Here is a 54,332-nt window from a genome sequence, read left to right on the forward strand (position 1 = left end):
AATGGGCCAAGCAGGGCTTTGAACGCGGCTCGCTCGGCTACCCCACAACGGAAGAGTTCACGTGGGGCAAGTACAAGCGCGTCAACTTCGAAGGCGGCTACCTCACCTGGACAAAGGAAGAGGGTGTGAAGCACCACAAGAAGAAGTGATCCTCTTCAGAGTTCTTCTCACCTGAGCGGGGCGGCAGTTCTGATCGAACTGCCGCCCCGCTTCTTTGTTCGGCTGCCGTGTTCGCTTCCGAGTGCTGACGAGGCGCCGCTAGAGTGAGCGGTATGACTGACCTTGCGAAGCTGGACACCGAAGGCGTTGAACGGGTGCTCGCGGTTGTGGCCCACCCGGACGACATGGAGTACGGAGCATCGGCAGCAGTTGCCAAGTGGGCGGCAGAGGGAATCGAAATTCACTATCTGCTGCTGACCGCCGGAGAAGCCGGCATCGCCTCCATCGAACCAGACCGGACCGCAGCCCTTCGCGCGGAAGAACAGCAGGCGGCCTGTGACATCGTCGGAGCTGCGTCACTGGAAATCCTTGGCTTCCCGGACGGACTGCTGGAACCCGACCACAGCGTGCGCAAGGCCATTGTCCGCAAGATCCGCGAAGTACGGCCGCAGATGGCGATCTCACTGACGTGGGAACTCGAAGTCGGCTTCGGCATCAACCACGTCGACCACCGTGCCTGCGGTATGGCACTCATGGACGCCATTCGTGACGCCGACAACCCGTGGATCTTCCAGGACCTGGGTCTTAAGCGCTGGAAGGTCGAACGGGCCCTATTCTGTGCAGCAACAAAGCCCACGCACTATGTCGATGTGTCCGGCGAACCTCTGCAGAAGGGCATCGCCTCACTGGCAGCCCACGAACAGTATCTTGCAGCGCTGCCCGACCACCCCACCCCAGAAGAGATCAACCGGGGTGTGACAGAGGAAGCCGGCAGGCGCCTCGGGATTGAGGCCGCTCTGCCAGTCCGTGAGGTGCGGCTGTGACAGCTGTTCCGTGGCAGCCGGAGTCCGAGCCGAGCGTCACCGACACCGCACTCGTGTTTGAGGGCGGAGGCATGCGGGCTGCCTTTTCTGCCGGCATTGCCATCACACTCATTCGGGCCGGCATTGACTTCCCGCACACCTTCGGGGTCAGTGCGGGCACTTCGACGACGGCAAACCTGGTGTCGCGCGACATCGATCGCGCCAGGCGCAGCTTCGTGGAGTTCTCCACCGACCCGCAGTTCGGGTCGCTGAAGACTTTTGCGCGCGGGCAAGGGCTGTTCAACGCCGAATACATCTACCAGAACACCGCCCTGCCCGATCAGGCCCTGCCGCTTGACTGGGACACCTTCTGCGCGCACCCGTCAGAAGTGTCCGTTGTGGCGTTCAATGCCGAAGACGGCACGACCGTCGAATGGCGGCGTGCTGACTTCCCCGCGATGGACGACTACCTGCTGCGAGTGCGAGCATCATCAACCATGCCGATCGTCATGCCCGTCACAGACGTAGACGGCACCCTCTACGTTGACGGTGCTCTTGGTGACGGCGGCGGAATCGCTCTGCCGGCCATGCTTGATGCGGGTTTTGACCGGGGCGTATTCGTGCTGACCCAAGAACGGCGGTATCGGAAATCCCCCGCGCGGTTCAAACACAGCACCCGGCAGATCTTCCGTCGGCTGCCCGCGGTCCCCGCGGCAATGGAAACCCGCGCGGCACGCTACAACAGCATCCGCGAACAGCTGTTCGACCTCGAAGCAGAAGGCAGAGCCTTCATCATCGAACCGGACATCATGCAGATCGGCAATTCGACCCGGAACCTGTCGCAGCTGGCGGCGGCACACCGGCACGGACTGTCCGTCGGTCGCCGCAAACTGCCCGGGCTGCGAGACTTCCTGGGGCTGCCCTACGAATGAGCGTCGCTTCAGCTGCGCGCTGTCAGTTTGAGACGGCTGCCCACTGACGACAGCAGAAGGGCCGGCGGGGTTTCCTCCCGCCGGCCCTTCCAATCAGCTGAGTGCTGACCAGTGAGCTTTACTTGAGCGCGCCCAGTGCCGCCTCGTAATCCGGTTCCTGACCGATTTCGGGAACCTGCTCGGTGTAGACGACCGAACCGTCGGCGTCCACAACGACAACCGCGCGCGACAGAAGACCCTCCAGCGGGCCTGCCGTCATCGTGACGCCGTAGTCCTCACCGAAGGAGGAGCGGAACGCCGAGGCGCTCACAACATTGTCAATGCCCTCAGCCGCGCAGAAGCGCTCCTGCGCAAACGGAAGGTCCTTCGACACATTGAGGACAACCGTGTTGTCACGGCCGCCGGCCTTTTCATTGAAAGCGCGGACACTCGCCTGGCACACGCCGGTGTCAATGCTGGGGAAGATGTTGATGACCAGCTGCTTGCCGGCGAAGTTCTTCAGTTCAACGTCGGACAGATCCGTGCCCACCAGAGTGAAAGCGGGAGCCTGCGCGCCCTTTTCAGGGAGGTTTCCGACGGTGGTGATGGGGTCGCCCTGGAAAGTGATGTCTGCCATGAGAATTCCTTTCGTAGATTGGCCTGCCCTGCGGTGTTAGACCACCGGACGGGAGGTCACTGCTGCGCTTTTTCGCGTACCTGACGCTGGATGCGGGCCAGCATGCCGGACATTCCGTTCAGCCGCAGCGGACTGACCTGCTTTTCAATGTTGAGCTTAAGCGGGAAATCTGCGGGAACGTCGAGGACTGTCTGCACGGTTGCTCCATCCAGGCCCTCATTCAGGATCCCCGCGAAGCCGCGCGTGGTCGGAGCTTCCGCAGGTGCCGAAAAGAACAGGTGCACCGTGCTGTCCGGCTGGGTGCCGTCGACCTCCACGCGGATGAAGATCGGCGACTGGCATTCCGGAACGGGCTCAAGCAGCTTTGGATCGTCCTTCAGCCGCTGTGGAAGGTCCGGCAGTTCGTCGCTGAATTCCAGCAGCAGTTCCAGCCGCTGGCTTTCCTCCATCGCGCCGAAGTCGTCGGCGATTTCCTGCAGTGCCTGCGGAATAGTCACTTCTGCGGAGCCTCTCCCGGCTGGTCTCCCTGGACGATCGGCACGCGCATGGCGTTGCCCCATTCGGTCCAGGAACCGTCGTAGTTCTTCACGTTCTCAAAGCCCAGAAGGTAGGACAGCACGAACCACGTGTGGCTGGAGCGTTCACCGATCCGGCAGTAGGCGTAGGCAACGTCGGTCTTGCCCAGGCCGAGGTCGTCAATGTAGATCTTGCGCAGCTGATCAGCCGATTTGAACGTGCCGTCATCATTGGCCGCGGTTGCCCACGGCACCGAGTGAGCGGTGGGAATGTGTCCGCCGCGCAGAGCTCCCTCTTCCGGGTAGTCCGGCATGTGGGTGCGCTCACCGGTGTATTCCTGCGGGCTGCGCACGTCGATCAGCGGGATCTGGCCGATGGCTTCCAGCACTTCGGGCAGGAGCGCGCGGATAGGTGCGTCGTTGCGTTCGACCACCGGGTAGTCGGTGCGTTCACGCTGCGGCTTTTCGCGCGTCATTTCGCGGCCTTCGGCTTCCCACTTGGCGCGGCCGCCGTCCATGAGCCGAACGTCTTCGTGGCCGAACAGTTTGAACACCCACATGGCGAATGCAGCCCACCAGTTGGACTTGTCGCCGTAGACGACGATCGTGTCGTCGCGGCTGATGCCCTTGGCGCTCATCATTTCGGCGAATTCGGGGCCCTGCACGTAGTCGCGGACCACCTGGTCGTTCAGTTCGGTGTGCCAGTCGATCTTGACCGCGCCGGGAATGTGGCCGGTTTCGTAGAGCAGAACGTCTTCGTCAGATTCGACGATGACAACACCGGGGGTGTTGAGGTTCTCAGCCACCCACGCGGTGGAGACGAGAGCTTCCGGGTGCGCGTAGTCGGCGAACTTCGGATCGGTTGTGTCAGGTGAAACGGTCACTGGGCCTCCGTACTGCGTAGGCAATAGGTAATGTTTTTCTAGCCTAATGGACGTGTGTGCCTCCGAAGCAATTGAGGACTACCTCACTTGTCGGCGGTCTGCTTAAGGAAACCGCGAAGCACCGCCAAGAATTCCTCAGGTTTTTCTGAGTGCACCCAGTGGCCTGCATCTTTGACCATGACTTTGTGTGCGCGTGGAAAGAGAGCACGCATGGGTTCGTCGTGTTCGTCCTTGATGTAGTTTGACTTCGCTCCGCCCATCCACAGGACTGGACCGTCATAGGTGGTTTCGAACTCGGGGAACGCGTTGATGTCGCCCACCGCGCTGTTGAGCATGGCCACGTTGGCTTGGAACTCAAAGCCGCTGTCGGACCGGCGCAGGTTCTGCAGGAGGAAGCCGCGCACGGTGGGGTCGGATACGCCGGCTTCTTCGAGTTCGGCGTCAGCCTGGCTGCGGCTTGAGAGCGCTTCGAGGTCAAGGCCGGCGAGCGCGCTCAGAAGCGGCACGAAGTTGGAGTCTTTCGAACTGACCGGCGACATGTCTTCGACGATGAGTGCCGTGAACAGCTGGGGTTTGCGCAAAGCGGCGACCATAGCGGTCTTCGCACCCATCGAATGGCCCAGCAGCACGACGGAGTCTTCGCCGGTTTCTGGCAGGACCACGTTTTCTATGAACTCGATGACGGCCTGGCCCATGTCTTCGTAGTCGAAGTCTTCGGTCCACGGGGAGCTTCCGTGGTTGGGCAAGTCCACGAGGAAGCACCGGTACTCGTCTTCCAGCGCTTTTGCTGCGGAGAGAAAATTGCGTCCCCGGCCCATCAGGCCGTGGAGGAAGACGACTGCCGGTCCGGTCGTGCCGTAGGCGGTATAGGACAACTGCATGGGGCCTCCCTAAACTGGTTCGGTGCTTGATCTTAGTCTGCTGCGCTGCCCGGTCTGTCAGGGGAAGCTGCATGCCGTCGGTGAGCCCGACCGAGTGCGGGCTGTTGAATGCGGAGAGCGGCACAACTTTGCGCGGGCCAGGAAGGGCTATCTTTCACTGCTGTCAGGCCCGAAGGCTCGCAGCGGTGACACTGCCGATATGGTCGCTGCTCGCCGCAGCTTCCTGGACTCAGGCCTGTATTCGCAGCTGGCCGCTGACGTCGCCCGCTGCGCAGTCGAAGAGGCACAGTCCGGGCCCGCTCTCGCGGCACCCGCTGACGAGGTGCCCGCCGCCGAGGAGCCCGCCGGCTCCCCCGCTCCCCTCACCGTGCTCGATGCCGGCTGCGGAACCGGCTACTACTGTGCCGCAGTGCTGAACGCCTGTGCTGAAGCGGGTGTGGCTGCGCGGGCCTACGCTTTTGATTCAGCTCCCGCGGCAGCAGCTGCGGCTGCAAAAACCCACCGTGACATCACTGCTTTTACATGGGATGTCTACCGACCCTTGCCTCTTGAGGACAGCAGCGTTGATGTGATTCTCAGCGTGTTCTCCCCCAGGGTGCCCGATGAATTCCACCGGGTGCTCAAACCCGGTGGTGCGCTCATCACCGCCCGTCCCACACAGAGGCATTTGGCAGCGCTGCTGCAGTCTCACGACGGGACCGTGAGCATCGATGAGCACAAAGAAAGCCGACTCCAGCGGTCACTCGAGCCGTTCTTTGCAGAAGGTGAGCGGCGCCTCGTGAACCATCCCCTGCATTTGAGCGCCCGTCAGGCGCGCGAACTGATCGGCATGACACCCTCGGCCCGGCACATTGACCCGCATGTTTTCACGGACGATGTGACGGCTGAGTTCTCCGTCGTCGTATCCCCGTGGCACCGTCGATCAGGCGGCCAGGCCGACCGTTAGACTACGCGGCGTGACTGATGATCTTTCCCGCCTGAGCTCTTTTATTCGCGTCATTCCGGACTACCCGTCCGAGGGCATCCAGTTCCAGGACATTACGCCGCTGCTGGCCGATGCCTGGGCTCTGCGACGCGCAGCCGAGCTCATGGTCGAACCGTTTGCCGGTCAGTTCGATGTTGTCGCCGGGATCGAAGCGCGCGGATTCATCTTCGCCGGTGTTGCTGCGGCTCTGGCCGGGACGGGCTTCGTCCCGCTGCGCAAGGCCGGTAAGCTGCCAGTCCCCGCTGCACGAGTTGACTACGACCTCGAATACGGTTCAGCGGCAATCGAAGCGAGCGACCAGCTGGCACCTGGCGTGCGGGTGCTTCTCATTGACGACATCCTCGCCACCGGAGGCACACTTGCCGCGGGCCTGGAGCTCATCAACACACTCGGCGCGAAGACCGTCGGAACGTCCGTCCTGCTGGAGCTTGAGGGCCTTAACGGCCGCGAGCGCGTCCCGAACGTGCATACGCTTTTCGCGGTGTGAGCTGCGGGGCAGCTGACTCCGCCAGCCTTTGCAAAGCCAGATTTGCGCTTTAATGCAGATTCACGCGTAGATGCGGCGCATTAACGCGCAAACCTGCATTAAAGCGTGAATCTGCGTTGGGACGACACGCTGTCCGAAGCGCAGAACTGCGTCAGCGCGTGAATGCCGCGGTCAGCTCGCCGCGTCAAACAGTCGTCGGCGAATCCAGCTGAGCGCGGAAGGCGCGCTCGGCCTGCTCGCCGAAGGGCACAAACACCACGCGAGTGACAACGTCGCCCACTTCGTCGGCCGTTTCCCTGACGGTTTCGACTGCAATGCGGGCCGCGTCGTCCATTGGCCAGCCGTACACGCCTGCCGAAATCGCTGGGAACGCGACACTGTGTGCGCCGATCCGCTTGGCCTCACGCAGGGATTCCCGGTAGGCCGAAGCCAGCGTTGCCGACCGGTCTTCTGTCTTGGCAAACACCGGCCCGACGGTGTGGATCACCCAGCAGGCGGGCAGCTCTCCCCCGGAGGTCGCGGCAGCTTGGCCTGCCGGCAGCCCGTCGGGGTATGCGCTTTCACGCAGCTGCTTGCACTCGGCCAGAATCGTCGGCCCGCCAGCGCGGTGAATGGCCCCGTCGACGCCTCCCCCACCCATGAGCGTGGAGTTTGCCGCATTCACGATCGCGTCGACATTCTGCTGCGTGATGTCACCGGGTTCAATGCACAGTTCCATGGTTGCTGCTCCTCTGTTCCGGCCAGGAGATCCGGCTATTGGGCGTTGTCCTGCAGCCAGTGGGCAAGCACTGGCACGTGGGAGTGTTCGATGTCTTTCGCGGCTGTCAGCAAAGTGACGTGCGCACTGTGGGAGAGCCTTTCGGCTAGGTCTGCCGCATCGGCATTGTCATCAAGTTCGGCTCGGTAGCGGCGCTGAAACTCTGACCAGCGGCCTTCGCGGTCATCGTGGAACCACGATCGAAGCTCGGGCGTGGGAGCGGCGTCTTTGGCCCATTCGTCAATGTCGAGGACTTCCTTTTTGATTCCCCGCGGCCACATGCGGTCGACGAGCACGCGAGTGCCCTTAGTCTCCGGCGCCTCCCCGTATGTGCGTCGGAAAGTCCACTTCGAGCTCAGCTCTGCCATTGAAGCTCCTTTCTCGGTGGATTGGCACTCCCAGTGTCTCGCTTCAACTGCCCCGACGGGAAGCACCCCCACCATTGCTACAGGCCAGAATCACGCTTAAATGCAGATTCACGCGTTAATGCAGCGCATTACAGCGCAAAGCTGCACTTACACGTGAGTCTGCGTTCAGGCGGCGCAGCGAGCGAAGCGCATATCGACGACTGACCGGCACACCCCACAACACAAACCCGCAAGAGGAAAACAGAACAAAAGAACGAGGCGGAAGTCGCCTTCCGCCTCGTGCCTTTGGTTTGTGGGCTGAGCCGACTCAGACAGCTGCCGCTGTCTGGCGGGCCCGGTTGTAGTTGAGGAGACCGCGCACCCAGGGTGCGTAGTCTTCGCGCGGGGTCTTTTCGGCAAAGACGTCCAGCTGCGCGTCATAGGAAAAGCTGTCGTTGAGAACAGCCAGGCGAATGAACTCTTCGCAGGCGCTCTCCGGGATGCCGAATTCTTCGGCGAACTGCTCAGAAGTGAGCGTTACGGGCGTGGTTTCGGTGAACGGGCGGATGTTTACATCTGTCTTCATCACCCCTCTATTGAAGCAAACAGCTTCAGCGAGCGTCCCAGCACCCCCGCTTTTGGGGCTGACATCCGCCCCGGCGCGGTCCTAGGCTGGGGGCATGAGTGAGAACACGCAGATGCAGTACAACCGTCTGGGCCGCGCGGGCCTCAAAGTGAGCGAACTGTCGTTCGGTTCGTGGGTCACGTTCGGCGATTCCATTGACACCGGTCTTGCCAAGGAGTGCATGCAGACCGCTGCCGAAGCCGGTGTCAACTTCTTCGACAACGCCGAGGTCTACGCCGGCGGGAAGTCCGAAGAGATCATGGGCCAGGCCATTGAAGAGCTCGGCTGGAAGCGCAATTCCTATGTCATTTCGACCAAGCTGTTCTGGGGTATCGAGGACAACGTCAACCTCAGGAACACCCTCAACCGCAAGTACCTGATGCAGGGAATCGACGGTTCGCTTGAGCGTTTGGGCCTCGACTTCGTCGACCTTGTGTTCTGCCACCGTCCGGACCCGGACACCACGCTGGAGGAAACCGTGTGGGCGATGAGCGACATCGTCTCCAGCGGCAAGGCCCTGTACTGGGGAACCTCCGAGTGGTCAGCCGAGGAGATCCGCGGCGCCTATGAAATCGCAGAGCGGCACCACCTGCACAAGCCGTATATGGAACAGCCGCAGTACAACCTGCTCAACCGCACGCGCGTCGAAGACGAATACGCGCGACTTTACGAGGACATCGGCCTGGGTCTGACCACGTGGAGTCCGTTGGCCGGCGGGATCCTCACCGGCAAGTACCTCGACGGTGTCCCCGAGGGTTCACGTGCGACGGCAAAGGGCCACGGCCACTTGGCGGAGGAATCCACCAAACCGGAAACTGCTGACCGTGTGCGCCGCGTGGTCGACATGGCCCGCGACCTCGACGTGACTCCAGCACAGCTGTCGCTTGCGTGGCTGCTGAAGAACCTACACGTGTCGACGGTCATCACGGGCGCAAGCTCAGTTGCTCAGGTCAAGGACAACATGGGTGCGCTGACTGCCAAGGAGCGTTTGGACGACGGCCTCAAGGCCCAGCTGGACGAGATCTTCAGCTGACGACCCGCGTATCGAATCTCTGACTGAAATAACAAGCGGGGCGGGCGGCACATACAGCCGCTCGCTCCGCTGTTTTCTACGCGCTTCGAGACTGGGGCGCTTGAGGGGCGCCTTGCGCACTCAAACGCTAGAAGCGTTTATGCCCCCGGTGCAGGGTCCATTTGCCAGCGAGTCAGCGGCTCCGCTTGGGCCTTCAGCGCTGGCTGGTAGGCGGCTTCACCGGCGGCGTGGACTTTGATGAACGCCGTAATGCGCGAAAGGATGAGCGGGTCGTCGATGATTCCGCTGTTATGTCGACCGGCAATCCGTGTGAGCATTGCCCGCTGCCGCGACTTCTTCATGCTGGTGTAGATGGGTCGGGCGTGTTCGCTCATGGGCGCGACCGTGTCGTTGCTGCCGCCCACAATGAGCACCGGTGATGCGACTTTGCTGAAGCCGCGCTGTGCCCAGGGGTTGAGGGCAACAACTGCGGAAACCTTTTCACTCTCCGCGGCGGTCAGTGCCCCTCCGCCGCCCATGGAGTAGCCGACCAGCGCGGTTTTCGCCGGGTCGATGACGCTTGCCCATTCACCGCGACCGCGGGCGTCATCGAGTGCGGCGAGCATCTGCTTGGCCCGGTACTCCGGAAATGCCTTCGGTTCGATTGATCCTGCGGCCAGAACAGCACAGCCGTGGGTGGCGAGTCGCTTGGCGATCGTGTGCATCTCCTCGGCTTTGCCCGTGTAGCCGGGGAATGTGACGGCAACGGGACAGCGAGCCTGCGGTTCGCGCGGCCAGAACAGGGTTGCGGCACCGTAGCCGGGGGTTCTGACCAGGCGCGACTGGAGGAGTTTGTGGGGTCCGGGAAGGCGGACGTCAGCGGCTGAAGCACTGACCGCACCGTACTGGGTGCGGGCCGCGGGCATGACGGTCAGAGCGGCGGCTGCGAGGCTGCCGAGCGCAAATGATCGTCGACTGACGAACCTGCCTGACATGGCACTCCTGGAATGTGGGGAAGACTCATTCAATGTACCGCCGCACAGCCCGTTTTCGGCTCAGGTGCCGACCGCGTGTTGTCTCCCCAGCTGTGCTGGGAGGCTCAGGACTGACGAGGTGCCGCCGACTTCCGCACGGACCGCACCTTTTCGATGAAGGTCCGGATGAGGGCGTGGTCTTTCACTCCCCGACTGGATTCCACACCGGATGACACGTCGACGCCGATCGCCCCCGAAGATTCGGCGGCCTGGGCGACGTTGTCGGGGTTGAGGCCGCCGGCGAGGACAAACGGTCCTCGGTCGCGTTCGTGCAGCTGGGTTTGGTCCCACCGCTGACCTGCGCCCGGCGCGGGAGCATCAAGCAGCAGGAGGTCGTCGCCGAATGCGCCGGCGTGGGCTTCAGGGTCGTGGGCCAGAGACACAGCACGCCACAGCTTCAAGCCCGGTGCCGCAGCACGTGCAGCGGTGAAATCGGAGTGTTCGTAGTGACCGTGCAGCTGCAGAGCATCAGCACCGATCCGCTGAGCCATGGAAGCAGCATCAGCCGCGTCCATGTCGAAGACCACAAGAACCGCGAGCGCTGACCCCGCCTCGTGAATCCACGTGACAAGCTGTTCCGCGGTGTCTTCGTCGACGTGCCGCGGCGATGGCTCGTAGTGCATGATGCCCAGCGCGTCCGCACCTGCTTCGACGGCAGCCCGCACGTCGTTGCGCGTTCGGACACCGCAGATTTTGACGAAAAGAGAGTCAGTCACTGTACTCAGCCTGCGCTTTCATGTTCACCGTCAACGTAGAACCAGCGGCCGGCCCGGACAGCAAAAGACGAACGCTCCCGCATGGTGCCGGTCTCGCCACCAACACGATAGTGAGCCGCGAACTCGACGATCCCCGTCGTATCGCCCGCTCCCCCATCGACCGTGTCGAGGATGTCAAGAGAAGTCCACTCCACCTCGGCATCCGGCTGTGTATCAGCCGGTCGCGTACGGGGATGCCACGTGCGGAACAGGTAGTCGGCGTTGCCTAGGGCAAAAGCCGTAAACCGCGAGCGCATGAGCGCCTCAGCTGTGTCGGCTGTGCGTGTGCCTTCCAGCAGCGGCAGGCAGCAGTCACCCAAGACGGCACCGGATGGAAGGCCGCCGCAGGGGCACGTGTCAGAGGTTCTGCGGGGAATCATCAGGTCGCTTCGATGATGCGGTCGTTTTCATCCTGCCCGGAGCCCTCCGCGGGACGGCCGCCGATCTTGTCGACGATCATGGCAATCGCGCCATCACCGGTGACGTTGGCGGCCGTGCCGAAGCTGTCGAGCGCAATGTAGGCGGCGAACATGAGGCCCACTTCCACCTCGCCAAAGCCGAGCATCTGCGTGAGCAGACCGGCCGCGGCGGCAATCGCGCCGCCGGGAACACCCGGTGCGGCAATCATCATGACGCCGAGCATGAGGATGAACGGCAGGTACGTCAGGAACGATGTGTCACCGCCGGTGATCATGAGGACGGCCATCGAGAAGCACGTGATCTTGATCATCGAACCCGACAGGTGAACGGTCGCACACAGGGGAACAACGAAGCCGGCCACGGTGTCAGACACGCCGTTCTTCTTGGCTGAGCGCAGTGTCACCGGGATCGTCGCGGCAGACGATGCCGTGCCAAGTGCGGTGAAGTAGGCATCGCGCATGTTCCACAGCGACTTCACGGGGTTGCGTCCCGCAATTGCTCCGGCCCCCGTGTACTGGATGAGCAACATGAAGAGGGTCAGCGCGAACGACACTATGACCACCAGCAGGAACTTCTGCACGACGATGACAGCTGCACCGCTGTGGGCAAGCTCTGCAAAGATCCCGAAGATGAACAGCGGCAGAGCTGGCACGATGACGTTGCGGATGAGGCTTTCGACAATCGAGCGGAACTCGATGGCGCCTCGGAAAAGAACACGGCTGCGGAACGCCGTCAGGCCCGCACCGATGATGATGGCCAAAACGAGGGCGCTCATGACGCCGATGACGGGCTCCAGCACGATTTCGGTAGCCACATCGGCCGCGGCCAAAGGGTCGTCGGGGTCGATCTCAGTGGCCTCGCTGACCACGGTGAAGAACGGGGCGAAGCCCTCGCCCTCCGCATCGGCGATGCCCTTGATGTCGGTGCCCTCAAGCGAGGACCGGAACAGCCAGCTGGAGGTGAAGAAGGCCAGCAGACCCGCAAGCAGGGTCGAGGTGTAGGAGATGCCCGCGGTCACGCCCAGCTGCTTACCTCCCCCTTTGCCTAGTTCTGCAATTGCCGGTGCGACAAGACCGAAGATGATGAGCGGCACAACGAACGACAGCAGACCGGAGAACACGGAATTGTAGGTGGCGAAAACTCCGCCGAGCCAGGCCGGCAGGATCGGGCCGACAAGGATTCCGAGGACGATCGCGATGACGATCCACACCAGAAGCGGGAGTGAACGGATCAGCTTCATGACTTGTTGTGCTTTCTGCGGTGAACAAAGAATGGCATTAAGGGAATACACAGGATTCTAGGGAAGCCCGGGGATGCCCGTGCACGCGGCGCACGAATAGGAGCCTTCGGTTCACTCCGGAGAGTGGACCGAAGGCCCCTGTGCAGACGAGGTGCCGTGCGGCTTTACGGCCTGTGAGCTCAAGCGTCGCTGGATTCGTCTTCTTCTGCGACGCGTTCAGCCTTTTCGACCATTTCGTCGTGCGTCATGCCGCGCTGGCCGGGCTGACGACGCCCAGCCAGTGCTTTGTCCGCGGGCGACTGCGGCATAACGCGGGTGCCGACGGTGCCGGGCTGCTGGCGACCGTGAATCGATGCACCAGCGGTTTCTGGCATGAACCACGTGGCCACCAGACCGATGACGCAGGCGAGGATCATGTAGTACGCCGGGAACAGGAGGTCGCCTGTTGCCTTGACGCCGGCTTCGTTGATCAGGCCTGCCGTGCCGCCGAGAGCCGACACTGACAGGTTGTAGGTGACCGAGAAGCCCAGCAGACGCACGTGTGCGGGGAACATCGCCGGGAAGGTCGCCGAAATCGTGGCGAGCATCGGCACGTAGGCAATCCCGAGCACGGCGAAGCCCACGAGCGCGAAGCCGAAGCCCAGCGACATCATCTTGAACATGGGGATGGCAAGAACACCCACCGCGATCGTGGTGAAGAACCACAGCGGACGGCGGCCGAACTTGTCCGATGCCGCGCCGAAGATCGGCATGAACAGCACGATGAACAGCTCGCCGACGAGGATCACGATGAGCGACGTCTGCGAATCCATGCCGATCTGCGCTTCGAAGTAGGACGGCATGTAGGTCAGCAGCGTGTAATTGACCATGTTGACGGTTGCGACCAGCGCAAACAGGATGATGACGTCGCGGCGGTACTCCTTGAACACCGCGCGGAAGCGGTCCATTGTCGAGGTGTCGTCCTCTTCCGGGTCTTCCTGGATTTCATTGAACACCGGGGTGTCTTCAAGCTTCGAGCGCAGGTACCAGCCGATGAAGCCCATGGGAAGTGCGATGAGGAACGGGATTCTCCAGCCGAAGGAGTCCATCTGCTCAGGGGTCACGGTGAACTGGATGATGAGCATGAGTGCCGCACCGATGACGTAGCCGGTCAGCGAGCTCGCCTCGAGGAACGAACCGAAGAAGCCGCGGCGACGGTTGGGCGCGTACTCAGCCATGTAGGTGGCGGCACCGCCGTACTCACCGCCGGTGGAAAAGCCCTGCACCAGGCGCAGGACAATGAGCAAAATGGGTGCCCAGATGCCGATCGTCTGATAGGTCGGCAGCAGTCCGATGAGGGTTGTTGCCCCGGCCATGAGCAGGATTGTGGCGGCCAGCACGCCCTTGCGGCCGATCTTGTCGCCCATGGGACCCCAGAAGAACCCACCCAGGGGTCTCGCCAAGAAGGAAATGGCGTACGTCGCCATGGTGGCCATGATCTGGTACTCGCCGAGTGCATCGAAGAAGTGATGGGCGATATACGTTGCGGCGATCGCGTAGACGCCGTAGTCGTACCACTCGGTCATATTGCCGATGGCCGATGCAGCTGTTGCCCGGCGGACAACTTTCGGATCAGCCGCGTGGTCTTCGGCTTCGCGTGCGTAGTCTGATGCGAGCAATTCTTCTGAGCTGCTGTCAGAACTCATACAAACCTTCCTGTTTCGAGACATCAATCACTGTAACGAAGAGCAGTGAGGATGGCTAAAACAGGAAAATCTACATGGCCGGCAGGCGCAGTGTGACGGTTGAGCCCTGGCCGTACCAGGACTGCAGCGAAGCGGTGCCGCCGTGGCGTTCGATGATGGCGCGGACCATCGGCAAGCCGAGCCCGCTGCCCTCAGTGCCGCGGACTTCGCGTGAACGGCCGAGCTCTTCCCACACGGTTTCGATCTCATCCGGCGCTATTCCGCGGCCGGTATCGGCGCACTCGATGACAACCCAACCACTCTCTTCGCGGCCGCGAACCTCAATGTGCGCTCCCGGCGGCGAGTACTTCACCGCGTTGCTCAGCACATTCGACACGGCCAAGAACAGCAGGTCTGAGTCACCCCGAACGTGCGGCAGGGGGCGCGGTGCCTGGGGCAGCGACACTTGGAACCTGCGTTCCCGGGCCCCCGGAATTTCAAGAACCGTCTGCACCGCCTCGTGAACGAGAGCGCCGATGTTGACCGCGGAGGGTTCGAGTTCAGCGTGTTCGACTTCGCTGATCTTGCGCAGGTTGCTGAGCAGACTGCTCAGACGCACGGCCTGAGCATCGATGCTGTCGCGCTGCCGCTGGGACGGTTCGTCGGCCAGGGCTGCACGAATGCCCTGAATGGGGTTCTTCAGTTCGTGGTCCAGACGGGCCAGCAGGCGCTGGCGGCGGCGAGTCTGCTCATCGCGCACCTGCGCTGAGGCCTTGACGGCACCGCGCCTGGCAAGGACGACAGCGGCGAAACCAGCCGCGAACAGGCCAGACAGCAGCAGGCCGAAAACGAGGGGCGCCCACGCCACCCGGGCCGTGATGACCGCTTGGGTTCGTGAGTCGACGAACAGCCACCCCACCGTCACGATCAGCCCGATGAGCAGGGGCGCAAGCAGCGCAGAGGCGATGACCAGCGGCGTGCGCTGCTGTTTCTGTTCGCTCATCCGCGATCCACTGCTCCAAGAAATCGATATCCTGCACCCGACACCGTCTCAATGTAAGCGGGATCGCTCGAATCGTCACCCAATTCCCTGCGGATTTCGGCAATTCTGTGATCAACCGCGCGTGTGGTCACAATCGCCTCGAAACCCCACACGGTTTCCAGCAGGCGCTGGCGAGAGAACACCTCGTCGGGGTGGCTCATGAGGAATTCCAGCAGGGCAAAAGCGCGCGGAGTCAGCTGTCGTTCGCTTCCGTCGACGAATAGCCTGCGGGCCGGCCGGTCCAGGCGCAGCTCACCCGATGTCAGAGTCTGGGCTGCACTCAGCGGCGTCTGGCCCCGCTGGGTGCGGCGCAGAACGGCGCGGACGCGCGCCATGAGCTCAACCGGGTCGAACGGCTTGGTCATGTAGTCATCCGCACCGTCATCGAGGGCGGCTGCCCGTTCGAAGGTCTCCCCCACCTCGGTCAGCAGGATGACGGGCAGCCATTCGTCGTCAGCCCTGATGCGACGCAAGACCTCGCGACCGTCGAGGTTCGGCATGAGCACGTCGAGGATGACCAGGTCCGGGCGGCGGGCTTCGATGGCCCGCAGCGCCTCGACACCGTCAGCTGCGGTTTCAGTGTCGAGGCCGCTGCGGCGCAGCACAGGGGCCAAGTGCTCGCGGATGGTGGAGTCATCATCGACGAGCAGCACATGCGGTCGTGTCTGGGCGGACATTGTGTTCCTTCGCAGGGCTCAGCCGTCGTAGCGGATTTCAACCCGTCGGTTCTTCTCGCGACCTTCCGGGTTGTCTTTGCCGCCCTTTTCATTCGGTTCGATCGGCTTGCTGTCACCGAAGCCTTTGACTTCGGTCTTGATGTCAGACCGGGCTTCCTTAATGGCTTTCGACACAGCTTCAGCGCGGCGCTCCGACAGAACGTCGTTGCCTTCCTTGTACGGCAAATTGTCCGTGTGGCCTTCAACCCGGACGGTGGCATTCTGCGGCACTTTCTTGACCAGTTCGGCGATCTTCTTCTTCGCGCCGTCAGTCAGGTCCCATTTGCCCAGGTCGAACAGCACATCCGAAGACAGCGTGACAACTTTTTCGCCGGCGTCTTCGCGCGTGTCATCCATCGGCTCGATGTTGTCTTCCAGCGGGATGATCTCGGCTTTGATCGGGTTGATTTCCGCTTTCACGGCAGCTGCTGCAGGAGCAGCGCCGAACGCCATGACTCCGACCAAGCCGACGGCTGCGAGCTTGGTTCGGGTGCTCACTGGATCTTCACGCCCTTGACCAGCGGCTCACCTTCCCACAGGAAGATGTCCATCGTGTCAACGTCTTCCGGCGGTGCGCCGAAGGCAGCTTTGGCCTGTGATTCCCGACCTGGGCTCAGCTTTGTGTCCGTGACATCGGTGAGTTCATCGATGGCTTTGTGTTTGTTGAAGTTCTTTGTGTCCACTGCGTACGGACGGAAACCGGAACCGCGAACGGTGAACAGCGATTTTTGGTCATCCATCGTGGTTTCCAGAGTGAAGCCGTAAACAGCCTCCACCGTCTGCTGGTTGCGCTTGACGCTGATTAGGCGAACCTTGAGCTTGGCGTTCTTGTCGCCGTCAACTTCCACGGGAACTTCGGCCGAGCCTAAAGCATCCCCCTGTTCGACGGCTTCCGAACCGCTGCCGGAATCCTCGGCATCACCGGAATCAGCATCGCCATTCTGGGACGCTGCTTCGCCGGAACCGCTGTCCGAGCTGCCCGAGCTGTCCGTCTGCTCTGACTGTTCAGAGGTTTCCTTTTTGTCGTCAGACCCGGTGTTGAAGTCAACCGAACACCCTGTCAGACCCAGGGATGCAGCCACGGCCGCCGCGGCGATGACTGTTCGTACTTTTGTCGTGCGCATGTGAAACCTTTCGGTAGCGGACCGGGTGGGCCCTGTCGTGCTTGCTGACTCAAGACTACGAACGCGCAAAGCCCTGTTCGTCGCACAGAAGTCGCAAGAGTCCGGAAACTTGTACCAGCTTCGCGACATTCTGAGACACACAGGTGAACTCAGCGTGTACGCCTCAGCGGCGGCTTGCCTCAATCACCTCACGCGCAAAGCCGTCGAACAGCGCCTGGGCATTGCGCGCGCTGTCCTCTTCAACGCGGTCGGCGTGTTCAACGAGGGTGCCCTTGTCAAAGCCCAGTTTGGCCAGGCCGTCGGCTTCCCAGCCGCGCACGGAATCAGCAGACGCTTCGGGGTGAAACTGCATGCCCCACGACCGTCCGATGCGGAACGCCTGGATTTCGCACAGTTCGCTGCTGCCCAGCAGCTGGGCCGATTCCGGCAGTTGAGTGATGCGATCCACGTGGCTCTCGATGAAGTGGGTTTTCGGACCCACCTTGCCGAACACGGGGTCGTCAGCGGCATCCGCGGTGAACGTAATCTCGGTTGCGCCTTTTTCGGGTGCGCCCGTTTTGGCTTTCACGGTGCCGCCGGCCACGTGGGCCAGCAGCTGTCCGCCCAGGCAGATTCCCAGCTGCGGTTTGTCGGCATCCCATGCGGCCCGCACGAGTTCCGCCTCGCGTTCCAGCCAGGGCGCCCGGTCGGTTTCATCCGGCATATAGCCGCCGCCCAGGTACACGAAGCCGTCGTAGTCGTCGACAACGTCCGGACCTGGGATGTCATTGAACGTGCCATCCGGTCCCGGCCCGATTCGCAGATCGAACTCGATGTGGTGGTCAATCAGGCGCGGCAGCAGTCGCCTGGGCTGTGAATCAACGTCATTGACGATGATGAGGATGCGGGCCATGGTTCTTACTCTCCTGAGCGCAGGAAACTGCGGTAGCGGTCGTCGTGGGCTTCCAGCACGCGCAGCGCGTTGTCGAAGCCGAGTTTCTCAAGGTCGCCTTCCGACCACGAACGCGAGCGCAGTTCGTCAATGAGAGCCGGATAGGTGCTGGCGTTGTCCAGTCCCGTGGGGAAGGAGTCCGTTCCGCAGAAGTCCGATCCGATGCCCACATGGTCAATGCCGATGCGTTCGCGCACGTAGTCGATGTGGTCGGCAACATCGCTGATGGTGACTTCCGGAGCCGTGCCTTCTTCTCCGTTCTTAATCCAGTCGTAGCGTTCCTGCGACACGAATGAGGGCACGAAGGTCAGCATGTGCACTCCCCCGTTTGCCGGCAGACGGTCGATGATGTCATCGGGCACATTGCGCGGGTGCGAGCACAGGCTCAGCGCGTTCGAGTGGGTGAAGAGCACCGGCAGGTCGGTCATGCCGAGCACCTGGTCCATGACGCTCGGCGCCACGTGAGACAGGTCCGGGATCATGCCGATCCGGTTCATCTCCTTGACCACTTCCCGACCGAAGTCGCTCAGACCGCCGTGCACCGCATCGTCAGTTGCCGAGTCAGCCCAGCTGTGGGTGGTCGACCACGTCAACGTCATGTAGCGAGCGCCGAGCTTGGCGAACATCCGCAGCGCGCCGAGTGATTCGTTGATCTGGTTGCCGCCCTCAACACCGAGCAGACCGCCGATGCGCCCGGCAGCTCGCTCGGCACGGATCGCTTCTGCGGTTGTAGCCCAGGCGAGGTCATTCGGGTAGGTGCTGATCAGTCGGTCGACGAGGTCGATCTGTTCGAGCGTCCAGCGGACAGCTTCGTCGCCCTTGATCGCCGAGTCGACGAAGACCGACCAGAACTGTGCGGCCACTCCGCCGTCGCGCAGCTGCGGAATGTTGGTTTCGACAACCCCGTCGGGGCGGTCGAGGTCAGCGACGGAAGAGCTGCAGGTTTCGCGCAGCAGGTAAGGGAGGTCATTGTGGCCATCGAAAATGGGGATGAGTGGAGACGGCATCGCCGGTCCTTTCTTCAGTCCGGTTGAGGTGTGTCAGGCGTGCAGGTGGGCGCTGATCAGGCCGCCGGCTTCGCGCATGATCGGCATGACTTCGAGGACGCGGTCTTCGTCTGCGGCCCAGTTGGCGAAGACCGCGTAGGCCACGCGGCGTTCGCGTGTGAAGGCGATTCCTGTGTCGGCGCGGACGCTGGAGTCGGTGCCGGTTTTGTTCACAATCCATTCGCCGCGCGTGTAGTAGTAGTGCGCCAGAGGGTCTGGTTCGAAGTAGGAGGCCACCATCGAGGTGTCGGCTCCCGCACCGAGCCAGCGGCGCATCATTTCCGAGGTCATCGGGTCGAACAGTTCGTCGCGGGACAGCCGCGCCATGTAGTCGCTCAGTTCGTAGGCGGTGCCCGATGACAGGCGGCGGGGTGCTCCTGCTGGGCGCGGCCAGCGCAGGAAGTCGTGCAGCGCGGAGTCCTTGTAGCCCAGCGCTTCGACTTCTTTGGCTACGCGGTCCAGGCCGACACGGGAGATGAGCACGTTCGTGGCGAAGTTGTCGCTGAAGGCGCCGATCAGCATGCCGACGTCGTGGATTGTCAGATCCGGCTGGTCAAGCAGGTACCAGATGCCGGATTCGTCGACGCGCTCTGCCGCGTTGCGGGTCAGCCGCTCATCCAGGCGCAGTTCACCGTTGTTCTTCATCTTCAGCGCTGCGTGCAGCAGGAAGATCTTGGCGATCGATGCGGTGGAGAGCACGCGGTCGGGTTCGTGGCTGAACACCTCTTCGCCCGTGTCGATGTCGATTGCGCGTGCCGAGAATTCAACTCCGTCGAGACGGGTGAACAGGTCAGCTGTCATTGTTCTGCCTTTCTCCGGCGTTGTTCGCGGCCGGCTTCTGTTGCGAGATCAAATCTATGCGAAGAGGCTCATAACCTGGCCGGCGGCCAGACCGAAGAACGTGCCGGCGAATGCGCCGATGAGCGCGAAGAGAACTCCCACGGGTACGAGCTCTCGGTTGAACGCACCGGCGACAACGGGCGCGGAGGCCACACCGCCGATGTTCGCGGTCGAAGCGACAGCCAGGCTGAACAGCTCCGTTTTTGTCAGCTTGGCGTAGATGATCATGAGGACGAAGTGGATGGTCACGACCATGAGCCCGGCAAGCAGGTAGATCGGCGCTTCGACAAGCGATGTGAAGTCGGACCCTGCCGCAATGACTCCGATGATGATGTACAGCATGATGTAGGCGACATCCGATGCGCCGGCCATCTTTCCGTACTTGGTCGAGCCGATGATCAGGCCCACGATGCTGACGATGAGGATGGTCCAGGTTGTCGAGTTCACGACGACCCCGATTTCCGGCAGTTTTCCGCCGATCACAGTGGCCAGCGCTGAACCGAACAGACCGATGGCCAGAACCCGGAACAGCGCCACGAGGTCCATTTTCTCTTCATCAGCGGAGCGCTTTTCGCCGCCTTCACCAGTCGAGGCTGCACGCGAAGACAGGGCCGAAGTGTCGGCTTTTGTCCACGCGTTGAATTTGTCAGAGATGCCGACGGACGAGAACATCACCAGCAGCCACACGGAGTACACGATGGTGTCGACGATGAGAACGTGACCGAAGATGTTCTCCGGCGGGTTGAGGATTCCCTGCACGGCCGCCATGTTCGCCGAACCGCCGGTCCACGAAGCTGCGAGCGCTGCCAGACCCTTCCACGCTTCAGCTTCGAGAACCCCCTTGAGCACGGCGAATGTGATGATGAATCCCAGCATGATCGAAACGGCGGTGGCCGCGTAGGTCAGCAGCAGCTTTGGGCCCAGTTTGATGATCTTGCGGACATCGCACTGGAACAGCAGAAGCATGATCATTGCCGGCAGCAGAGCATCTTTCACTCCCCCGCCGACAGCATCGATTGAATCGGATTCGCCGAATACTCCGACGGTGTTGAGCAGCGCCGCTATCAGGTAGAGGAAGACGAAGCCGGGAACGTACCTGAAGACTGGCAGCCCACGGGCTTTGTCCAGGTAGACGAGTATCGCGGCTATTGCGATGAGCAGGCTGATGAACAGAAAACCGTCGGTGATCATAACTGTTTAGGGGTTCACTCCTCGTTCGGTTCGATTGTCACTGTCGGTGCGGCACCGTCTGCCGGTGCGCTCAGTGTGGCGCGCACGCCGAAGGGCACTGAACCGGCGTGCGGGTGGTGGCCCAGTTCGACTTCCCACACGACCGGCACCTGGGCGTCGCCGAAGTATTCGCGCAGAAGCGCCCTGCGGTCGTCGTCTTCACCGCAGCTCTCCCACGAGCCCAGGACGACGGCGCCGGCCCGTTCGAGCCAGCCGATCCGTTTGAGCTGCAGCAGCAGATTGTCCAGCCGGTACACATCCTCGTCGACGTCTTCCAAGAAGAGGATGCCCGGCTCCTCGGGTGCTCCCGGCTGGAATTCCGGCGCCCCAACACCGGCGGCGAGCAGACTGAGGTTGCCTCCATAGGTGATTCCCGTGAACTCACCGGCAGTGAGAGTCTGCGCCGGTTCACCCAGACGCACCTGTTCGTCTGACCACGGTGAGAACAGCCAGCGCTTGATGTCAGTGCGCACGCGCTCACTGTCGCCGAAAACGGCGTTGCCGACCATGGGGCAGAACAGCGTGGGCACTCCTACGTGGTGCGCCCACGCCTGGTGCAGGGCGGTGATGTCACTCGAACCCGTCATCAGCTTGGGACGGCCGTCAGGACGCAGCGCGTTCTTCGCCATGCAACCGAAGTCGATGCCGTCCAGCAGGCGCATGGCCCCGTAGCCGCCGCGCAGAGCGATGACAGCGGAGGCCTCGGGGTCGCACCAGGCGTTGACCAGGTCGCTGCGGCGTTCGTCATCGCTGCCGGCCAGGTACGAGGCGCGGGCATCGACTTTGCGAAGGTTCTCTCCGACCTGCACGTCGAGTCCCCACTCTTCCAGCGCGGCGATTGCCGGTTCAACAGTTCCCTTGGGTGCTGGTCCCGAGGGGGCTACAAGCCACACTCGGTCGCCCGGGGCCAGTGGGGCCTGCTGTACATAGGGGTTGCGGTCAGTCATTGACGGCACCTCCGGTTTCTTCTGTTGTGGTTGCCACAGGGTCGTCCGTCTTCGCGGTGACAGCCTGCGCGGTCTGTCCCTGTGCGGCCCGTTCGGAGCGGAAGCCGGGCACTGCGGCCAGCAGCTTGCGTGTGTAGTCGTGTTGAGGGTTCAAAAGAACATCCTCAACCGGACCGTGTTCAACGATTTCACCGCGGTACATGACGGCCACCGTGTCGGCGATGTTCCATGCCAGACCGAGGTCGTGGGTGATGACGAGCGCTGTGAGCCCAATGTTCTTCTTCAAGGCCAGGAACAGCGACAGGATCTCACCGCGCACCGAAGCGTCGAGGGAAGCCACAGGTTCGTCGGCAATGAGAACATCAGGTTCGAGCGCGAGCGCGCTGGCAATGACAACGCGCTGACGCTGCCCACCGGAAAGCTCCTGCGGGATCGGCTCAAAGAAGTCCTCGGCGGGAATCAGCTCCGCAGCTTCCAGGCTTTCACTCACACGCGCCCGTTCGTCACCGGTGAACTTCTGCACGCGCAGGCCTTCTGCCACGGACTCATAGACCGAGCGCGAAGGGTTGAGCGAACCTGACGGGTCCTGCAGGATCATCTGCACATCGCGCCGGAATTTGCGCAGGCCCCGCTTGCTGGTCGGCAGAGGCTCACCCTGGAACAGCAGCTCGGATCCGGCGTCTGGCTGCTGCAGGCCAAGCAGCGTTCGCGCAAGCGTCGTCTTGCCCGAACCGGACTGGCCGACAACAGCAAGAACCTCCGAGCGGTGCAGTTTGAGATCAACGTTGTTGACGGCCTTTGTCAGTCGTCCCCGCGCCTTAAACGTGACGTTGAGGTTCCGTGCCTCCAGCACCACCTCGTCAGTCATGGTGTGCGGAGTTTCGACATCAACGCGAGCCGGGTTGCGGGTGATCGGGTTGAGACGCGATTCAGGGTCGCCGATGGTGGGGAACGCATCCGCCAGCTGCTGAGTGTAGGGCTCCTCCGGCTGGGTGCAGATCTTTTCGGCCGGTCCGATTTCGACGATCTTGCCCTGCTTCATGATTGCAATCCGCTCACACGCTGTGGCCAGCACCGAAAGGTCGTGCGAAATCATCAGCAGCGAAATGCCGCGCGCCTCAACGAGCTCCCGCAGGCGGGTGAGGATCTGCTCCTGCACGATGACGTCAAGAGCCGTGGTCGGTTCGTCGGCGATGATGATGTCGGGATCACAGGCCAGGGCCATGGCGATCATGACGCGCTGCTTCTGCCCACCGGACAGTTCGTGCGGATACGCCTGCGCGATCTGCGCGTCGAGGTCCACCTGCTCCAGCAGGCTGAGAACCCGCGCTTTGCGATCAGCTTCGGAACGCCATTCGTCTTTCACGTGCAGGTTGAGTGCTTCGAGGATCTGCTTGCCCACCGGGCGCACCGGGTTGAGCGAGTGCAGGGCACCCTGGAACACGATCGCGGCTTCCGACCAGCGGACCGCGCGCATCTGGCCGAAGTTCAGTTCGGCAATGTCGGTGCCGCCCAACAGCACGCGCCCGGTCAGCGTCGCGTTGTCCGGCAGCAGGCGCAGCACCGAGAGGATGAGCGTGGACTTGCCCGAACCGGATTCACCGGCGATGCCCAGTGTGCCGCCGGCCGGCAGTTCGAGGTTGACGTTCGACACCGCGGGGATGTCGCCTCGGGAGGTTCGCGACGAGTACGTGATCGAAACGTCGTCAAAGACAAGATCCTTGCCCGCGGCAGCGGCAGCTGTTTCTGCTGTACTCATCAGCGGCTCCTGAGGGTCGGATTGGCAATGGCTTCAATGGCCCGGCCCACCAGCGTAAACGCAAGCACCACCGCGACGATCGCTAGGCCCGGGGTGAGGATGAACCACCAGTAGCCGGAGGTTGCAGCCGAAACATCCATCGAGTTCTTCAGGATGGTTCCCCAGGACTGCTGAGTTGTGTCGCCCAGGCCCAGGAACGCGAGTGTTGATTCAGCGATGATCGCACCACCGACCGTCAGCGTGGTGTTGGCAAGCACCAGCGGCATAACGGCCGGCAGCAGGTGCGAGGTGATGATGTGCCAGTGACCGGCACCGAGGACTTTCGCGCGTTCAATGTAGAGGCGCGATTCCGCCGACAGCGTCTGCGCGCGAACAATGCGGGCCGTACCCGCCCACGAGGTCACACCGATCGCAATGACGATTGTGAAGACTCCGCGCTCAAGAACAGAGGACAGCACAATTGCCAGCAGCAGCGACGGCAGGACCAGGAAGAAGTCGATGACGCGCATGATCAGTCCGCCGACCCAGCCGGTGAAGTGGCCTGCGGCGATGCCCATGATCGTTCCGATGATCATCGACATGGCCGTGGCGGCCACACCGACGATGAGCGAAACTCGGGCACCCCACACCAGGCGCGCCCACAGTTCGCGGCCGTAGTTGTCTGTGCCCAGCGGGTGCTCCGCACTCGGCGGTGCGTAGCGCGGATTGTCGAGGTTCTGGGTGACGTCGAGCATGGAGCGGTCTGCAATGAGCGGAGCGAACACGGCTACGAGGATCACCAGGATGAGAACGATCGCACCGGCAACGCCCGCGCGGTCTTCCAGGAAGATCTTCCAGTTCTTCTTCCAGGCTTCTGCACGCCGGCTCCATGTGAGAGCGCGGACGCTCGAGGGAACAGCCGTGCCCTGCTTTTCGCGAGCGGCAGCCGTCTGCTTTTCGGAGGAGGTGTTGCGGGAAGTCATTCAGGCCCTCCTGACGCGCGGGTCGAGCTGGCGGTACACGAGGTCAGCCAGCAGGTTCATGATGATGATGGCCGCTGAGAAGACCACGAACGTGCCCTGCAGCAGCGGAAGGTCCGGACCGGAGATCGCCTCGAAGGTCAGCTTGCCCAGACCAGGCCACGAGAACACGGTTTCGACCGTGAGCGCACCGGCAATGAGACCGCCGATGTGCATGAAGACGAGCGTCACGGTCGGCAGCAGTGCGTTGGGCACAGCGTGCTTAAGCCGGACGTCGTCTTCGCGCAGGCCCTTGGCGCGTGCGGTGGTCAGGTAGTCGGCGCTCATCTCCCCCAGCAGAGATGCGCGCATCACCATGAGGTACTGCGCGTAGATGACCGCGGTCATGGTGATGACGGGAAGAATGAGGTGCTTGGCTACATCGACCACGTATGTGAAGCTGCCCGGTTCAATCCCGGGTGAGACCATGCCGCCGGTAGGCAGCCACTGCAGCTTTCCGGCAAATACCATGAGCAGCAGAAGAGCAAGCCAGAAGGTCGGCACAGACCAGAAGACGAGGCTTGTGGAGGTTGTCAGCTTGTCGAAGAGGGAACCGCGTTTCCACGCCGCCAGCTGTCCCATCCACAGACCCAGAGTGATGGCCAGAATCGCCGACGTGCCCGTCAGCAGCAGGGTCGGCCACGCGTACTCGGCGATGAGGCTGGCGACCGACTGCTTGTAGACGTAGCTGGTGCCGAAGTTGCCGCTGAAGATGCCCACCAGGTAGTCCCAGAACTGGACGAGCACGGGCTTGTCGAGACCGTATTCGGCGCGCAGCTGAGCCATCTGCTCGGTGCTCATCTGCCTTTCGCGCGCAATTTTCTGCACCGGGTCGCCCGGCAGGACCCGGAAGGCGAAGAAGCCCAGCACAACAACCATGAACAGGCTGATGACCGCTCCACCCACTTTCCTCAGCAGGTAGCTGAGGTAGGACTGGCCCGCCGGGGGCGCATCGATTTCTTCTGAACCGCCGGAAGCCTGATGCTTGAGCTTCTTGTTGGCGGCCCGTGTCTCTGCGTTCACAGACATTTTTCTGCTTTCCACGTACTGCTGAGGCTCTTGGGCAGTGCGTTAAAGGTGCTCGAGGCGCCGGTCACCACTCGTGTGTCCGGCGCCTCGAATCTGTGGGCTAGGTGTCCCGTAGTCTCACGCTCGGTCGTCGGCGTTGCGGCGGCGCAGAACGAGCGGGATGGCAACTGCTGCGATCACGACGACCGCACCGATGCCGATCCACAGGCCAGCCGAGGAGCCGCCCTTGCCGCCGTCCACCTCGTCAGCGGGAGCTGCCGTGAGGAAGCCCCAGTAGCCTGACTGGTTGCCGATCACACCGCCGTCTTCGGGCTGCGTGGTGAAGCCGCCGAAGCGGTCAGAGCGGTAGGCCTCGAGCTGCTTGGCGTACCACAGGGTGATCTGCGGAGCGTCATCGTAGTGCTGCTGCAGAGCCTGGTGTACGAGCTCCTGGCGTTTGCCTTCGTCGAGTTCGGTGTGCTGCTTCTTGTACAGTTCGTCGAACGTCTTGCTGCAGTAGCCGTCCTGCGAGGTCGGGCCGTTGCCCTCAGAGTCTGGACGCGAAGCGCAGGTGTTGATCGACAGCTGATATTCCGGGTCAGGCGTGACCGACCAGCCGGTCACGTAAATGTCGAAGTCGCCCTTCATCGTGCGGTCGGAAATCGTGTCGGAGTCGCTGGACTCAGCCTTGATTTCAACGCCGATGTCCTTCAGCCACGGAGTGATGAACTCCGCGATGGACTGCTCCGTCGGAGTTTCGGCATCCGTCAGCAGACGCAGGGAGAGCTTCTTGCCGTCCTTTTCGCGAATCCCGTCGGAGCCTTCCTTCCATCCGGCCTCATCGAGCAGCTTCTTGGCGGCTTCGGGGTCGTGGGAGACGATCTTGTCGGACTTCGGCAGGTGCCACTTCTCAAAGGACTCCGGCACGAAGCTGGTTGCCTCTGTCGCGTAGCCCTGCATGACCTGTTCGCGCAGGGTCTTCATGTCGATGCCCAGGCGCAGAGCCTGGCGGACCTTGACGTCCTTCAGCGCTTCATTGCCGGTTCCGTAGGCTTCGCCCTCCGGGGTTTCAAAGCCGGGGTTGACGCCAAGGGCCGTGAAGCGGCGCGATTCGCCGACATTGGTTTCGATGTTGTCGGCGTTTTCCAGCGCCTTCATCTGTTCGGGGCTCAGCCCGGTCACGAAGTCAACATCACCAGCACGCAGCGCCTGCACCATGGCGTCGCTGTTCGTGTAGTAGGTGTACTGGATGGTGTCGACCTTCGGCTTGCCCTTCCAGAAGTTCGGGTTGGCCTTCAGTGTGATCGACTGGTTGGCCTTGTAGCTGTCCAGAACGTAGGGGCCGGAGCCGACAACCTCAGAGTCGTTGTCGTCCTTGGCGGGATCCTTTTTCTTGGACCACACGTGTTCGGGAACAACCGGGATTTCAACACCGGGGTTCGGCGCCTGCGGCGATTTGAGCTTGATGACGACGGTGGTGTCGTCGGGAGCTTCAACAGATTCGAAGTTCTCCACGAGCGATCCGTTTGCGGCGCCCATCGCGGGGTCTTCCATCATCTGCGTGTAGGTGTAGACGACGTCCTTAGCCGAGATCGGTTCGCCATCAGACCACTTCATGCCGTCGCGAATGGTGAATGTCCATTCGTCACCGGTGTCGTTGACGTCCCACTTTTCCGCCAGGCCTTCGGTCGGGCCAAAGTCCTTGGAGTCGTACTGCACGAGGTTTTCGTACACGTAGCGGTTGATGGCCGTTGGTGTGAGGTAGATCGAGGTGAACGGGTTGAAGTTGTCGACAAGGCCCGAGGTGGCAATCCGCATGGTCGTGTCTGACGCCGCCTGTTCGGTCGACTGGGCTGCCGCGGGCAGCGCTGCACCGGTCGCCCCGAGAATCGTCATAGCGGTGGCAGCGGCCGCTGCTGTGCACCTCTTGAGAGCTGATCTGAACATATCTTCCTTCCGCCTGGCTTCTTGCCGCACCAGCCCCGTCGCGTGGTGCGTGGGACACGTCGAACGTGTGCTGATTCGACGGCCCCGCAGAAGCTGTTTCTGTAAGTTACATCACAAGCTCTTGTGTGTTCAAAACCACACGCTGAACTGTCTCAAAAGCAGCGGAAGACGAGTTCCCCATCATGCGCTCAAAATCCCCTCACCCACCCCTTATGGCCAGCAAACACGGGGAGTAACCTGGTAGTGAGAACGGCAGAGATTAAGGAGTCACAAGCCCCGATTCTCGAAAGTTCTCGCACACATACACCAAAGTGCTTGAGGAGCAGTGGTATGAAAGCCGCACGCTTTTACGACCGTAAAGACATCCGCATCGAAGACATCCCCGAACCGGAACTGAAGCCGGGCACCGTTGCCATTGACGTCGCATGGTGCGGCATCTGCGGTACGGACCTCCACGAATACCTCGAGGGCCCCATCTTCGTCCCGCCGAAGGGCCACCCGCACCCCATTTCCGGCGAAGAGGCGCCGGTCACCATGGGCCACGAATTCTCCGGCACCATCACCGCCCTCGGTGAAGGCGTCACCGGCCTCGAAGTCGGCCAGAACGTCATCGTTGAGCCCTACATCATCGGCGAAGACGTCGACACGAGCGAAGGCCAGAACTACCACCTCTCCGAGAACATGAACTTCATCGGCCTGGGCGGCCGCGGCGGTGGTCTGTCCGAAAAGATCGTCGTCGAACAGCGCTGGGTCCACCCCATCGGCGATATCCCACTGGACGAAGCCGCTCTCATTGAGCCGCTGTCCGTTGGCCACCACGCTTTCGTCCGCTCCGGCGCCAAGGCCGGCGACGTCGCAATCGTCGGCGGTGCGGGCCCCATCGGCCTGCTGACCGCTGCCGTACTCAAGGCTGAGGGTCTGACCGTCTACATTTCGGAACTGTCGGAAGCCCGCAAGGAAATGGCCCGCAGCACCGGTGTCGCAGACGAGGTCTTCGACCCCCGCGAAGTCGATGTCGCAGCCAAGGTCAAGGAACTCACCGACGGCAAGGGTGCAGACGTCGGCTTTGAGTGCTCGTCCGTCCCGGTCGTTCTCGACATGCTCATGGACGCTGTTCGCCCCGCCGGCGTCATCGTCAACGTGTCGATCTGGGGCTATAAGCCCGAGGTCGATCTGCCGAAGCTGGTTCTCAAGGAAATCGACCTGCGCGGAACCATCGGCTACGCCAGCGACCACCCGGCCACCATCAAGCTGGTGCAGGAAGGCGGACTCGACCTGTCGAAGTTCATCACCGCCCGCATCAAGCTTGACGAACTGGTCGACAAGGGCTTCGAGCAGCTCATCAACAACAACGAGCAGCACGTGAAGATCCTCGTGAACCCCAACGCCTGATCAATTCGGGCCTGAGCCGAGCTCAGACAGAAGATCCGGCCCGGTGGGAACCTCTGCGGTTTCCACCGGGCCGGACCTTTGTGTCAGGACGCCTCTCAGGCCTCCGTGCGCTGTTCAAACAGCACCGGGGCCGGCCACACCAGCTAGGGGCGGTCAGCAAACTCCCGCATAGCGTCGAGCAGCCAGTTGGCGGTGTGATCGGCAAAGGATGCTCGCGGCATAATCCAGTACGAATCCTCATCCGTTCGCCACAGAGCGGCCGAAGAACCGGCGACCAGCGTGAGGATCGCACTGCCGACCGGGAAGAAGTCCGGGTGCACGTCCACCTCGACCATTCTGTAGAGAACGTCGACGGCGTTCGGTCCCGACAGCTCCAACACGGTCCGGTTGCCTGAAAGGTCAACAGCCTGCCCGCGGTGTTCCCCCACCGCCTCGGCGAGGATCCCGGCTAGAGCGGAACACGACAGCTCCCTTTCCGCCTCGTCACCTGCAACCAGCAGGAAGTCATCCGGACCGAACCACAGCACGTGCCCGGTGACCGGCGCCTCGACCTCGGAAACCTGGCCCACCTTCCGCGGAAGTGGTGCACCGAGCACTTTCTCCAGCCCGTCGGCGGCAGGCCCGCCCGGTTCGGCGCGCAGGCTGATCTGCGTGCGGAACGGAACTTCGCGCAGCCGCACCCGCGACCCGCCAGCAGCGTCGAGTTCGGCGGCGCGTTCGGCAAGCGGGCTGCGGCGCAGACTAAGGACGTCCTGTCGCGAGACTTCGGCCTGAGAAACAGCGGTGTTGTCAGCCATCTCGGCGTTCTCCTTCCGGATCGAACAGTACGGTCGGCCCGACTTCGACTTCGGCAAAGCCTCCCTCGCACGTGGCCATGAGCTTCTGACCGATGAGCGACGGCCCGTTTTTGATCAGCGCAAGCCCGAACGTACGGCCCAGGGCCTGCGAATCGTAGCTGGAGGTCACGTGCCCCTGCATGGGAATCGGAGCCTTCGGCAGACCCTCGCCCGTGTAGTCGCCCAAGTCGTCGGGGAACACCAGCTGGCTGCCCTCCGGCAGGCGCAGCTTGCGGTCGGTCGGCAGGACGCTCACCAGCTGTTTGCGGTTCTCATCGGTGTTGGCAAGCCGTGAGTACGACCGCTTGCCGATGAAGTCCTTCTTCAGCTTCGATACGACCCAGTCCATGCCGAGGTCCTGCGGTGTGACGGTCCCGTCTGTGTCTTGGCCAACCACGATGTAGGCCTTTTCGGCTCGCAGCACGTGCATGGTTTCTGTGCCGTAGGGCGTGATGTTGAACTCCGCGCCGGCTTCGGCAACGTCTTCCCACACTTTGAGTCCGTAGTAGGTGGGCACGTTGATTTCATAGGCGAGTTCACCGGAGAAGGTAATGCGCACGACCCGGGCGTCGATGCCGGAGGCGAGTGTCGTGTTGCGGTACTCCATGAACCCGAATCCCTCTTTCGACACATCGAGGTCCGGGGCCATTTTGCGCATGACGTCGCGGGATTTCGGGCCGACGACGGCGATTGTGCTGTACTGCTCGGTCGCCGAGGTGAACACCACGTCCAGTTCCGGCCATTCCGTCTGCGACCACTCTTCGAGCCATTCGAGGACATCGGCGGCTCCGCCGGTTGTGGTTGTCATGAAGAAGTGGTCGTCTGCCAAACGCAGGGTCACACCGTCGTCGAACACCATGCCGTCGGGAGTGCACATAACCCCGTAGCGGGCTTTGCCGACCTTGAGCTTGAGATAGCCGTTGGTGTAGATCCGGTTGATGAACTCCGCGGCGTCTTTGCCCTTGATTTCGATTTTGCCGAGTGTTGTGGCATCCAGGAAGCCCACGGATTCGCGTACTGCCCGGCATTCGCGGGCAACTGCTGCGTCCATGTCCTCCCCGTCCTGCGGGTAGTACCACGGGCGCTTCCACTGGCCGACGTCTTCGAACACCGCGCCGCGGGCCACGTGCCACGGGTGGATGTTCGTCTGCCGGGCGGCGTCGTAGAGTTTGCCGACGCCGCGCCCGGCAAGTGCCGCAAACGCCACCGGGGTGTAGGGGGCTCGGAAGGTTGTTGTGCCGATCTGCCCGGGGGTGATCCGCCTGTTTTCTCCCGAGGTGCCGCTCACCACAGTGTTGATCGGCTTCTGACCGGGCTGGCCGGTTGCCAGAGCGCTGATTTCAGCACCCGTGAGAGCTTCCGCGATGAGGCCAATGGTGTTGACTCCGCCGATCTTCCCCTGGTCCACACCCGTGGAGATCGAGGTGTAGCGCTTGATGTGCTCAACGGACAGCATGCCTGCGCCGGAGGCTCGGATGATGTCGCGGACGGTGTTGTCGCGCTGGAAGTCGACGAAGTATTCAGCCAGTGCGGACAGCTGTTCGGGTTCAGTGCCCAGTTGCTGTTCGGCGTCTGGGCCGGGAATGAACCACAGCTGGTCAGCCTGGCCGGTCTCAGTCACGCGCGCGGCTGCCGTTTCGGGGTCGTAGAAGGAGCTGGCCTCCCCCGCTGCGGCTGCTGCTCCGGCGGCGGTTCCTTCGGCGAGCGCACGGGCCAAGCTGTAGCTTCCGTTGAGGGCGCCGACGGTGTGCTGACGTTCAACGGCGGCGGCCGGGATGAATCCGGCCAGCTGGTCGTCCCAGTACATGCGGCCCTGCCGCTGGGAGTGCAGGTGAACGTTGGGCGACAGTCCACCGGAGACTGCGAGCAGGTCAGCTTCTACGCGTTCCGCCTGGTGTTCCTGACCGCGCGGGGCGATCCACACGGCTTCGAGGCGGTCTTCACCTTCCGCTTGGACCACAGCACTGCCGGGGCGCACCTCGACACCGGCGGCTCGTGCCGTATCAGCCTGCGCGGAGTCGGCTCGAGAATCGACGATGGTCACCTCAGCTCCAGCGCGTGCCGCATCGACTGCAGTGCGATAGGGGGTGTCGTGGGTGGTGAACAAAATGATCTTCTGTCCCGCCAGCACCCCGTAGCGACCCAGGTACCGCTGGACCGCTGAAGCGAGCATGATTCCGGGAAGGTCGTTGTCTGCAAAGACCAGCGGGCGGTCAAACGCTCCGGTGGCGAGCACGACTTCCCCGGCGACCACGTGCCACAGCCTTTGGCGCGACACTCCGTCATGGCGGGTTTCGCCCGCAGCCTTGTATGCCGAGTCGCGGTCCTCGAGTGCCACGAGGTAGTTGTTGTCATAGGAGCCGACAACAGTTGTGCGCGACAGCAGGCGGACATTGCCTGAGTCTCGCAGCTCTTGCACTGTCTGTTCAACCCACTGGGCTGCCGGCAGGCCGTCGATGACGCTGGTTTCGTCATCCGGTGCGCAGTCGAGCAGGGTTCCGCCGAAGGCGTGGTCCTGTTCGAACAGCACGACGCGCTTGCCGGAGACCGCGGCGGCCTGTGCTGCGGCAAGGCCGGCCGGTCCGGATCCGATGACTGCGACTTCGGCGAAGATTGTGCTCTTGTCGTATTCGTCTTCATCCGGCCTCGGATCCAGCTGGCCGATGCCTTCGAGCAGCTCCACGGACATGCCCTCTGAGATTTCCACCCGCGTTGCCGGGAGCATGGATTCATTGTGTTCGCCTTTGACCATCACGAAGGCGTTCGGCTCTTCCGCACCGGCTGAGAGAATGCCGCGGGGGCGCCGCCGGTAAATGGAGTCACCCACGCGGATCCGCCCGTTTGCCAGCAGGGCCGAGGCAATCGTGTCGCCTGCCTGCCCGGTGTAGGTCTGGCCGTCAACGGTGAAGGTGATGGTTCGTTCGGATGTGATTGAACCGGTGCGCACCCGGTGCGACGTGTGTGTCTGCTCAGCGTAGTTCTGCTCAGTCATTGTTCTTCCCTCCAGCAGTGTGCGGGCCGGATTCCTGCGGGGCAGCCATGGGAGTTACGGCCGGCGGCTGCGGAAGTTCGGGTTTGGGGTCCGTCAGACGGTAGGTAGTGGAAATCGTGTAGCTCTGGGTGTCGCGCAGGACGTTGAACCATTTGCGGCAGCCGGCGGTGTGCGCCCAGCGTTCGTAGAACGAGCCTTTGGGGTTGTCCCGATAGAACACGTATTCGGCCCACTGTTCGTCAGTGAGCGCCTGGGGGTCTTCCGGGTAGTTCACGTGGGCTTGACCGCCGTAGGTGTATTCGGTTTCAGCGCGGGGCCCGCAGTACGGGCAGTCGATCATGAGCATGATGACTCCTCTCAGTGGGCGACGGCGGCAGCGCCGTGTTCGTCGATGAGCTGGCCGGTGACAAAGCGCTCAAGACTGAAGGGGGCGTTGAGCGGGTGAGGTTCGTCTTCGGCGATGGTGTGTGCGTAGGTCAGGCCGGCTGCGGGGGCGCCTTTGAAGCCGCCGGTCCCCCAGCCGCAGTTGATGTAGAGCTGGTCGACCTCGGTTTTCGACACGATCGGCGAGGCGTCGAGTGTCACGTCGACGATCCCTCCCCAGGTGCGCAGCAGGTGGGCGCGGGCGAAGATGGGGAACAGCTCAACAGCTGCTGACATCTGGTTTTCGATCACGTGGAATGAGCCGCGTTGGCCGTAGCCGTTGTAGGAGTCCACACCGGCTCCCATGACGAGTTCGCCCTTGTGAGCCTGGGACACGTACACGTGCACGTGATTGCTCATCACGACATTGGGGTGGACCTGTTCGTGCAGTTCGGACACGAGTGCCTGCAGCGGGTGAGACTGGATTGGCACTCGGATGCCGGCGAGCTCGGCCAGCACCGATGTGTGTCCGGCTGCGCACATGGCGACTTTGCCGGCTGCGATTGTGCCGCGGGTCGTCTGCACTCCCGTCACCCTGTTGCCGTCGAAGAGGAAGCCGGTGACTTCGCAGTTCTGAATGAGGTCCACGCCGAGTTCGGCGGCGCGCTTGGCATAGCCCCAGGCCACCCAGTCGTGTTTGGCGATGCCGCCGCGCGGCTGGTAGGTCGCGCCCATGACGGGGTAGCGAATGTCGTCGCTGATGTTGATGATGGGGCAGGCTTCTTTCACCTGCTGCGGATCGAGCCATTCGGAGTCGATGCCGTTGAGGCGGTTGGCTTCGACCCGGCGGATGGATTCGCGCACATCCCCCAGCGTGTGGGCCAGGTTGAGAACTCCGCGCTGCGAAAAGAACAGGGTGCAGTCGAGCTCTTCTTCCAGCCCCTCCCACAGTTTCAGCGAGTGTTCGTAGATCGCTGCGGATTCATCCCACAGGTAGTTCGACCGGATGATGGTGGTGTTGCGGGCCATGTTGCCGCCTGCCAGCCATCCTTTTTCCACGACGGCGACATTCGTGATGCCGTGGTTCTTCGCCAGGTAGTAGGCGGTGGCCAGTCCGTGCCCGCCACCTCCGATGATGACGACGTCATAGGACTTTTTGGGCTCCGGATTTCCCCACATGAAATCGGGGTGCTCCGGCAGTTCCCGCTGATTCGCAGTCAGAACACCGGTGTCGATGCGCTTAATGCTCATGGGCGGCTCCTTGCTATCGGCTCTGATGAGCAGGAATCGTTAAACGACGACTGATATATTAGTGTCATAGTAGAGTTGCTGAAGAGGTCAGGTCAAGAGAACCGCACACCGATTTTTGCCTGATTTCTGCCAAGCCCAGACCGATCTCAACGCCACAGCGAGAAGACTCAACCACTGAAGGAGCCACACCATGAGTTCAGCCCCAGCCGAACTCCCCCAGTGGGGGCCGACCGGCACCTCGTTGGCCCAAACTGCCTATGAGGCGATCAAAGAGAAGCTCATCCTGCTGCGCATCGGCCCCGGTGAGCCGATCAGCGAAACCGAGCTCGCAGACGAACTGGGAGTCGGCCGGACACCCATACGGGAAGCGCTCAAACGCCTGGAAGGCGACCACCTGGTGGTGAGTTACCCGCGGCGCGGGACTTTTGCAGCGGGCGTCGACATTGCCGAACTCGCAGCCGTGACAGAGCTGCGCAGAGCACTCGAACCCGTCGCGGCCAGCGCAGCCGCTGAACGCGCCAACGCGCAGCAGCGGGACAATCTGCGCGCCGCCATCGAGCGCATCCGCAGCTTTGTCGCAGAAGCCCCCGAGGATTCCGCCGGAGACGGCGGGGCCGCAGAAGCGTTTCTACGGCTGGACACCCTGGTCCACCACACCATTTATCAGGCTTGCGGCAATGCGCACATTGCCGACATCCTGGCCCGCTATCACTACCTGGCCATGCGGATCTGGGCGCTCGCCGCACACCGCCTGCCTGGAATCATTGAGCACGCCGAAGATCACATTCCGCTGCTGGAGGCCATTGTCGACGGCCAAGCCGATAAGGCTGCAACCATGACGGTTGAACACATCGACGAATTCGAGCGCAGCCTGCGCGCCATGTTCTGACGCTGACCGCCACCTTCGGGAAGCGCCCAAACAGGGGCGCTGACCTGATGCAATGCCAGTACTGGTTCAATAGCTCCAGCCGATTTCACCAAACAAAGTGAGAGCCATGGAGCGCTTCATCATCACCGTCGCCTGCGCAGACGCGCCGGGCATCGTCCACGCCGTCACGGAAGTCCTTGTCCGCCTGGGCGGGAACATCGTCGAATCCCAGCAGTTCACCTCGCCGGACTCCGGGACGTTCTTCTTGCGCATCGAGGTTGATGCACCGTGCGACCGCGAACAACTGGAAGCCGCAATGGCGCCTGTCAAGGAACGCTTCACCATGGAGCTGGGCCTGCACCGCAGTGCCGACAGGGTGCGCACCCTCATCATGGGCTCAAAAGATCCGCGGACCCTCAACGAGGTGCTGTTCGACCATCACCTGGGCCAGCTCAACATCAATGTGCCGCTGGTCGTGTCCAATCACATGGACCTGAGGAAGCACGCAGACTTCTACGGCGTGGACTACGAGCACGTCCCGATCACCAAGGACACGAAAACCGAAGCAGAAGCCCGACTGCTGGAGCTCATCGAGGAACACGACATCGAACTGGTGGTGCTTGCCCGCTACATGCAGATCCTGTCGGACGAACTGGCTGAAAAGCTGGCGGGGCGGGCCATCAACATCCACCACTCGTTCCTACCGGCTTTCAAGGGCGCTCGCCCCTACCACCAGGCGCACAGCCGCGGCGTGAAGCTCATCGGCGCCACGGCTCACTACGTGACGGCTGACCTCGATGAGGGGCCGATCATCGAGCAGAACGTCGTACGGGTCGACCACACGAAGTCACCGGATGAGCTCATTGCAATCGGGCGCAATATTGAGGGCCGGACGCTGGCCCAGGCGGTGCGCTGGCATGCCGAGCACCGCGTGCTGATGGATGGGACCCGCACCGTCGTGTTCAGCTGATTCGCCCTTCTTCAGGCCTCGTCAGGGAACTGGAACTCCAGTTTTCCGGCGACGAAACCGCACTTCCGGCCATTGCCATGCGGCGCCTGCTCGTTCAGGGGCGTGGGGTCCCTCGCCAGTGCGTGTCGTTCATGGGCTACTGGAAGAAGGGCGTTGCCCATAAGGGTTAAGGCAGGCACTCACGGTTTGCACAGCACAGCGGCTGGGCTCTGGAAATCCAGAACCCGGCCGCTGTACTTATTCACGCTGGATGCAGCGCTCACCTTGGGGTCATGTGAGCAGTGACTTCGGCAGGCGGTGGACCGTCACTGCGCCGATTGCTGTGAACGGGTGCAGCGGGTCGGGATCTTCCGAACCGGTGGGGCCGCCCAGCTCTGAATGTGCAAGAGCGCTCATAACGACGTAGGCGTCTTCACGCGAATAGCCGTTGTCTTCAACAAGCAAGTCGAAGATGTCTTCGTAGCCGCGCTGGATGGATTCCTGTACGGGATTGCCCAGGCCGATGAAGATCCATTCGTCCTCTGTTTCAATTCGCGGAGCGCGGTGCTTCACACCCTTGATGAGGTCGACGGACACGATGGCCGTGCCCTGCGCTTCGATTGCGACGAAGCTGGATTCACCGCGGGACATGATGGCGTGGATGTCGCCGATTGACAGCAGCGCTCCGGGCACGTCGACAGGCAAGTAGACGGTCGAGCCGGGCTTGGCATCCGTGAGGTCCATGTTTCCGCCGTTTGCGAAGCTCGGCATGACGACCGAGCCTTCACCTGCGGCAGGGGCGGTGCCGATGCAGCCGATCATCGGCAGAGCATCGACCTCCACACCGTCGAGCAGCGCGACCCTGCCGTCTTTCACTGGGATGCGGCGAGCCATCTGATCTTCACCCATACGCCCGGCCAACGCTCCGGCACCGGGCAGGTACACCGAGTAGCCGAACTCGGTCAGCTCGATGTCGTGGATGTGGACGGCCAGGGTGTCGCCGGGCTCTGCGCCTTCGACGTAGACCGGTCCGGTGACGGGGTTGATCTGTGCTGTGATCTGGTCGAGGGTTTTGCCTTCGTACAGCTGGTCATAGACCTCGTCGTCAGTTTCAAAGCCGATGGTCTCACCGGTTCCCGGCTTGATCCTGAGGACGGGTTCGATGTCGGCGCTGAAGGAGCCTTTGCCGTTTTCGTTGGAGAGGAAGTGGTCAATCGTTGTCATGGCCCAATCTTCTCCGATTTCACGGCAGTACGGCCTGTGAAATCGCCATACGGACCGTCAGTGTTCACCGTGCACAATCAGAGCACACAGCCTTTCCAGGCGCGAGCGCACCTGATCAAGATCAGCCTCCCCGGCTGCCAGCTGGAGCATGAAGCCGTCACAGGCAGCTGAGAGCATCGAAGCCGCTTCGGCAACCTCGCCTTCATCCAGGTGCCCCTCTGAGGCAAGGACGCCCAGCCAGGCCTCAAAACGACCAATACCCAGCCGATACAGCCGCTCCAAAAGGCGCCTCGAGGTCTCGCCTGCTTTGAGGCCGAACCCCTGGCCGATCTGTTCTGCCCAGACACTGACCAGATACGGAGCCTCGTCAGCACTCGGCGGCAGAAACTGCATCGCACACTCCACGAGTCGCTGTTGCGGGGGCAATGACGAGTCTTCGATGTTGAGGTCGGGAACCGTGCGCAGCATCATTCGCTCCGATACGGCAAACGCAAGATCGCTCTGCGCAGGAAAGTAGTAGCGAAGAGTGCTCGCCCCAATTCCCGCACGTTCAGCTACCGCACGCACGCTGAGCGCCCCCGGGCCGCTCTCATTCGCCAACTGCAGGGCCGCTTCGAGAATCTGCTCACGCCGATCACTCATTCGAACTCCCATCACTTGCCTGAAGCACTGCCCCATTCAACCCTTGACAGTCTAGTACATCGTGCTAGTACACTGAACTAGCACACCGTACCAAGCCGGGAGGAATCATGATCGAGGCACTTCAGAACTTCACGCAGTCACTGCCCGAATGGGCGCGGTGGGCCGGCGTCATCGTCATTGCCGCACTGCCGTTCGTCGAGTCCTACTTCGGGTCGACAATTGGGATCATCGCCGGCGTCCACCCGGTTGTCGCGGTCACCGCCGCAGTCATCGGCAACACAGCATCGATGCTTCTGCTGGTCTTCGGTGCACACAAACTGCGCAGCCGCTTTGCCAAGCGTGAGCCCAAACGCAGCACGCAGCGCCTGAGAAAAATGTTCGACCGCTGGGGCGTGCCCGGTGTCAGCCTCCTGGGACAGACGGTTCTGCCCAGCCAGATCACATCGATGGCAATGGTGTCTTTTGGCGCCTCCCGCAACGCTGTTGCCGGATGGCAGATTGTCTCCATCATCATGTGGGGCACGCTATTCGGAACTCTTACAGTCGCAGGCTTCAACTTTCTGGGCTGAATTTCCACCCAAGAAGCCCTACAGCCGTGACAGGCCCGAGGTGAACGTACGGTATTGTCCGTGCGTTCACCTCGGGCTTGCCGCCGGTCCAACCACCGGCCAGCATCCCGCCACTCTTTGGGAGTGCAATAGGTCCGGCGCTTTCGCGCCGCCCCTCCCTTTCACATACGGAACCCTGAGGAGTGCTGCATGAGCTTTGCGAACACCGCCCGCCAGATCACTGTCGGAACGGCTGTTTTTGCTGCCCTGACCATCACCGGTTTTGCCGCACCCGCAGCAGCGGCACCGGACCAGACGGAGCAGATCACGGCAAGCGGCACCTCGGCAGCGGAGGCCGAGGCGAGTGTTACCAAGCTCTACGGAAACGCGCCCGATGTCGAAAGCGTTCGCGCTGTCTACGACTGCAGTGGGAGCTCGCTGCCGCAGACGACAACCGAACTCGCAGTTGCGGCCGCCGTCGCCGGCGGCCTGCTGACGACAGCGGCCGCGGCGGTGGTTGCGGGCAGGCGTGAGCCCGAAGCGGTTGAAGCCTGAACAGCACGCCAAAGCGCTCTTCCAGCGAATCCCTGTCAGCGATGGATTCGTTGACCCGAAGTTGACTTTGCGCTCGCTTCGCATATAACCCGAGGTCAGAGGCCTGCAACTCGCGTTCGATGTGGTTGTTGAGTCACACAACAACCACGTCGAAGGAACGCAATGAGCTTCACATCAACCGCTCGCAGAGCACTGGGCGGCGCAGTCGCCGCCGCTGCGGTCGGCTCCATGGGCTTCGCAGCGCCCGCCATGGCCGAACCGCAGACCGAACCGCGCAACGTGATCATCATGATCGGCGACGGCATGGGCTTCAACCACGTTGACGCATCCAGCCTCTACAACAACGGCAAGACCAACTGGCAGATTGAAGGCAAGCCCGGCGCTGGTGACAAGATCACGAAGCAGGACGGCTACGGGGAAACGCCGTCACAGGTCTATGAGAACTTCGACGTGCAGCTTTCCATGAAGCACCCCTCACTCGACTCCCCCGAGTACAAGAGCGAAGACGCCTGGGGTGACTTCGACTGGGCTAAGAAGGACCCCACCGACTCGGCTGCATCAGGCACCGCGCTGGCCACCGGCCAGAAGACCCACAACGGCTACCTGGGCGTTGACGGGGACAAGAACCCCATCAAGAACGCCGCTGAGCACGCTCACGAAACCGGACGCGCAACCGGTGTCGTGTCCTCGGTGCCCTTCGGCCACGCAACCCCCGCCGCATGGGGCGCTCACGTTGAAAGCCGCAAGGAAAACCACAAGATCGCTCAGCAGATGATCGACGGTTCGCTTGACGTCATTATGGGTGCCGGCCACCCGAAGTTTGACGATGACGCCCAGCCTCGCGAGGCGGAATGGGCCTGGCTGACGGAAGAGCAGTACGCAGGTCTCCAGAAGGACGGTTCGGGGCGAACCTTCGTTGAAGACACCAAGGGCATTGAAGCCATTGCTCGCGGTGAAAACGTTCCCGAACGCCTCTTCGGACTTGCTCCGGTTGCCGAAACCCTGCAGTTCAACCGGTCAAGCCTCGAAGAAGCTGAGCCGCGCAACAAGGGCAAGGGCCGCACCGACGGTCAGCCGATCGAGGGCGAAGCTCCTTTGCCAGGCGAAGCAAAGAAGAACGACGTCGTGTCGCTCGAGGACATGACCAAGGCGGCCCTGAATGTCCTGTCACAGGACGAAGACGGCTTCTTCACCATGATCGAAGGCGGCGCAATCGACTGGGCCGGCCACGCCAACGCCACCGTCGGCAACATTGAAGAAATGGACGACTTCAACAAGTCGGTCGAAGCTGTCACCGAATGGGTCGAAAAGAACTCCAGCTGGGAAGAAACCCTTGTGATCGTCACCGCTGACCACGAAACCGGCTACCTCAACGGTGCAGTGAACGGCACAGCCGACGAAGGCACAACTGATGGCGCGACCGACGGTGCGACTGATGGCGCTGTCGACGAAGGCGCAACCGAAGGCGCAGCTGACGAAGGCAATGCTGCTCCCACAGCTGCCGCTCCCGCACAGGCTGAAGAAGGCACCGCCTCGACCAAGCAGTGGGCTCCAATGACCGGCACGAAGGGCACGCTCCCCATTGACAGCTGGAACTCGCCCCAGCACACCAACCACCTGGTTCCGTTCTTCGCCAAGGGTGCCGGTACCGACAGCATCAGCAACCACGTCAAGGGCACTGACCCCGTGCGCGGTGACTACATCGACAACACCGATGTGGCGAAGCTTTCCTTCGACCTTATGAAGGAAGCAAGCGACGACCCGACCGGCAAGCCCGAAGAGGGCGGCGCCGACCAGCCCGCAGAAGAACCGGGCAAGGAAGAACAGCCAGGCGACGACGAACAGGGCCGCGAGCAGACCGAAAACGACGACGCAGCGGCAGACTCGGACGACGACCCCTCCCAGGCACCTGCGGCTGCAGGCAGCGGCTCCAACACCGGTGGAGCACTCCCCCGCACGGGTACTGAAATCGGCACGGCCGCCGCAATTGCGGCAGGCCTTCTGGCAGCCGGTACCGCCGCTGTCGTCGCAGGTCGACGCAAGCGCGCAACAACGGACGCCTGAAATCAGGTTGATCTGACAGCAGACTGACAGACAGTCACACGGTGGGCCCCGGGAACTTCCCGGGGCCCACGTGCTTGCACTCCACCTCGTCAGTCAAGCCAACAGGAGCCGAACCTGCGCGTCACTGCGGAGCGATACCGCGGTGCTTCCGACCCACGCGAGCAGCTCGCACACCGTTGAGAATGACGATGACCTCAACGAGTTCGTGAACCAGCACCACCCCGGCGAGGTTGAGCACACCGAAGACAGCGATCGGGAACAGCGCAAGGACAGTCGCCAGCGACAGGGCGATGTTGACAGTCATAATCTTCCGGCCGCGACGGGCATGTGCGAGGGCTGCCGGAATCAGCCGAAGGTCGCGCCCCGTCAGTGCGATGTCAGCTGACTCCACCGCTGCAGCCGAACCGGTGGCGCCCATCGCGATGCCGACCGTTGCGGTGGCGAGTGCAGGAGCATCGTTGATGCCATCGCCGACCATCGCGGTTGGCCGCCCTTCATTCAGCCCGGCAATAGCTGCCGCCTTATCGGCCGGGAGCTGTTCAGCACGCACTTCGTCAATGCCGGCTGCTGCAGCAATCGCCTGGGCGGTGCGACGGTTATCGCCGGTGAGCATGATTGTGTTGATGCCCTCTTCGGCAAGCATCGCGATTGTCTCTTTCGCTTCCGACCGCAGCTCATCACGGGCACCGATAAGTCCGGCAACCTCACCGTCAGCTTCAACAACCACAACCGTCATACCGGCTTCGGCGAGCTCTTCAGCATCAGCGCTGAGGCCGCCCGGGTTGATCCAGCGCGGGCTGCCCACACGAACAGCTGTGCCCTGGACGGTCCCGCGAATGCCATGGCCTGCTTCTTCAATGATGTCAGCGGCCGCAGGAGCAGCGGGCGCCGCCGCAGCGATTGCTTCGGCCAGTGGGTGTGTGCTTGTCGCCTCGACCGCGGCAGCCCACGCCACAACCTGAGCCTCGGTGATTTCCCCGGCCGTGCGGACCTCCGCAACCTCAGGGCGTCCGTTGGTCAGAGTGCCGGTCTTGTCGAAGGCCACCTGTTCCACAGCGCCAAAGCGTTCAAAGGCCGCACCGGATTTGATGACGATGCCGAATTTTGATGCCGAGCCAATGGCGCTGATGACGGTCACCGGCACCGCAATGGCGAGCGCACACGGCGAGGCAGCGACAAGCACAATGAGTGCGCGCTCAACCCATGTCCACGGGTCTCCGATGATGAAGCCAAACACTGCGACGAAGGCCGCGGCAATGAGTGAAATCGTCACAAGCGGACGGGCGATTCGGTCTGCCAGCCGGGCTCGTGAGCCCTTGCGGGCATGCGCCTGCTCAACAAGAGAAACGATCTGCGTAAGCGAGTTGTCCCGACCATCCGCAGTTGCCCTGACCACGAGCGAACCCGAGCCGTTGACGGTTCCTGCCGCCACCTCGTCACCTTCTGCTGCCGCCACCGGGATTGACTCACCGGTAACGGCCGAGGTGTCAATGTGCGACTGGCCTTCAACGATCACGCCGTCGGTTGCGATCCGATCACCAGCGCCGATGATCAGGCGGTCGTTTTCACGAAGGTTCGCCACGGGAACCGTGTGGACTTCTTCGCCGTGCATCACCCGGGCGGTCTGCGGAACCAGGGAAAGCAGTTCCCGCAGTCCCGCTTTGGCACGGTCCATCGCGCGGTCTTCCAGCGCCTCTGCGAGGGAGAAGAGAAAAGCCAGCGCAGCCGCCTCGGCAACATAACCAAGTGCAACGGCACCGACCGCTGCGATCGTCATGAGCAGGCTGACGCCGATCTTGCCGCGCGCCACTCCCCTCAGGGCTCCCGGCACGAAAGTCCACGCGCCAGCCAGCAGAGCAATGGATTCGAGGATGGTCGCAATCAGCGCGTGGCCGGCAATGCCGAAGGCAAAGCCGCCGAGGAGGAACGCACCGGAGATTGCCGACGGCAGCAGGGCCGGGTCGCGCCACCACGCGGGGGCTGTCTCAATTTCTTCGCCGGGAACGATGGGGCGGGTGGGGGCTTCTGCTGCACAGCACGCGGGGGTCATCAGGCACTCCTCAAAAGGTGGACATATAAGCAGTTGCTTATATGTCCACCTTACAACATATAAGCAGTAGCTAATATGTTGGGGTCTTGAGGTGGCGTCAGAGGATCTTATGCTTCTTCGACGAGAACTGGAAACCGTGGGAGCCCTGCACGCAGATCACACCGGAATCGACGTTCGTGGTGCACTTAAAACCGTAGGCCTCGAGGACCTGACCGTACTGAAGGACAACCGTCGAGCCACTGTAGTTGTTGATATACGCAGTGTCGGTGAGCCCCTGAAACGCAGGCCCACTCCCCTGTTCCATGACGATGCCGTTCGGCTTGCCGTGCTCGCCGTCCGCATACTGAACCGAAGGAGCATTCGCCGGCGGGTTGCTCGACTGACAGCCGACATAGTCCTTCGAAATCATGCAGAAGTGCACTTTGGAAGGCGCCTGGAAGTAGTACGCGTCACCGATATATCCGGTTGCTTCGCGGAATGGTTCAGTGCCGACCTTCTTGCCGCCCTTGAAGTAGCTGTTGAGCGAATTGCCGCCGCTGCTGGAGCCTCCCCCGCCGGAGCTCTTCGATTTCTTCGGAGCCTGCCTCTGATCCTGCTGCTTGGGCGCAGGAGCTCCGCCGGTGGGGCGAATCGGCTCGTCCGGATCAGATTGCTCCTGACCGGCGTCGGATTCTTGACCGCTATCAGTCTGGCTCGTCTCGGCTTGCTCTGGCTGGGCAATTTCAACTGACGGCTGGCTCGAACCGCAGCCAGCAAGGGCAAACACGGCAAGAACAGCACCCGCGGTGCGCAGAATCTTCATGGCGCAATTCTATCCGTTCACAATTCGCAATTCTTTGCCCTCACACGCTATGAAACCGCACGCACCCCCTGCCGAAATCAGCGAAGCGTGTACTTCTGCGAAGACACCTGCAACCCGTGTTCGCCCTGAATGCAGATGACGCCGAGTTCCATGCCCGTAGTGCACTTGAAGCCTTTGACATCAAGCACTTCGCCGTAGCCCAAAACCTTTGCCTGGCCGTCCTGCTTCAGGAAGGCCGTATCGCTCATTCCGAACATTTCAGCCTTTTTGCCGGCGTACATACGGGAAGCGTTAGCAGGACCATAGCCGCCATCCGCCTGCTGGACTTCAGGAGCATTGGGCGGCGCAGCCATGTGCACACAGCCAACGAATTCAGCAGTGATCACACACTGGTGCTTACCCGACTGAGTCTGGAAGTAGTACCCGCCGTCAGCAAACACTGCTGTGGATTTGAATCCCTCGGGGTCGACTTTCTTGCCATCGAAGGATGCGCCCATCATGCTTTCGCCCGCGGGCTTCTCTTCTTCCTTCGGCTTTTGCGGCTCGTCAGAGTCCTGTGCTGGAGCGCTCTCCGTGGCCGCTTCACTCGGCGCTTCCTGCGCTGGGGTGTTGTCGCCAGTTGACACCGACGGCTCATCTGAGCCGCAGCCGGCAAGGGCCAGTGCAGCGGCAACAGCAATGGCAATGCGAACAGTCTTCATGCATTCATCCCTTATGAACTTTCCACGACTTTCGTACAGAATACGCACCCGCGGTCACTTCTGGTAGACCAGCCAACAACGCCCAGCGATAGTTTCATATAATGAGATAGCGGCTGCGCAAGCCAGGGCTCGAGCACTTATCGAAGCCGCCCCTGCTGACATAGAGAGGACCGCAATGACGCAGACTCCGAACACACCCAAGAGAAACCAAAAGCTGCTCAAGAGCAAAGGCGACTTCAGCCGTGAGGAACTGGCGGCGTTCCTTGAAAGCCTTGCCGAGCGTGTCCGCGCCGGCGATATGACACTGGGCACCGGTGACAACGCTCTCGCCATGGATCTTCCCGGCACGTTCCGCACGACGATGGAAGTCACCGACTCCCGTAAGCGTCGCGGAATTGAGCGTGAACTCGAAATCGAGATCGACTGGTACGTCGACGAAAACGGAAAGCCGATCGCGGAAGACCGCCCCGCCTCGGGCTTCACAATCTCCTAACCCAGACTCACAATCGACCCCCTCAGCAATGCGCTGAGGGGCAACGCAGAGCCTCATGCAGACTCCCTTGCTTTCCCAAACCCTCGCCAGTGAAAGGGAGGGTTGGGCCAAAGCACCGACAGCAGAATCAGGCAACCCTCTACCTAATTGCCAACACTATAAGTAAGACTGCAAATTTTGCAGTCTTACTTATAGTGTTGAGCCATGACTTGGAGTCCTGAAACTCTCAACGCCACGCTTGCGCAGTTACGCGCCCGTCGTGGTGATAGCACCTCGATTGAAGTCAAACGCGGCACAGGCGGAGTACCCAGTATGGCTGAGACTCTGTGCGCCTTTGCAAATATGCCAAACGGTGGAACTGTAATACTCGGGGTGGACGAAGGCGATGCAGAGTTCACAGTTGTTGGTGTACAGGACAGCGCGCAGTTAGAAGCTGGCCTGGTGAGTTCCGCAAGACACCGTGTCCGACCTGAACCGCATATCGAGTTCCAAACCGTTGAGATCGAGAAGAAACATGTCCTCATCGCAGCAGTATCACCTCTGCCTTTAGCTGACAAACCCGCAAGAGTCGGCGACAGAGCGTACCTTCGACAAGCCGATGGCGATTATCCGATGCACGCGCACGAAGAAAGGATGATCGAAGTTGCACGGCTGCACAGTGACGAGCAGGTCAACTACGACCTAGAACCAGCGAAGGGCCGCGACCGTGACGATCTGAACAGTGACCTCACGGACTTGTACGTGAATCAGGTCCGCTCCCGAGACCGACGGTTAGCTGACGAGTCCGACGGGCAGGTTCTGCGGCGCACTAACGTACTGACTGCGTCTGGCGAGCCCACTCTTGCAGGGCTGTACGCGCTCGGCGAGTACCCGCAGGGGCAATATCCGGCCCTGACAGTAACCGCGGCAGTACAGCTGGCGGGTGGTGAAGGACAGGCTCGAAACCGTAACCTCCAAGACTTCACCGGACCACTCCCAGTCCTGCTGGATGAGCTTCTTCAATGGGTTGAATCCAACCTGAACACCGATCACGTTTACCGTGGAGACGGTCATATGGAAACTGTTTCCGAGTTACCCCTGAACGCAATACGGGAATTACTCGCAAATGCCTTGGTCCACCGTGACCTTGGGCCGAACACGTTGGGCACTGGAAAACAGGTTCAAGTAAGGCTGACTGACAGAAGCCTGTTCATCCAAAGCCCCGGCGGCCTTAGGGGCGTTTCTTTGTCTCAGCTGGAAAGCGTCGAACACGCTCAAGCGGCTGTCAACCAGCGGTTGTACCACATTGCAAAACGCCTAACCACGCAAAACGGCGCATCGATAATCGAAGGAGAAGGCGGCGGCATTCGCGAGGTCTTTCGAACTACCAAGCAACGTGGACTGAGAGACCCCCAGCTCATTGATACCGGCGTCCAGTTCAAAGCTCTCCTGTGGCGGCCAACCAACAACCCGTGTTCTCCGGAAGCAGAAACCAGAAGAGACCCAAACGACATTTCTCGCGTTCTGGCAGCACCCCCGCTGAGCTCGTCACCGACCAAAAATGAAGCTGACGTTCTCGGCGCTCTAGCGACTCGTGGTCCTCTTGACATTCATGAGCTGTCTGCAGCCACGAAACTGACAATAGGGCAGGTTCGCTACGCGCTGCGCAGGCCACTTCAGGAGGGCATCGTCATCATGGAAGGGCGCCAGGGCGTCAAGTCCACCCGCTACAGCCTCAACTGAGCCCAAAAGACTGCAGACTGTAAGTCACACTTTAAATCTTTGCAGTGTGACTTGCAGTCTAATTGCAGTCGAACTTCCAGAATAGAAAGCGGCTCATTCAGGACCCCTCAGAGTGTCATCTGGGCCGCGCGGTTGAGCCGACCAGGTGGGTGTTGACGATGCCGACGGCTTCCATGAGCGCAAACATGGTCGTGGGTCCGACGAACACGAACCCTCTCTTGCGCAGTGCTGCAGCGAGAGCTTTCGATTCTGGCGAGGTGGTGGGCACCTCGTCTGCTGTTCTCGGGGCGGGATGCGTCTTCGGCTGGTAGGACCAGACGAGGTCAGCCAGTCCCCCTTCGGCACGCAGATTAAGTGTGGCCTGGGCGTTGGTGATCGTGGCGTCGATCTTGCGCCGATTGCGCACAATCCCGGCGTCCGCCATCAAGCGTTCCCGATCAGCATCGGTGTAGGCGGCAACGAGTTCGGGATCGAAACCGTCGAAAGCGTCGCGGAAATTCTCGCGTTTGCGCAGGATTGTCAGCCATGAAAGGCCCGACTGAAACGCCTCTAAACTGAGCCGCTCAAACAGGCCCCGTTCATCCCGGACCGGCCGGCCCCATTCGGTGTCGTAGTACTCACGAAGCAGAGGATCCGAGGCAGCCCACACCGGCCGGATGATCCCATCGTCACCTGTGACGAGCGAATCATTCATGCGCCTACCCCTCCTCAAGGACGCGAACCGAACTGCATTGCAGAATTGTCCGACGGCAACTAGTCGAAAACCAAGGAACGTTCTTCGGAAACAACCAGCACCTCGGCCCCCTTGAGAGCTTCACCGAGGACGTCATTGACCGCCCACTCGAGCGAGTCGAGGGCGTCTTCTCCTCCGCTGATGGCTTCAGCCTCGTGATCGTTCACTCGGATGAGCGCAGCCCCGCCGATGGGCACAACGCCATCATCGTCAGAGCCATGTTCTTTAACGATGCGCGCCCACGCAGAATCCATCGCGTTCGGCGTAACTGCACGCACCCTGACGCGGTAAGCAAGGTCTTGAGTTGTGTGCCGATCAAACCAGTCGTCGGACACTTTCCAGATTGTCATGGATCAAGTATCAAACTGAGCAGCTGAAGCCGCAATGAGCGTGGCGCTTCATTGCTCAAAGGGCACAAGCCCCACAGGCCACCTGGCACAATATGCCGCCACTGGCAGTCGACGTACTCCACAAGAACCCCACAGCACCTAGCGTCTAATCTAATTTCGTATTACGATTAAGGCATGAAGACCATCAAAGGAAAGCCAGTCAGCGAAAAGCAGATCGAGGCTTGGGCGGCCGAAGCAGAATGCGGCTATGACGTGGAGACCCTGCGCTCTCGGGGTCGGAAGCCTCGTGACGAGGCGGCGGCAAAGGTTGTCTCCATTCGCCTTTCGCCCAGCGAACTTTCTGATTTGGATAACTATGCCGCAGCCCACGGCTGGTCGAGGTCTCAAGCAATCCGCGAAGTATTGAGGAACGCAATCTAAGGTGGAAGTTCACCGGAGCGCAACAAAACACGGCATAAAGCCGGAAGATTCCGTGATTGCAGCAACGTCAGGCTGCGCCTTCAAGGCTCCACTTGACGACGAGAACCCGCAACGAGAGCTTCGCCTCGGATTCGATAACTCAACACGACTGCTCGAGCTGGTTGTCCTTATTTGGGACGACGGCTCAGAAACCGTCATTCACTCGATGAAAGCTCGAAAACAGTACCGCACCCTGCTCGACTAATCACCAAGATAGCCAGAGGCTCCGCTGTCTCCTGCAATAGACTCGAACCCATGGATATCGTGACGTACGGGCACGATGAGGTGCCCACGCGAGAAGAGCTTGTTTCACTCTATGATTCCGTCGGCTGGACGGTCTACACGCGTACCCCCGAACGGCTCGAAGCGGCAATTGGCGCTTCACTTCGGGTCGTGACAGCGAGGGTGGGCGACGAACTCGTGGGACTCGCCCGCGTCGTCGGCGATGGGCTCACGATCGCCTATTTACAGGACATTCTTGTGCGGCCGAGCCACCATCGACGCGGGATTGGCCGCGAGCTCTTCTCGCGCGCGTTCGAGCCCTACAACGAGGTGCGCCAAAAGGTGCTCATGACCGACTGTGACCAGGCCACTCGTTCGTTCTACGAAGCCATGGGCTTCACAGAGACCCGCGACCTCGGCGATCTCAGCGAACAGGCGCGCGTTTTCGTGCACTTCAGCTAAGCGGACTTCATTCGTCGAAAATCAGCTTCTGAAGATGAGGCCAGGCCGGATTGTCGACGTTGATGAGACTTTCGACGTCATGCATGGGGGCTCCTTCTCCCGTCATGTTCACATCTCCAGCTGGAGAGCTGTCTCTTCTTCGTCGACGATGCTCGGTTGCCACGACGTCATGATCTTCTCGTTCTCGTCGCGCCCGAGGGTCTCGCCAGCTCGGATCCGTGCCCCACCGAGCAGGTACCCAACGATGTCCATGAGGTAGGGGAACAGGTCGCCGGGATCGCGCGCCGACCCCACCACCTGGATCTCCGGGATGCCCCATTTCGTCAGGCCGATCGAGTCCGTGTCCCAAGCGCCGTCTTCACGCTGAGCGATCCACACAGGCGCCAGGAAGGCCGCGGCTAACGGGTCTTCTGCCTCGGTGAACGAAAGGTAGGGCTCCTTGCCGTACGTGGTTTCCACGTCACCGGAGTAGTAGCCCACGGCTTCCTCCAGGTGAAGAAGCGCGCGCACCACCTGCACGTGGTTGATCACGGCGTCGAAATGGCTGAGCGGGGCCCCGTCGTCGCTGTCGCCCTTCGAGATGCCGGGCATGCCCGGCACGAGCAGGAATGCGCGGTGTTCCGCAATGGCCTCGGGGTCGTCGCCAGCGAACATCGGGTGGAGTACCCCCTGCGCCTCGCCGTCGGGAAACGGTGCATCCACCAACGAAATTGGCACCCAGAGCCCGTTGATCGTACAGGCCACGGTATCGCCGTCAGCCGCATCCTCGTCCCATTCGAAGACCTCATCGTCACTGATGTGGTCATTCAGGGCCTCGATAATCTGTTCCCTGCTGACCGACTCGCTCAACAGCACATGCCGATGACCGGGCCGTCGCTCATTTCATAGGTGGGCTCGGGGCGAGTGCTTTTGATCGCTTTGCCAGAACGCTTGCCAAACAGTCCGAACATGCCTGTCTCCTCGTGAAAGGATTCGGGCGATCATTTCACCAGGAGGTGCGGTGGCAGCACTTTGGAAGGGTGACGAGGTGGAAGTCGAGGTCGACTGCAATGTAGACCTCGCGGTGTCGCCACAATTCGCGGCTTTAGTCCCCGGTGGGGCTTGAACGCAGCTGGTTGGGCGGGTGCAAGAGTGGGATGATGGCTGGTTTCCAGCCGATGGCTTCTACGTCTTCAGCATAGCCGCTGTTTTCGGTTTTGCGTACGGGTTTTTGTCCCATCAGACCGGAGTCGGGAACTGCAGAAGTGGCACGGGCCGCATTGATTGCTGTCTCTAAACGTTGAAGCGGAACTCCACGACGATGCCGTCAGCCATAATGCTGTCCGTGATCTGCCAGCTGGGCTGGACGAGCTTGCTCAGTTGGGGCGGACGTTGTGGCGGAAACGGGCTCATGTGCTGGCGTACTTCGATCGCGGTGGCGCGTCGAACGGTTCGGTCGAAGCGATCAACGGACACCTCGAGCACCTGCGCGGTATCGGGCCGGGGTTCAGGAACTTCGAGCACTACGTGCTGCCCTGCCTGCTCCACTCCGGGCCGCTACCAGCCCGGCTCAACGCACTCCAAAACCGGAAGAGTCGGTAACGTGAGGGGAGGGTCAGCCGGCACCAGCCGCTATTCGAGACGTGTTGCCCGCCAACCTTCCTAGTTTGGCACTATTGGCAGAGTGCTAGTCGGGCGGTTTGGATCAAGAGGGTGAAAGCATTGAACATCGGGTCGCTTGCCGAGTGGGTCGGATCAATCGGGGGCATCTTGGCCGTGATTGCTGCGTTTGTCGCGTGGCGCGTGAGCTCGCGGTTGCTGACGGTTGAGCAAAAACGTGATGAAGATAGGAAGAAAGCAATTGAACGCGAGCAGGCAGAACTTGTCTTCGCGCTCGGGGCGAGGCTGTCTCAACGCGAGGATAAAGAGAGTTGGGCCATCTTCCTGTACAACGGCTCGACCAAGCCAATTTACGATGTCAAGGTCTATAGCCAGCGATTGGACGGCAGTGTCCAGAACCGGCCTCTTGAGCTAGGAGCGCTTCCTCCCGGTAGGTTCGTCGTGCCAAGCCACCCCAAGTACTTCTGGGGAGCCCTCATTGATCTTGACCGGTCGAACGAGGCCCCAGACTTCCTTGTTAAGGGCAAAGGTCAGAAGATGATTACAGAAGTTGCGTTCGTAGATTCGGCTGGGAAGGAGTGGTGCCTCAGCGGCGGCACGAAACTGGAGGAGAAGAACACCTCACCCCAGGGGTGAGTCAAGTACGCCGGCACGTGTTGGCAACAGCCTGATGAACGCGTCCACGCAGACGTTCGGAGGGCAGGAAATCTCTCGCTCACACGTGCTGCCATCGGTGCTAATATGAGCACCAGTGTCGGCGTGCGATCTTGCACGCGCGTTTCCTCAGGAGAAGCACGCCATGCGCATCATTCTCAGCCACGGAGCCGGGCACGTAGCGGCCCTGAACGCCGCAACCCACCCGGATCAGACCGCACTCTCCTCATCCGCCTTCCTCGATTTGCTCCGCACCCGGCTGGGCCTCACAGGCCCTGACGCCGGCAGCCCCCAGCGCACCGCGCAGTACCGCGCACTCATGGCCGCAGCCGGACACCCGTGGTACCGCGACTCCTTCGCTCTGGACCCGTGGAACACCGCCCGCACGGTCCTGAACCTGCGCGACGACGCGATCGCCGCAGGCTGGTCCCACGACTCCAGCGCCGCAGCACAGCCCCGGCTCACGGCACTAGCGGCAATCGAAGACCTCGTGGTGGTCGGTTCCCCGCGTCAGGCCCGTGCCACGCTGGCTCCCGGCCCGGCCGACCACCTCCGCGATGTCCTCGGCCACCTCAGCAGCCTCGTCGAGGGTGGACACGCAGCGTCGTGGCCACTGGGGATCGAGCGCATCGACGTCGCCGATGCCCGCGACGACCTTCCCCCGCTCTGGCGCAGGCTCCTGGACCTGCTCGCCAACTGTGGTGTCGACATCGCCTGGACGGAGGAGGCGTCCCTCGCCCTCGTTGCTCTGACCGTTTCCCGCGGACGGGACGAGTGGTCGACGGCCGAATCCGCCGCGCGCTTCCTCGCGACCGAGCCGGACCCCAGCACCGTCGTCATCATCGCCGGCGACGACACCGCTGTCCTCGACCAGCAGCTCCGCCGCCGAGGCCTCCCCACCGTGGGCGCAGCCCCAACCACCGCGGTCGACCCCGCTGCGCAGCTGCTCCCGCTGTTCCTCACCGCACTCATCCCGCCGCTGGACGTCCACCGCATCGCAGAGCTCCTCGCGCTCCGCATCACCACCGATATCGAGGCCGACGCGGACACCCAGCCCACCGCCACCCGGTCGGTGGGTCTCGTCCCCTCTGCTGCCCGAAAAGCGCTCCTCCAGGCACTCGGCCAGGAAGCGGGGATCTCCAGCGACCCGGAGTCCGCGTGGATGTGCGCCCTCGAGGGCCTGCGCACCGCCTCCGAGGCCCCACTCGCCTCCGACCCGACGGAGACTGCGCCGCTGGAGGCCCCAGCCGCCGCGCCGGATCCCTGCGCCCAGTCCGCGTGGACTATCGCCCAGACGCTCGACGAATTCCTCCGCACGAATCCGGTGCATGTGAGCGACGCGGGAGTGCACCTCGACCGGCTCGTCACCGCCGTCGAGTGGCTGGGTGATCGCCTGCGCCGGCTGGGCGGCGCACAACCGTCGCGCTACCTCACCGCGGCTGCCGCGCACGTGTCCTCCTTTCTCCAGACCATCGACCTGATCGGCACCGACACACTCGTGGTGCGCGAGCTCGTCGACATCGTCGACGCTTGCGCCCCTGCCACGACGTCAGCCGCAGCCCACGCCGAGGCCGCCGCCTGGACCGTCGTCACCGCACCGTCGCAGGTTCCGGCTGGGGCAGACACCGTCCTGTGGTGGTCGGCTCACAACAATGGGGCATCCGCGCAAGAGCTCTGGGATCCCCACGAGGTCGCAGCCCTGGCGGCCGCCGGTGCCACCGTCACGCCTGCCGCGCAGCACGAACGACTGGCACAGGCGGCCGACCTGCGCGGACTGTCCCGCGCCAAGCATGTCTATGCGTTCCATGCCGACACCGTCGGCGGCCAGGAGCGCCATCTCCACCCCGCCCTCGTGCACTTGGCTGGTCGCTTCGCGCAGGCCCGCACCGACCTCTTCGGCGACACCGCCCAGGCTGTCGATGACGTGCTCTCCTCACCCGCGCTCGCCCACCCTGTCCCGGCCCAGACTCACGATGGCACATGGTCGCTGCGAGACCGGAGCCTGGACGTCTCGGTCGTCGACCCGGAGATCCCGGCCCCGCCCACTCGCGTCTCCCGCTCGCTGGGCGGGGACTTCACGCACCTGCTGCCCCAGCGCCTGTCGTTCACGCAGATCGACCGGCTGCTCCGTGACCCGCTGAGCTGGACTCTGAGGTACGGGCTGAATCTCTCCGCCGGACTGGGTGCTTTGGTGCCCACCGACAACCGGATGCTGGGCCTGCTGGTCCACGCGGTCGTCGAGCACCTCGTGGTCTCCGGTGCCGCGGACGGTGGAGCTGTCCCCACCCAGTCGGACATCAAAGAGGTCTTCGAACGCTTCGTCCCGCGCTTCGCGTCTGAGCTCCTGCTACCAGGCTCGCGTGCCCGGCTGGAGTCCGTCCTCACGACGACGCTGGACTCGCTCACGGAGCTGTTCAGCACACTCGCCGATCACGGTCTGCACGTCACCGGTGCCGAGTCGGAGTTCCACTCACAGCTCACCCTCGACATCGCCGGCACCCCACGGACAACCGAGCTCATGGGCTTTCGAGATCTGGACGCAGAGCTGACCGATGGCCGCCCCGCCGTCATCGACCTCAAGTGGACCTACTCGCCGCGCACGTACCGGGAGGCTGTGAACGAGGGCGAGGCCGTGCAGCTGAGCATCTACAGCCAGGCGCTCGACCGGCCGAACACTGTACCGCTCACTGCGTACTA

Annotated in this window: 56 protein-coding genes and 2 pseudogenes (2 of these 58 only partly in view); 21 read left to right on the plus strand and 37 right to left on the minus strand. The window is 62.1% G+C overall.

Features of this window, described 5'->3' with window-relative positions:
* From HMPREF3087_RS06900 to HMPREF3087_RS06910, 3 genes are all read left to right on the plus strand, one after another.
* Nucleotides 1–149, plus strand: partial view of an N-acetylmuramoyl-L-alanine amidase gene (locus HMPREF3087_RS06900; RefSeq protein ID WP_070428562.1) — the 3' end only. The gene continues 1,618 nt to the left of window position 1, outside the view; the window shows 149 of its 1,767 coding nt (coding positions 1,619–1,767); its start codon lies off the left edge, out of view; its stop codon occupies nucleotides 147–149.
* 123 nt (nucleotides 150–272) lie between these two features.
* Nucleotides 273–983: a PIG-L deacetylase family protein gene (locus HMPREF3087_RS06905; RefSeq protein ID WP_070428563.1), complete on the plus strand. Its 711-nt coding sequence runs from the start codon at nucleotides 273–275 to the stop codon at nucleotides 981–983.
* On the plus strand, nucleotides 980–1,894 hold the full coding sequence (locus HMPREF3087_RS06910; RefSeq protein ID WP_083272084.1) for a patatin-like phospholipase family protein: 915 nt from the start codon (nucleotides 980–982) through the stop codon (nucleotides 1,892–1,894). Before HMPREF3087_RS06905 ends, HMPREF3087_RS06910 begins: the two co-directional genes overlap by 4 nt.
* A gap of 118 nt (nucleotides 1,895–2,012) precedes the next feature.
* On the opposite strand, the gene tpx is transcribed toward HMPREF3087_RS06910, so the two are convergent.
* From tpx to HMPREF3087_RS06930, 4 genes are all read right to left on the minus strand, one after another.
* The gene (tpx, locus tag HMPREF3087_RS06915; protein ID WP_061942408.1) at nucleotides 2,013–2,510 is read right to left on the minus strand and encodes a thiol peroxidase; all 498 of its coding nucleotides are present in this window, start codon (nucleotides 2,508–2,510) and stop codon (nucleotides 2,013–2,015) included.
* Between the two features lie 56 nt (nucleotides 2,511–2,566).
* Nucleotides 2,567–3,007 (minus strand): SufE family protein, encoded by a 441-nt coding sequence (locus HMPREF3087_RS06920; protein ID WP_141738896.1) that lies wholly within the window; start codon nucleotides 3,005–3,007, stop codon nucleotides 2,567–2,569.
* Nucleotides 3,004–3,909 carry a sulfurtransferase gene (locus HMPREF3087_RS06925; RefSeq protein WP_070428564.1) on the minus strand — a complete coding sequence of 302 codons (906 nt, stop codon included), beginning with the start codon at nucleotides 3,907–3,909 and terminating at the stop codon, nucleotides 3,004–3,006. The genes HMPREF3087_RS06920 and HMPREF3087_RS06925 overlap by 4 nt, the downstream gene beginning before the upstream one ends.
* A gap of 83 nt (nucleotides 3,910–3,992) precedes the next feature.
* Entirely contained in the window at nucleotides 3,993–4,790 is a 798-nt protein-coding gene (locus HMPREF3087_RS06930; protein ID WP_070428565.1) for an alpha/beta fold hydrolase, read from the minus strand.
* A gap of 22 nt (nucleotides 4,791–4,812) precedes the next feature.
* Here HMPREF3087_RS06930 and HMPREF3087_RS10825 point away from each other — a divergent pair.
* The 3 genes and pseudogenes from HMPREF3087_RS10825 to HMPREF3087_RS06940 form a co-directional block, all read left to right on the plus strand.
* Nucleotides 4,813–4,941 (plus strand): annotated as a pseudogene (locus HMPREF3087_RS10825) (SAM-dependent methyltransferase); the annotation flags it as partial.
* A gap of 48 nt (nucleotides 4,942–4,989) precedes the next feature.
* Nucleotides 4,990–5,736 carry a methyltransferase domain-containing protein gene (locus HMPREF3087_RS06935; RefSeq protein WP_141738897.1) on the plus strand — a complete coding sequence of 249 codons (747 nt, stop codon included), beginning with the start codon at nucleotides 4,990–4,992 and terminating at the stop codon, nucleotides 5,734–5,736.
* 10 nt (nucleotides 5,737–5,746) lie between these two features.
* The gene (locus tag HMPREF3087_RS06940; protein ID WP_070428567.1) at nucleotides 5,747–6,262 is read left to right on the plus strand and encodes an adenine phosphoribosyltransferase; all 516 of its coding nucleotides are present in this window, start codon (nucleotides 5,747–5,749) and stop codon (nucleotides 6,260–6,262) included.
* Nucleotides 6,263–6,446: 184 nt separating this feature from the next.
* Here HMPREF3087_RS06940 and HMPREF3087_RS06945 read toward each other — a convergent pair whose 3' ends face one another.
* The 3 genes from HMPREF3087_RS06945 to HMPREF3087_RS06955 form a co-directional block, all read right to left on the minus strand.
* Nucleotides 6,447–6,980 (minus strand): O-acetyl-ADP-ribose deacetylase, encoded by a 534-nt coding sequence (locus tag HMPREF3087_RS06945; protein WP_070428568.1) that lies wholly within the window; start codon nucleotides 6,978–6,980, stop codon nucleotides 6,447–6,449.
* A gap of 35 nt (nucleotides 6,981–7,015) precedes the next feature.
* Nucleotides 7,016–7,387, minus strand: coding sequence for a DUF488 domain-containing protein (locus HMPREF3087_RS06950; RefSeq protein WP_176745020.1), 372 nt, complete (start codon nucleotides 7,385–7,387; stop codon nucleotides 7,016–7,018).
* A gap of 307 nt (nucleotides 7,388–7,694) precedes the next feature.
* Complete coding sequence (locus tag HMPREF3087_RS06955) at nucleotides 7,695–7,952, minus strand: hypothetical protein (RefSeq protein WP_019175526.1); 258 nt, start codon at nucleotides 7,950–7,952, stop codon at nucleotides 7,695–7,697.
* Nucleotides 7,953–8,046: 94 nt separating this feature from the next.
* Here HMPREF3087_RS06955 and HMPREF3087_RS06960 point away from each other — a divergent pair, with 94 nt between their 5' ends.
* Entirely contained in the window at nucleotides 8,047–9,024 is a 978-nt protein-coding gene (locus HMPREF3087_RS06960) for an aldo/keto reductase (protein WP_256173062.1), read from the plus strand.
* A gap of 137 nt (nucleotides 9,025–9,161) precedes the next feature.
* On the opposite strand, the gene HMPREF3087_RS06965 is transcribed toward HMPREF3087_RS06960, so the two are convergent.
* From HMPREF3087_RS06965 to HMPREF3087_RS07050, 18 genes are all read right to left on the minus strand, one after another.
* Nucleotides 9,162–9,998 (minus strand): poly(ethylene terephthalate) hydrolase family protein, encoded by an 837-nt coding sequence (locus HMPREF3087_RS06965; protein WP_070428569.1) that lies wholly within the window; start codon nucleotides 9,996–9,998, stop codon nucleotides 9,162–9,164.
* A 104-nt stretch (nucleotides 9,999–10,102) separates the two neighbouring features.
* Nucleotides 10,103–10,753 (minus strand): phosphoribosylanthranilate isomerase, encoded by a 651-nt coding sequence (locus HMPREF3087_RS06970; protein ID WP_070428570.1) that lies wholly within the window; start codon nucleotides 10,751–10,753, stop codon nucleotides 10,103–10,105.
* A 5-nt stretch (nucleotides 10,754–10,758) separates the two neighbouring features.
* A complete protein-coding gene (locus tag HMPREF3087_RS06975) occupies nucleotides 10,759–11,172 on the minus strand; it encodes a YchJ family protein (protein ID WP_061944245.1) in 414 nt (137 codons plus the stop codon).
* Nucleotides 11,172–12,452, minus strand: a complete 1,281-nt coding sequence (locus HMPREF3087_RS06980; protein ID WP_070428571.1) for a dicarboxylate/amino acid:cation symporter — start codon at nucleotides 12,450–12,452, stop codon at nucleotides 11,172–11,174. The genes HMPREF3087_RS06975 and HMPREF3087_RS06980 overlap by 1 nt, the downstream gene beginning before the upstream one ends.
* 179 nt (nucleotides 12,453–12,631) lie before the next feature.
* Complete coding sequence (locus HMPREF3087_RS06985) at nucleotides 12,632–14,137, minus strand: MFS transporter (RefSeq protein WP_070428572.1); 1,506 nt, start codon at nucleotides 14,135–14,137, stop codon at nucleotides 12,632–12,634.
* Between the two features lie 70 nt (nucleotides 14,138–14,207).
* A complete protein-coding gene (locus HMPREF3087_RS06990; RefSeq protein WP_070424413.1) occupies nucleotides 14,208–15,119 on the minus strand; it encodes a sensor histidine kinase in 912 nt (303 codons plus the stop codon).
* Complete coding sequence (locus HMPREF3087_RS06995) at nucleotides 15,116–15,835, minus strand: response regulator transcription factor (RefSeq protein WP_070428573.1); 720 nt, start codon at nucleotides 15,833–15,835, stop codon at nucleotides 15,116–15,118. The genes HMPREF3087_RS06990 and HMPREF3087_RS06995 overlap by 4 nt, the downstream gene beginning before the upstream one ends.
* Before the next feature lie 18 nt (nucleotides 15,836–15,853).
* Nucleotides 15,854–16,372, minus strand: a complete 519-nt coding sequence (locus tag HMPREF3087_RS07000) for an OmpA family protein (RefSeq protein WP_256173063.1) — start codon at nucleotides 16,370–16,372, stop codon at nucleotides 15,854–15,856.
* Nucleotides 16,369–16,998 carry a hypothetical protein gene (locus HMPREF3087_RS07005; RefSeq protein WP_070428574.1) on the minus strand — a complete coding sequence of 210 codons (630 nt, stop codon included), beginning with the start codon at nucleotides 16,996–16,998 and terminating at the stop codon, nucleotides 16,369–16,371. The genes HMPREF3087_RS07000 and HMPREF3087_RS07005 overlap by 4 nt, the downstream gene beginning before the upstream one ends.
* 163 nt (nucleotides 16,999–17,161) lie before the next feature.
* Nucleotides 17,162–17,890, minus strand: coding sequence for a type 1 glutamine amidotransferase (locus HMPREF3087_RS07010; protein WP_070428575.1), 729 nt, complete (start codon nucleotides 17,888–17,890; stop codon nucleotides 17,162–17,164).
* Between the two features lie 5 nt (nucleotides 17,891–17,895).
* Nucleotides 17,896–18,936, minus strand: coding sequence for a dipeptidase (locus HMPREF3087_RS07015; protein ID WP_070428576.1), 1,041 nt, complete (start codon nucleotides 18,934–18,936; stop codon nucleotides 17,896–17,898).
* A gap of 33 nt (nucleotides 18,937–18,969) precedes the next feature.
* On the minus strand, nucleotides 18,970–19,776 hold the full coding sequence (locus tag HMPREF3087_RS07020) for a serine hydrolase (RefSeq protein WP_019175539.1): 807 nt from the start codon (nucleotides 19,774–19,776) through the stop codon (nucleotides 18,970–18,972).
* Nucleotides 19,777–19,830: 54 nt separating this feature from the next.
* Complete coding sequence (locus tag HMPREF3087_RS07025) at nucleotides 19,831–21,006, minus strand: DUF819 family protein (RefSeq protein ID WP_070428577.1); 1,176 nt, start codon at nucleotides 21,004–21,006, stop codon at nucleotides 19,831–19,833.
* A gap of 14 nt (nucleotides 21,007–21,020) precedes the next feature.
* Complete coding sequence (locus HMPREF3087_RS07030; RefSeq protein WP_070428578.1) at nucleotides 21,021–21,992, minus strand: S66 peptidase family protein; 972 nt, start codon at nucleotides 21,990–21,992, stop codon at nucleotides 21,021–21,023.
* Entirely contained in the window at nucleotides 21,985–23,751 is a 1,767-nt protein-coding gene (locus HMPREF3087_RS07035; RefSeq protein ID WP_070428579.1) for an ABC transporter ATP-binding protein, read from the minus strand. The genes HMPREF3087_RS07030 and HMPREF3087_RS07035 overlap by 8 nt, the downstream gene beginning before the upstream one ends.
* The gene (locus HMPREF3087_RS07040) at nucleotides 23,751–24,713 is read right to left on the minus strand and encodes an ABC transporter permease (RefSeq protein ID WP_083272086.1); all 963 of its coding nucleotides are present in this window, start codon (nucleotides 24,711–24,713) and stop codon (nucleotides 23,751–23,753) included. The genes HMPREF3087_RS07035 and HMPREF3087_RS07040 overlap by 1 nt, the downstream gene beginning before the upstream one ends.
* Nucleotides 24,714–25,778, minus strand: coding sequence for an ABC transporter permease (locus tag HMPREF3087_RS07045; protein WP_141738898.1), 1,065 nt, complete (start codon nucleotides 25,776–25,778; stop codon nucleotides 24,714–24,716).
* Between the two features lie 117 nt (nucleotides 25,779–25,895).
* The gene (locus HMPREF3087_RS07050; protein WP_083272087.1) at nucleotides 25,896–27,704 is read right to left on the minus strand and encodes an ABC transporter substrate-binding protein; all 1,809 of its coding nucleotides are present in this window, start codon (nucleotides 27,702–27,704) and stop codon (nucleotides 25,896–25,898) included.
* Nucleotides 27,705–28,034: 330 nt separating this feature from the next.
* Between HMPREF3087_RS07050 and HMPREF3087_RS07055 the strand changes: the two genes are divergently transcribed.
* Nucleotides 28,035–29,096: a 2,3-butanediol dehydrogenase gene (locus HMPREF3087_RS07055; protein WP_070424407.1), complete on the plus strand. Its 1,062-nt coding sequence runs from the start codon at nucleotides 28,035–28,037 to the stop codon at nucleotides 29,094–29,096.
* A gap of 143 nt (nucleotides 29,097–29,239) precedes the next feature.
* Here HMPREF3087_RS07055 and HMPREF3087_RS07060 read toward each other — a convergent pair whose 3' ends face one another.
* Genes HMPREF3087_RS07060 through HMPREF3087_RS07075 form a run of 4 tightly spaced genes read right to left on the minus strand, consistent with a single transcriptional unit; the run spans nucleotide 29,240 to nucleotide 34,538 of the window.
* On the minus strand, nucleotides 29,240–29,893 hold the full coding sequence (locus HMPREF3087_RS07060) for a sarcosine oxidase subunit gamma (RefSeq protein WP_070428580.1): 654 nt from the start codon (nucleotides 29,891–29,893) through the stop codon (nucleotides 29,240–29,242).
* Entirely contained in the window at nucleotides 29,886–32,924 is a 3,039-nt protein-coding gene (locus tag HMPREF3087_RS07065; RefSeq protein ID WP_070428581.1) for a 2Fe-2S iron-sulfur cluster-binding protein, read from the minus strand. Before HMPREF3087_RS07065 ends, HMPREF3087_RS07060 begins: the two co-directional genes overlap by 8 nt.
* The gene (locus tag HMPREF3087_RS07070; protein WP_061944200.1) at nucleotides 32,917–33,270 is read right to left on the minus strand and encodes a sarcosine oxidase subunit delta; all 354 of its coding nucleotides are present in this window, start codon (nucleotides 33,268–33,270) and stop codon (nucleotides 32,917–32,919) included. Before HMPREF3087_RS07070 ends, HMPREF3087_RS07065 begins: the two co-directional genes overlap by 8 nt.
* Before the next feature lie 11 nt (nucleotides 33,271–33,281).
* Complete coding sequence (locus HMPREF3087_RS07075) at nucleotides 33,282–34,538, minus strand: sarcosine oxidase subunit beta family protein (RefSeq protein ID WP_061944198.1); 1,257 nt, start codon at nucleotides 34,536–34,538, stop codon at nucleotides 33,282–33,284.
* 190 nt (nucleotides 34,539–34,728) lie between these two features.
* Here HMPREF3087_RS07075 and HMPREF3087_RS07080 point away from each other — a divergent pair, with 190 nt between their 5' ends.
* Both HMPREF3087_RS07080 and purU read left to right on the plus strand, forming a co-directional pair.
* A complete protein-coding gene (locus HMPREF3087_RS07080) occupies nucleotides 34,729–35,427 on the plus strand; it encodes a GntR family transcriptional regulator (RefSeq protein WP_070428582.1) in 699 nt (232 codons plus the stop codon).
* A 106-nt stretch (nucleotides 35,428–35,533) separates the two neighbouring features.
* Nucleotides 35,534–36,376 (plus strand): formyltetrahydrofolate deformylase, encoded by an 843-nt coding sequence (purU, locus tag HMPREF3087_RS07085; RefSeq protein ID WP_070428583.1) that lies wholly within the window; start codon nucleotides 35,534–35,536, stop codon nucleotides 36,374–36,376.
* Nucleotides 36,377–36,646: 270 nt separating this feature from the next.
* Here the strand turns inward: purU and HMPREF3087_RS07090 are convergent, their stop codons facing one another.
* Nucleotides 36,647–37,579: an acetamidase/formamidase family protein gene (locus HMPREF3087_RS07090; RefSeq protein ID WP_070428584.1), complete on the minus strand. Its 933-nt coding sequence runs from the start codon at nucleotides 37,577–37,579 to the stop codon at nucleotides 36,647–36,649.
* Nucleotides 37,580–37,636: 57 nt separating this feature from the next.
* A complete protein-coding gene (locus HMPREF3087_RS07095; protein WP_070428585.1) occupies nucleotides 37,637–38,221 on the minus strand; it encodes a TetR/AcrR family transcriptional regulator in 585 nt (194 codons plus the stop codon).
* Nucleotides 38,222–38,328: 107 nt separating this feature from the next.
* Between HMPREF3087_RS07095 and HMPREF3087_RS07100 the strand changes: the two genes are divergently transcribed.
* The 3 genes from HMPREF3087_RS07100 to HMPREF3087_RS07110 all read left to right on the plus strand — a co-directional run bounded on the left by HMPREF3087_RS07100 (nucleotide 38,329) and on the right by HMPREF3087_RS07110 (nucleotide 41,388).
* Nucleotides 38,329–38,790: a hypothetical protein gene (locus HMPREF3087_RS07100; protein WP_070428586.1), complete on the plus strand. Its 462-nt coding sequence runs from the start codon at nucleotides 38,329–38,331 to the stop codon at nucleotides 38,788–38,790.
* 189 nt (nucleotides 38,791–38,979) lie between these two features.
* Nucleotides 38,980–39,324, plus strand: a complete 345-nt coding sequence (locus HMPREF3087_RS07105) for a hypothetical protein (RefSeq protein ID WP_070428587.1) — start codon at nucleotides 38,980–38,982, stop codon at nucleotides 39,322–39,324.
* Nucleotides 39,325–39,486: 162 nt separating this feature from the next.
* Nucleotides 39,487–41,388, plus strand: a complete 1,902-nt coding sequence (locus tag HMPREF3087_RS07110) for an alkaline phosphatase (protein ID WP_070428588.1) — start codon at nucleotides 39,487–39,489, stop codon at nucleotides 41,386–41,388.
* A 121-nt stretch (nucleotides 41,389–41,509) separates the two neighbouring features.
* On the opposite strand, the gene HMPREF3087_RS07115 is transcribed toward HMPREF3087_RS07110, so the two are convergent.
* The 3 genes from HMPREF3087_RS07115 to HMPREF3087_RS07125 all read right to left on the minus strand — a co-directional run bounded on the left by HMPREF3087_RS07115 (nucleotide 41,510) and on the right by HMPREF3087_RS07125 (nucleotide 44,941).
* Nucleotides 41,510–43,438, minus strand: coding sequence for a heavy metal translocating P-type ATPase (locus HMPREF3087_RS07115; RefSeq protein WP_070428589.1), 1,929 nt, complete (start codon nucleotides 43,436–43,438; stop codon nucleotides 41,510–41,512).
* Between the two features lie 97 nt (nucleotides 43,439–43,535).
* On the minus strand, nucleotides 43,536–44,240 hold the full coding sequence (locus HMPREF3087_RS07120) for an LptM family lipoprotein (protein ID WP_070428590.1): 705 nt from the start codon (nucleotides 44,238–44,240) through the stop codon (nucleotides 43,536–43,538).
* 77 nt (nucleotides 44,241–44,317) lie between these two features.
* Nucleotides 44,318–44,941, minus strand: a complete 624-nt coding sequence (locus HMPREF3087_RS07125) for a hypothetical protein (RefSeq protein ID WP_070428591.1) — start codon at nucleotides 44,939–44,941, stop codon at nucleotides 44,318–44,320.
* Nucleotides 44,942–45,116: 175 nt separating this feature from the next.
* Here HMPREF3087_RS07125 and HMPREF3087_RS07130 point away from each other — a divergent pair, with 175 nt between their 5' ends.
* On the plus strand, nucleotides 45,117–45,434 hold the full coding sequence (locus HMPREF3087_RS07130; protein WP_070428592.1) for an amphi-Trp domain-containing protein: 318 nt from the start codon (nucleotides 45,117–45,119) through the stop codon (nucleotides 45,432–45,434).
* Between the two features lie 204 nt (nucleotides 45,435–45,638).
* The gene (locus HMPREF3087_RS07135; RefSeq protein WP_070428593.1) at nucleotides 45,639–47,156 is read left to right on the plus strand and encodes an ATP-binding protein; all 1,518 of its coding nucleotides are present in this window, start codon (nucleotides 45,639–45,641) and stop codon (nucleotides 47,154–47,156) included.
* Between the two features lie 115 nt (nucleotides 47,157–47,271).
* On the opposite strand, the gene HMPREF3087_RS07140 is transcribed toward HMPREF3087_RS07135, so the two are convergent.
* Both HMPREF3087_RS07140 and HMPREF3087_RS07145 read right to left on the minus strand, forming a co-directional pair.
* On the minus strand, nucleotides 47,272–47,850 hold the full coding sequence (locus HMPREF3087_RS07140; protein ID WP_070428594.1) for a DNA-3-methyladenine glycosylase I: 579 nt from the start codon (nucleotides 47,848–47,850) through the stop codon (nucleotides 47,272–47,274).
* A 59-nt stretch (nucleotides 47,851–47,909) separates the two neighbouring features.
* Complete coding sequence (locus HMPREF3087_RS07145; protein ID WP_070428595.1) at nucleotides 47,910–48,239, minus strand: XRE family transcriptional regulator; 330 nt, start codon at nucleotides 48,237–48,239, stop codon at nucleotides 47,910–47,912.
* A gap of 174 nt (nucleotides 48,240–48,413) precedes the next feature.
* Here HMPREF3087_RS07145 and HMPREF3087_RS07150 point away from each other — a divergent pair, with 174 nt between their 5' ends.
* From HMPREF3087_RS07150 to HMPREF3087_RS07160, 3 genes are read left to right on the plus strand one after another with little or no spacing between them, the layout of a single operon-like run.
* Nucleotides 48,414–48,659, plus strand: a complete 246-nt coding sequence (locus HMPREF3087_RS07150; protein ID WP_070428596.1) for a ribbon-helix-helix domain-containing protein — start codon at nucleotides 48,414–48,416, stop codon at nucleotides 48,657–48,659.
* Between the two features lies 1 nt (nucleotide 48,660).
* Nucleotides 48,661–48,903, plus strand: coding sequence for a hypothetical protein (locus HMPREF3087_RS07155; RefSeq protein ID WP_070428597.1), 243 nt, complete (start codon nucleotides 48,661–48,663; stop codon nucleotides 48,901–48,903).
* Between the two features lie 50 nt (nucleotides 48,904–48,953).
* Nucleotides 48,954–49,382, plus strand: a complete 429-nt coding sequence (locus tag HMPREF3087_RS07160) for a GNAT family N-acetyltransferase (RefSeq protein WP_083272088.1) — start codon at nucleotides 48,954–48,956, stop codon at nucleotides 49,380–49,382.
* Between the two features lie 108 nt (nucleotides 49,383–49,490).
* Here the strand turns inward: HMPREF3087_RS07160 and HMPREF3087_RS07165 are convergent, their stop codons facing one another.
* Entirely contained in the window at nucleotides 49,491–50,231 is a 741-nt protein-coding gene (locus HMPREF3087_RS07165) for a DUF4261 domain-containing protein (RefSeq protein ID WP_141738899.1), read from the minus strand.
* 498 nt (nucleotides 50,232–50,729) lie between these two features.
* Here HMPREF3087_RS07165 and HMPREF3087_RS10405 point away from each other — a divergent pair.
* The 3 genes and pseudogenes from HMPREF3087_RS10405 to HMPREF3087_RS07180 all read left to right on the plus strand — a co-directional run.
* Nucleotides 50,730–50,963, plus strand: a pseudogene (locus tag HMPREF3087_RS10405) (transposase); the annotation flags it as partial.
* A 111-nt stretch (nucleotides 50,964–51,074) separates the two neighbouring features.
* Nucleotides 51,075–51,617, plus strand: coding sequence for a hypothetical protein (locus HMPREF3087_RS07175; RefSeq protein ID WP_070428600.1), 543 nt, complete (start codon nucleotides 51,075–51,077; stop codon nucleotides 51,615–51,617).
* Between the two features lie 163 nt (nucleotides 51,618–51,780).
* Nucleotides 51,781–54,332, plus strand: partial view of a RecB family exonuclease gene (locus HMPREF3087_RS07180; RefSeq protein WP_070428601.1) — the 5' portion only. The gene runs 328 nt beyond the window's last position; only the first 2,552 of its 2,880 coding nucleotides appear in the window; its start codon is at nucleotides 51,781–51,783; the stop codon falls past the right edge of the window.

The organism is Brevibacterium sp. HMSC22B09, assembly GCF_001806795.1.
GTDB classification, from domain to species: Bacteria; Actinomycetota; Actinomycetes; order Actinomycetales; family Brevibacteriaceae; genus Brevibacterium; species Brevibacterium ravenspurgense.

What these genes read in the sequence shown, in the direction of transcription:
- HMPREF3087_RS07040 (WP_083272086.1), bottom strand. Translation starts at nt 24,713, where the DNA reads ATGACTTCCCGCAACACCTCCTCCGAAAAGCAGACGGCTGCCGCTCGC.
- HMPREF3087_RS07115 (WP_070428589.1), bottom strand. Translation starts at nt 43,438, where the DNA reads ATGACCCCCGCGTGCTGTGCAGCAGAAGCCCCCACCCGCCCCATCGTT.
- HMPREF3087_RS06950 (WP_176745020.1), bottom strand. Translation starts at nt 7,387, where the DNA reads ATGGCAGAGCTGAGCTCGAAGTGGACTTTCCGACGCACATACGGGGAG.
- HMPREF3087_RS07020 (WP_019175539.1), bottom strand. Translation starts at nt 19,776, where the DNA reads ATGACAGCTGACCTGTTCACCCGTCTCGACGGAGTTGAATTCTCGGCA.
- HMPREF3087_RS06930 (WP_070428565.1), bottom strand. Translation starts at nt 4,790, where the DNA reads ATGCAGTTGTCCTATACCGCCTACGGCACGACCGGACCGGCAGTCGTC.
- HMPREF3087_RS06980 (WP_070428571.1), bottom strand. Translation starts at nt 12,452, where the DNA reads ATGAAGCTGATCCGTTCACTCCCGCTTCTGGTGTGGATCGTCATCGCG.
- HMPREF3087_RS07030 (WP_070428578.1), bottom strand. Translation starts at nt 21,992, where the DNA reads ATGACTGACCGCAACCCCTATGTACAGCAGGCCCCACTGGCCCCGGGC.
- HMPREF3087_RS06905 (WP_070428563.1), top strand. Translation starts at nt 273, where the DNA reads ATGACTGACCTTGCGAAGCTGGACACCGAAGGCGTTGAACGGGTGCTC.
- HMPREF3087_RS06960 (WP_256173062.1), top strand. Translation starts at nt 8,047, where the DNA reads ATGAGTGAGAACACGCAGATGCAGTACAACCGTCTGGGCCGCGCGGGC.
- HMPREF3087_RS07145 (WP_070428595.1), bottom strand. Translation starts at nt 48,239, where the DNA reads ATGACAATCTGGAAAGTGTCCGACGACTGGTTTGATCGGCACACAACT.
- purU (WP_070428583.1), top strand. Translation starts at nt 35,534, where the DNA reads ATGGAGCGCTTCATCATCACCGTCGCCTGCGCAGACGCGCCGGGCATC.
- HMPREF3087_RS06985 (WP_070428572.1), bottom strand. Translation starts at nt 14,137, where the DNA reads ATGAGTTCTGACAGCAGCTCAGAAGAATTGCTCGCATCAGACTACGCA.
- HMPREF3087_RS07100 (WP_070428586.1), top strand. Translation starts at nt 38,329, where the DNA reads ATGATCGAGGCACTTCAGAACTTCACGCAGTCACTGCCCGAATGGGCG.
- HMPREF3087_RS06990 (WP_070424413.1), bottom strand. Translation starts at nt 15,119, where the DNA reads ATGAGCGAACAGAAACAGCAGCGCACGCCGCTGGTCATCGCCTCTGCG.
- HMPREF3087_RS07160 (WP_083272088.1), top strand. Translation starts at nt 48,954, where the DNA reads ATGGATATCGTGACGTACGGGCACGATGAGGTGCCCACGCGAGAAGAG.
- HMPREF3087_RS07110 (WP_070428588.1), top strand. Translation starts at nt 39,487, where the DNA reads ATGAGCTTCACATCAACCGCTCGCAGAGCACTGGGCGGCGCAGTCGCC.
- HMPREF3087_RS06945 (WP_070428568.1), bottom strand. Translation starts at nt 6,980, where the DNA reads ATGGAACTGTGCATTGAACCCGGTGACATCACGCAGCAGAATGTCGAC.
- HMPREF3087_RS07125 (WP_070428591.1), bottom strand. Translation starts at nt 44,941, where the DNA reads ATGAAGACTGTTCGCATTGCCATTGCTGTTGCCGCTGCACTGGCCCTT.
- HMPREF3087_RS07140 (WP_070428594.1), bottom strand. Translation starts at nt 47,850, where the DNA reads ATGAATGATTCGCTCGTCACAGGTGACGATGGGATCATCCGGCCGGTG.
- HMPREF3087_RS07075 (WP_061944198.1), bottom strand. Translation starts at nt 34,538, where the DNA reads ATGAGCATTAAGCGCATCGACACCGGTGTTCTGACTGCGAATCAGCGG.
- HMPREF3087_RS07070 (WP_061944200.1), bottom strand. Translation starts at nt 33,270, where the DNA reads ATGCTCATGATCGACTGCCCGTACTGCGGGCCCCGCGCTGAAACCGAA.
- HMPREF3087_RS07010 (WP_070428575.1), bottom strand. Translation starts at nt 17,890, where the DNA reads ATGGCCCGCATCCTCATCATCGTCAATGACGTTGATTCACAGCCCAGG.
- HMPREF3087_RS06995 (WP_070428573.1), bottom strand. Translation starts at nt 15,835, where the DNA reads ATGTCCGCCCAGACACGACCGCATGTGCTGCTCGTCGATGATGACTCC.
- HMPREF3087_RS07130 (WP_070428592.1), top strand. Translation starts at nt 45,117, where the DNA reads ATGACGCAGACTCCGAACACACCCAAGAGAAACCAAAAGCTGCTCAAG.
- HMPREF3087_RS07005 (WP_070428574.1), bottom strand. Translation starts at nt 16,998, where the DNA reads ATGCGCACGACAAAAGTACGAACAGTCATCGCCGCGGCGGCCGTGGCT.
- HMPREF3087_RS07150 (WP_070428596.1), top strand. Translation starts at nt 48,414, where the DNA reads ATGAAGACCATCAAAGGAAAGCCAGTCAGCGAAAAGCAGATCGAGGCT.
- HMPREF3087_RS06955 (WP_019175526.1), bottom strand. Translation starts at nt 7,952, where the DNA reads ATGAAGACAGATGTAAACATCCGCCCGTTCACCGAAACCACGCCCGTA.
- HMPREF3087_RS06965 (WP_070428569.1), bottom strand. Translation starts at nt 9,998, where the DNA reads ATGTCAGGCAGGTTCGTCAGTCGACGATCATTTGCGCTCGGCAGCCTC.
- HMPREF3087_RS07120 (WP_070428590.1), bottom strand. Translation starts at nt 44,240, where the DNA reads ATGAAGATTCTGCGCACCGCGGGTGCTGTTCTTGCCGTGTTTGCCCTT.
- HMPREF3087_RS06975 (WP_061944245.1), bottom strand. Translation starts at nt 11,172, where the DNA reads ATGATTCCCCGCAGAACCTCTGACACGTGCCCCTGCGGCGGCCTTCCA.
- HMPREF3087_RS07065 (WP_070428581.1), bottom strand. Translation starts at nt 32,924, where the DNA reads ATGACTGAGCAGAACTACGCTGAGCAGACACACACGTCGCACCGGGTG.
- HMPREF3087_RS07025 (WP_070428577.1), bottom strand. Translation starts at nt 21,006, where the DNA reads ATGATCACCGACGGTTTTCTGTTCATCAGCCTGCTCATCGCAATAGCC.
- HMPREF3087_RS07135 (WP_070428593.1), top strand. Translation starts at nt 45,639, where the DNA reads ATGACTTGGAGTCCTGAAACTCTCAACGCCACGCTTGCGCAGTTACGC.
- HMPREF3087_RS07060 (WP_070428580.1), bottom strand. Translation starts at nt 29,893, where the DNA reads ATGGCTGACAACACCGCTGTTTCTCAGGCCGAAGTCTCGCGACAGGAC.
- HMPREF3087_RS07035 (WP_070428579.1), bottom strand. Translation starts at nt 23,751, where the DNA reads ATGAGTACAGCAGAAACAGCTGCCGCTGCCGCGGGCAAGGATCTTGTC.
- tpx (WP_061942408.1), bottom strand. Translation starts at nt 2,510, where the DNA reads ATGGCAGACATCACTTTCCAGGGCGACCCCATCACCACCGTCGGAAAC.
- HMPREF3087_RS07090 (WP_070428584.1), bottom strand. Translation starts at nt 37,579, where the DNA reads ATGACAACGATTGACCACTTCCTCTCCAACGAAAACGGCAAAGGCTCC.
- HMPREF3087_RS07045 (WP_141738898.1), bottom strand. Translation starts at nt 25,778, where the DNA reads ATGTCTGTGAACGCAGAGACACGGGCCGCCAACAAGAAGCTCAAGCAT.
- HMPREF3087_RS07105 (WP_070428587.1), top strand. Translation starts at nt 38,980, where the DNA reads ATGAGCTTTGCGAACACCGCCCGCCAGATCACTGTCGGAACGGCTGTT.
- HMPREF3087_RS07095 (WP_070428585.1), bottom strand. Translation starts at nt 38,221, where the DNA reads ATGAGTGATCGGCGTGAGCAGATTCTCGAAGCGGCCCTGCAGTTGGCG.
- HMPREF3087_RS07080 (WP_070428582.1), top strand. Translation starts at nt 34,729, where the DNA reads ATGAGTTCAGCCCCAGCCGAACTCCCCCAGTGGGGGCCGACCGGCACC.
- HMPREF3087_RS06935 (WP_141738897.1), top strand. Translation starts at nt 4,990, where the DNA reads ATGGTCGCTGCTCGCCGCAGCTTCCTGGACTCAGGCCTGTATTCGCAG.
- HMPREF3087_RS07050 (WP_083272087.1), bottom strand. Translation starts at nt 27,704, where the DNA reads ATGTTCAGATCAGCTCTCAAGAGGTGCACAGCAGCGGCCGCTGCCACC.
- HMPREF3087_RS07015 (WP_070428576.1), bottom strand. Translation starts at nt 18,936, where the DNA reads ATGCCGTCTCCACTCATCCCCATTTTCGATGGCCACAATGACCTCCCT.
- HMPREF3087_RS07055 (WP_070424407.1), top strand. Translation starts at nt 28,035, where the DNA reads ATGAAAGCCGCACGCTTTTACGACCGTAAAGACATCCGCATCGAAGAC.